At 65.2% G+C, this 54727-nt stretch carries 47 protein-coding genes (1 of these 47 running past the window's edge); 22 read left to right on the top strand and 25 right to left on the bottom strand.

The features are described 5' to 3' along the window. On the top strand, window positions 1-1229 hold a 1229-nt coding region (locus BBA01S_RS31365; protein ID WP_027819899.1), incomplete at its 5' end, for a glycogen debranching protein. A gap of 15 nt (window positions 1230-1244) precedes the next feature. On the opposite strand, the gene BBA01S_RS31360 is transcribed toward BBA01S_RS31365, so the two are convergent. After that, a complete protein-coding gene (locus BBA01S_RS31360) occupies window positions 1245-1994 on the bottom strand; it encodes a glycosyltransferase family A protein (protein ID WP_042298209.1) in 750 nt (249 codons plus the stop codon). A gap of 194 nt (window positions 1995-2188) precedes the next feature. Here BBA01S_RS31360 and BBA01S_RS31355 point away from each other — a divergent pair, with 194 nt between their 5' ends. Next, a complete protein-coding gene (locus BBA01S_RS31355; protein ID WP_027819897.1) occupies window positions 2189-4648 on the top strand; it encodes an ATP-binding protein in 2460 nt (819 codons plus the stop codon). Between the two features lie 74 nt (window positions 4649-4722). Next, entirely contained in the window at window positions 4723-5160 is a 438-nt protein-coding gene (locus tag BBA01S_RS31350) for a response regulator (RefSeq protein WP_027819896.1), read from the top strand. Window positions 5161-5221: 61 nt separating this feature from the next. Here BBA01S_RS31350 and BBA01S_RS43600 read toward each other — a convergent pair whose 3' ends face one another. From BBA01S_RS43600 to BBA01S_RS43580, 5 genes are all read right to left on the bottom strand, one after another. Next, window positions 5222-5932 (bottom strand): hypothetical protein, encoded by a 711-nt coding sequence (locus BBA01S_RS43600; protein WP_052391978.1) that lies wholly within the window; start codon window positions 5930-5932, stop codon window positions 5222-5224. Beyond that, entirely contained in the window at window positions 5932-6303 is a 372-nt protein-coding gene (locus BBA01S_RS31340) for a nucleotide pyrophosphohydrolase (protein WP_042298207.1), read from the bottom strand. Before BBA01S_RS31340 ends, BBA01S_RS43600 begins: the two co-directional genes overlap by 1 nt. 73 nt (window positions 6304-6376) lie before the next feature. Beyond that, entirely contained in the window at window positions 6377-8053 is a 1677-nt protein-coding gene (locus tag BBA01S_RS31335) for a sensor histidine kinase (protein WP_027819893.1), read from the bottom strand. A gap of 52 nt (window positions 8054-8105) precedes the next feature. Beyond that, the gene (locus tag BBA01S_RS43590) at window positions 8106-8768 is read right to left on the bottom strand and encodes a biliverdin-producing heme oxygenase (RefSeq protein WP_042298206.1); all 663 of its coding nucleotides are present in this window, start codon (window positions 8766-8768) and stop codon (window positions 8106-8108) included. Window positions 8769-9172: 404 nt separating this feature from the next. Then, window positions 9173-11035: a sensor domain-containing diguanylate cyclase gene (locus BBA01S_RS43580; RefSeq protein WP_042298204.1), complete on the bottom strand. Its 1863-nt coding sequence runs from the start codon at window positions 11033-11035 to the stop codon at window positions 9173-9175. 446 nt (window positions 11036-11481) lie between these two features. On the opposite strand from BBA01S_RS43580, the gene BBA01S_RS43575 reads away from it, so the two are divergent. The 6 genes from BBA01S_RS43575 to BBA01S_RS43565 all read left to right on the top strand — a co-directional run bounded on the left by BBA01S_RS43575 (window position 11482) and on the right by BBA01S_RS43565 (window position 16182). Then, window positions 11482-11685 (top strand): hypothetical protein, encoded by a 204-nt coding sequence (locus BBA01S_RS43575; RefSeq protein ID WP_042298203.1) that lies wholly within the window; start codon window positions 11482-11484, stop codon window positions 11683-11685. A gap of 44 nt (window positions 11686-11729) precedes the next feature. Beyond that, window positions 11730-12599: a flagellar motor stator protein MotA gene (gene motA, locus BBA01S_RS31315; protein ID WP_027819891.1), complete on the top strand. Its 870-nt coding sequence runs from the start codon at window positions 11730-11732 to the stop codon at window positions 12597-12599. Window positions 12600-12650: 51 nt separating this feature from the next. Then, window positions 12651-13712 (top strand): flagellar motor protein MotB, encoded by a 1062-nt coding sequence (gene motB, locus BBA01S_RS31310; RefSeq protein WP_027819890.1) that lies wholly within the window; start codon window positions 12651-12653, stop codon window positions 13710-13712. A gap of 73 nt (window positions 13713-13785) precedes the next feature. Next, the gene (locus BBA01S_RS43570; protein WP_042298202.1) at window positions 13786-14022 is read left to right on the top strand and encodes a hypothetical protein; all 237 of its coding nucleotides are present in this window, start codon (window positions 13786-13788) and stop codon (window positions 14020-14022) included. 153 nt (window positions 14023-14175) lie between these two features. Further along, complete coding sequence (locus BBA01S_RS31300; protein WP_245641639.1) at window positions 14176-14652, top strand: PRC-barrel domain-containing protein; 477 nt, start codon at window positions 14176-14178, stop codon at window positions 14650-14652. 276 nt (window positions 14653-14928) lie between these two features. Next, on the top strand, window positions 14929-16182 hold the full coding sequence (locus tag BBA01S_RS43565) for a hybrid sensor histidine kinase/response regulator (protein WP_042298201.1): 1254 nt from the start codon (window positions 14929-14931) through the stop codon (window positions 16180-16182). On the opposite strand, the gene BBA01S_RS31285 is transcribed toward BBA01S_RS43565, so the two are convergent. The 6 genes from BBA01S_RS31285 to BBA01S_RS31255 all read right to left on the bottom strand — a co-directional run bounded on the left by BBA01S_RS31285 (window position 16125) and on the right by BBA01S_RS31255 (window position 25802). Further along, on the bottom strand, window positions 16125-18755 hold the full coding sequence (locus BBA01S_RS31285; RefSeq protein WP_042298200.1) for a response regulator: 2631 nt from the start codon (window positions 18753-18755) through the stop codon (window positions 16125-16127). The genes BBA01S_RS43565 and BBA01S_RS31285 overlap by 58 nt on opposite strands. Window positions 18756-18813: 58 nt before the next feature. Next, complete coding sequence (locus BBA01S_RS31280; protein ID WP_245641638.1) at window positions 18814-19785, bottom strand: 3-oxoacyl-[acyl-carrier-protein] synthase III C-terminal domain-containing protein; 972 nt, start codon at window positions 19783-19785, stop codon at window positions 18814-18816. Between the two features lie 238 nt (window positions 19786-20023). Further along, window positions 20024-21106: an aromatic ring-hydroxylating dioxygenase subunit alpha gene (locus BBA01S_RS31275; RefSeq protein WP_027819886.1), complete on the bottom strand. Its 1083-nt coding sequence runs from the start codon at window positions 21104-21106 to the stop codon at window positions 20024-20026. 1155 nt (window positions 21107-22261) lie between these two features. Then, a complete protein-coding gene (locus BBA01S_RS43560) occupies window positions 22262-23575 on the bottom strand; it encodes a dicarboxylate/amino acid:cation symporter (protein ID WP_042298199.1) in 1314 nt (437 codons plus the stop codon). Window positions 23576-23925: 350 nt separating this feature from the next. After that, the gene (locus BBA01S_RS43555; protein WP_084162671.1) at window positions 23926-24954 is read right to left on the bottom strand and encodes an AraC family transcriptional regulator; all 1029 of its coding nucleotides are present in this window, start codon (window positions 24952-24954) and stop codon (window positions 23926-23928) included. A gap of 62 nt (window positions 24955-25016) precedes the next feature. Beyond that, window positions 25017-25802 (bottom strand): AraC family transcriptional regulator, encoded by a 786-nt coding sequence (locus tag BBA01S_RS31255; protein ID WP_027819885.1) that lies wholly within the window; start codon window positions 25800-25802, stop codon window positions 25017-25019. Window positions 25803-26064: 262 nt separating this feature from the next. Here BBA01S_RS31255 and BBA01S_RS31250 point away from each other — a divergent pair, with 262 nt between their 5' ends. From BBA01S_RS31250 to BBA01S_RS31220, 7 genes are all read left to right on the top strand, one after another. Then, window positions 26065-28260, top strand: a complete 2196-nt coding sequence (locus BBA01S_RS31250; RefSeq protein WP_027819884.1) for a TonB-dependent siderophore receptor — start codon at window positions 26065-26067, stop codon at window positions 28258-28260. A 51-nt stretch (window positions 28261-28311) separates the two neighbouring features. Beyond that, window positions 28312-29142 carry an ABC transporter ATP-binding protein gene (locus BBA01S_RS31245; RefSeq protein ID WP_052391979.1) on the top strand — a complete coding sequence of 277 codons (831 nt, stop codon included), beginning with the start codon at window positions 28312-28314 and terminating at the stop codon, window positions 29140-29142. Next, entirely contained in the window at window positions 29142-30059 is a 918-nt protein-coding gene (locus tag BBA01S_RS43550) for an ABC transporter substrate-binding protein (protein ID WP_052391975.1), read from the top strand. The genes BBA01S_RS31245 and BBA01S_RS43550 overlap by 1 nt, the downstream gene beginning before the upstream one ends. Further along, complete coding sequence (gene fhuB, locus BBA01S_RS31235) at window positions 30056-32101, top strand: Fe(3+)-hydroxamate ABC transporter permease FhuB (protein WP_042298198.1); 2046 nt, start codon at window positions 30056-30058, stop codon at window positions 32099-32101. Before BBA01S_RS43550 ends, fhuB begins: the two co-directional genes overlap by 4 nt. A 45-nt stretch (window positions 32102-32146) precedes the next feature. Continuing rightward, on the top strand, window positions 32147-33823 hold the full coding sequence (locus tag BBA01S_RS31230) for a cyclic peptide export ABC transporter (RefSeq protein WP_027819881.1): 1677 nt from the start codon (window positions 32147-32149) through the stop codon (window positions 33821-33823). A 170-nt stretch (window positions 33824-33993) separates the two neighbouring features. Then, window positions 33994-34497, top strand: a complete 504-nt coding sequence (locus BBA01S_RS31225) for a hypothetical protein (RefSeq protein WP_027819880.1) — start codon at window positions 33994-33996, stop codon at window positions 34495-34497. Between the two features lie 214 nt (window positions 34498-34711). Next, a complete protein-coding gene (locus BBA01S_RS31220; RefSeq protein WP_027819879.1) occupies window positions 34712-35179 on the top strand; it encodes a hypothetical protein in 468 nt (155 codons plus the stop codon). Between the two features lie 168 nt (window positions 35180-35347). Here the strand turns inward: BBA01S_RS31220 and BBA01S_RS31215 are convergent, their stop codons facing one another. The 6 genes from BBA01S_RS31215 to BBA01S_RS31190 all read right to left on the bottom strand — a co-directional run bounded on the left by BBA01S_RS31215 (window position 35348) and on the right by BBA01S_RS31190 (window position 41023). Next, window positions 35348-35554, bottom strand: coding sequence for a DUF1059 domain-containing protein (locus BBA01S_RS31215; RefSeq protein WP_027819878.1), 207 nt, complete (start codon window positions 35552-35554; stop codon window positions 35348-35350). Window positions 35555-35947: 393 nt separating this feature from the next. Further along, window positions 35948-37009, bottom strand: a complete 1062-nt coding sequence (locus BBA01S_RS31210; RefSeq protein ID WP_027819877.1) for an alpha/beta hydrolase family protein — start codon at window positions 37007-37009, stop codon at window positions 35948-35950. After that, a complete protein-coding gene (gene mhpA / locus BBA01S_RS43545; protein WP_218004268.1) occupies window positions 37006-38688 on the bottom strand; it encodes a bifunctional 3-(3-hydroxy-phenyl)propionate/3-hydroxycinnamic acid hydroxylase MhpA in 1683 nt (560 codons plus the stop codon). The genes BBA01S_RS31210 and mhpA overlap by 4 nt, the downstream gene beginning before the upstream one ends. Before the next feature lie 66 nt (window positions 38689-38754). Beyond that, window positions 38755-39819, bottom strand: coding sequence for a maleylacetate reductase (locus BBA01S_RS31200; protein WP_027819876.1), 1065 nt, complete (start codon window positions 39817-39819; stop codon window positions 38755-38757). A gap of 14 nt (window positions 39820-39833) precedes the next feature. Continuing rightward, window positions 39834-40136, bottom strand: a complete 303-nt coding sequence (locus BBA01S_RS31195; RefSeq protein ID WP_027819875.1) for a Dabb family protein — start codon at window positions 40134-40136, stop codon at window positions 39834-39836. Then, window positions 40133-41023, bottom strand: coding sequence for an intradiol ring-cleavage dioxygenase (locus tag BBA01S_RS31190; protein WP_027819874.1), 891 nt, complete (start codon window positions 41021-41023; stop codon window positions 40133-40135). The genes BBA01S_RS31195 and BBA01S_RS31190 overlap by 4 nt, the downstream gene beginning before the upstream one ends. 118 nt (window positions 41024-41141) lie before the next feature. Here BBA01S_RS31190 and BBA01S_RS31185 point away from each other — a divergent pair, with 118 nt between their 5' ends. Further along, window positions 41142-42065, top strand: a complete 924-nt coding sequence (locus tag BBA01S_RS31185; RefSeq protein ID WP_027819873.1) for a LysR family transcriptional regulator — start codon at window positions 41142-41144, stop codon at window positions 42063-42065. 264 nt (window positions 42066-42329) lie between these two features. After that, window positions 42330-43238: a SphA family protein gene (locus tag BBA01S_RS31180; RefSeq protein ID WP_027819872.1), complete on the top strand. Its 909-nt coding sequence runs from the start codon at window positions 42330-42332 to the stop codon at window positions 43236-43238. 47 nt (window positions 43239-43285) lie between these two features. Here BBA01S_RS31180 and BBA01S_RS31175 read toward each other — a convergent pair whose 3' ends face one another. Beyond that, window positions 43286-44041: a DeoR/GlpR family DNA-binding transcription regulator gene (locus BBA01S_RS31175; RefSeq protein WP_027819871.1), complete on the bottom strand. Its 756-nt coding sequence runs from the start codon at window positions 44039-44041 to the stop codon at window positions 43286-43288. Window positions 44042-44148: 107 nt separating this feature from the next. Here BBA01S_RS31175 and BBA01S_RS31170 point away from each other — a divergent pair, with 107 nt between their 5' ends. The 3 genes from BBA01S_RS31170 (at window position 44149) to BBA01S_RS31160 (ending at window position 47053) form a co-directional block, all read left to right on the top strand. Further along, entirely contained in the window at window positions 44149-44769 is a 621-nt protein-coding gene (locus tag BBA01S_RS31170) for an NUDIX domain-containing protein (RefSeq protein WP_027819870.1), read from the top strand. A gap of 9 nt (window positions 44770-44778) precedes the next feature. Then, window positions 44779-45075 carry a YciI family protein gene (locus BBA01S_RS31165; protein ID WP_027819869.1) on the top strand — a complete coding sequence of 99 codons (297 nt, stop codon included), beginning with the start codon at window positions 44779-44781 and terminating at the stop codon, window positions 45073-45075. Between the two features lie 220 nt (window positions 45076-45295). After that, window positions 45296-47053, top strand: a complete 1758-nt coding sequence (locus tag BBA01S_RS31160; protein WP_027819868.1) for a putative bifunctional diguanylate cyclase/phosphodiesterase — start codon at window positions 45296-45298, stop codon at window positions 47051-47053. Between the two features lie 13 nt (window positions 47054-47066). On the opposite strand, the gene BBA01S_RS31155 is transcribed toward BBA01S_RS31160, so the two are convergent. The 6 genes from BBA01S_RS31155 to BBA01S_RS31125 all read right to left on the bottom strand — a co-directional run bounded on the left by BBA01S_RS31155 (window position 47067) and on the right by BBA01S_RS31125 (window position 54404). Then, on the bottom strand, window positions 47067-47798 hold the full coding sequence (locus BBA01S_RS31155) for a hypothetical protein (protein WP_156966142.1): 732 nt from the start codon (window positions 47796-47798) through the stop codon (window positions 47067-47069). 51 nt (window positions 47799-47849) lie between these two features. Continuing rightward, window positions 47850-49034 carry a glutathionylspermidine synthase family protein gene (locus BBA01S_RS31145; RefSeq protein WP_027819866.1) on the bottom strand — a complete coding sequence of 395 codons (1185 nt, stop codon included), beginning with the start codon at window positions 49032-49034 and terminating at the stop codon, window positions 47850-47852. A gap of 18 nt (window positions 49035-49052) precedes the next feature. Further along, the gene (locus BBA01S_RS43540) at window positions 49053-50471 is read right to left on the bottom strand and encodes a saccharopine dehydrogenase NADP-binding domain-containing protein (protein ID WP_042298196.1); all 1419 of its coding nucleotides are present in this window, start codon (window positions 50469-50471) and stop codon (window positions 49053-49055) included. 211 nt (window positions 50472-50682) lie between these two features. Next, window positions 50683-51471, bottom strand: coding sequence for an FRG domain-containing protein (locus BBA01S_RS31135; RefSeq protein ID WP_027819865.1), 789 nt, complete (start codon window positions 51469-51471; stop codon window positions 50683-50685). A 133-nt stretch (window positions 51472-51604) separates the two neighbouring features. Continuing rightward, the gene (locus tag BBA01S_RS43535; protein WP_042298195.1) at window positions 51605-52915 is read right to left on the bottom strand and encodes an MFS transporter; all 1311 of its coding nucleotides are present in this window, start codon (window positions 52913-52915) and stop codon (window positions 51605-51607) included. A 34-nt stretch (window positions 52916-52949) separates the two neighbouring features. Then, a complete protein-coding gene (locus BBA01S_RS31125; protein WP_084162670.1) occupies window positions 52950-54404 on the bottom strand; it encodes a M20 family metallopeptidase in 1455 nt (484 codons plus the stop codon). Window positions 54405-54543: 139 nt separating this feature from the next. Here BBA01S_RS31125 and BBA01S_RS31120 point away from each other — a divergent pair, with 139 nt between their 5' ends. Continuing rightward, window positions 54544-54727: the start of a LysR family transcriptional regulator gene (locus tag BBA01S_RS31120; RefSeq protein ID WP_027819863.1), read on the top strand. Its footprint extends 743 nt past the window's final position; only the first 184 of its 927 coding nucleotides appear in the window; its start codon is at window positions 54544-54546; its stop codon lies beyond the right edge, outside the window.

Below are 54727 nucleotides of genomic sequence, written 5' to 3'. Positions count from 1 at the left end.
CCGGCAACACGCTCAATCTCTCGCATCCGCGCGTGCTGCAAATGGTGACGGACAGCCTGCGTTACTGGGTGCTGGAAATGGGCGTCGACGGTTTCCGCTTTGATCTCGCGACGATCCTCGGGCGCGAGCCCTATGGCTTCGACGAAGGCGGCGGCTTTCTCGACAGTTGCCGCCAGGATCCGATTCTCGCGAGCGTCAAGCTGATCGCGGAGCCCTGGGACTGCGGCCCCGGCGGCTACCAGGTGGGCGGCTTCCCGCCGGGCTGGGCCGAATGGAACGACCGCTTTCGCGACACCGTGCGCGGCTGGTGGAAGGGCGACGAAGGCAAGGCCGCCGACCTCGCCACGCGGCTGGCCGCGTCCGGCGACCAGTTCAACCGGCGCGGCCGCCGCCCGTGGTCGAGCGTGAACTTCGTCACCGCGCACGACGGCTTCACGTTGCAGGATCTGGTCTCGTACAACGAGCGCCACAACGAAGCCAACGGCGAGGAAAACCGCGACGGCCACTCGGACAATCTCTCGTGGAACTGCGGCGTCGAGGGGCCGACCGACGACGCCGATATTCGCGCCCTGCGCGAGCGCCAGAAACGCAACTTCCTCGCCACGCTGCTGCTCGCGCAAGGCACGCCGATGCTGCTCGCGGGCGACGAGTTCGGGCGCACGCAGCGCGGCAACAACAATGCATATTGCCAGGACAACGAGATCAGTTGGGTCGACTGGAACGGCATCGACGAAGACGGACATGCGCTCGCCGATTTCGTGCGCAAGCTCACGACGCTGCGCCATGCGCTGCCGGTGCTGCGGCGCAATCGCTTTCTCACCGGCGAGCACAACGCGACGCTCGATGTCACCGACGTCGAATGGCTCTCGCCCGCAGGCGTGCCGCTCACAGGCGAGCAATGGGGCGATGCGCAGATGCGATGCTTCGGTATGCTGATCGATGGCCGGTCGCAGACCAGCGGGATCATGCGCCTCGCCTCGGACGCCACCATGCTGATCGTGCTCAACGCGTATCACGACATGGTGGAATTCACGCTGCCCTCGGTGCCGGGCAACGATCAATGGAGCTGCCTGATCGACACCAACATGCCGGTGCGCGACGAACTACCGGACTTCGAAGCGGGCGAGATCTACCAGGTCACGGGACGTTCGCTGCTGCTGTTCGCGCTGCACGCGCGCGGCGCGACGCAGCGCGTCTTCCAGCGGCTGGAGGAAGATCTCACCGGTTGAGCTGGCGTAGCGGGATCACTCCGCCGCCCACGGCAAGATCCCTGTTCCATATTGGGCACGCATGTGCGCGTTGCCTTCGACGACAAACGACTCGTCCTGGGTGGAATGCTCGTTGCCGCCCAGCCGGTAATGCACGGTATAGCGGCCCGTTCCCTTGAACACGTCCATGCCGTAGGCCTGCACGAGCCGCAGCAGAAAGCGGCGGTCGCCGCCCCAGCCCCAAAGCCAGAGGTGTGAGGTCTTCAGGAGAAAGTCCGTGCGGAAGAAGTAGCAGCTCGTGTCGATCAGGCAGCCGCTCACGCCATCGCGCGGGCCGATGCTTTCGCACTCGTCGCGACAGACGAAGCTGCCGTCCTTGCGATGGATCGTGCGCAGCGCATACACCCATTGCAGCGAACCGGCGGAGCGCGATTCGATGGCCGCCAGGCACGTCGCGACGTGATCGGCGCGCAGCCAGTTGTCCTGGTCGAGCATCATCGCGTAGTCGTTGTTGACGAGGTAGCCCGCCGCGCACATCACGCGCGCGCCGAACCAGTGCTGTTTCTGCGATTCGGGAATGCGTGCCGTGCGATTCGCGCCGGTGTTGAACGGCAGCACCAGCGTGTGGATGCGCTCATCGGCGGGCAACGCGAGCGGCCGCGCGAACCCAGGGCCGTCGAAGATCACGAGCACGTCGGTGGGCACGCTCTGGTCGAGCACCGACCGCACAGCCTGTTCGAGTTCGGGCGCGCCGGTGGTGGGGATGACGACGATGGCGGGATTCATTTGCATAAGCCTTGGCGTGCATGACATAGTCGAGGCCGCCATGTTGGCAATCCGCCGCCCGGCACGGAACGAGAAAATTCCGAAAGCGCGGCACGCGCCTTGCTACAACTGTTCAGAATCTGCGCGCGGCCACGCTGCGCGCCCACGCCAGCATTGCGGAACGCGCTTGACCCGCGTCCCTCCACGGAGCCTTCATGACCCATCCGGCGCCTCCTGGCGCGCACGCCGCACCGGCCGACTGCGCCAGCGAGCCGATCCACGTGCCCGGCAGCATCCAGCCGCACGGGTATCTGTTTAGCCTCGACGACGCTGGCCGCATCGTGCAACTGAGCACAAATGCGGCTGAACTCGTGACTGCGTCCGCCGGCGTGAGCGCGAGCGCGCAGGCGCTGCTCGGCGAACCGTTTGCGCGCATCGTCGGCGAGCACGCCTCGCAGGCGACGCTTGCCGCGCTCGCGGAGCCGGGTTCGGATGGCACGCCGCGCCTCGTCGGCACGATCGCCGATCCGCGCGATATGCGCGCTACACGCGAGACACGCGATATGCGCGTTTCCGGCACCGATGCGTCGACCGGCGCTGCCGCCCACCCGCCGCTGGCCATCGTCGTGCATCGCTACGACGGCATCGCCATCGTCGAGCTCGAACCGGCGCTTGGCACCGCCGATGTGTTCTCGTCGCTCTATCCGCTCGTGCGCACCTTCTTGCGCGGCCTGCAGCAGAGCGCGGGCGTCGACGATCTCGCGCGCCTCGCCGCCAGCGAGGTCAAGCGCATTACCGGCTTTGGCCGCACGCTCGTCTACAGCTTCGACGACGAAGGCAACGGCCACGTCATCGCCCAGGCGCTCGATCCGGGTTACGCGTCGTATCTCGACCAGCACTTCCCCGCAGCGGACATCCCTGCCCAGGCGCGCGCGCTCTATGTGCACAACCGTATCCGCCTGATCGCCGACGCCGATTACGCAAGCGTGCCGCTCGTGCCGCCGCTGCACCCGGCCACGGGCCGCGCGACCGATCTCACATGGGCGTCGCTGCGCAGCGTCTCGCCGGTGCACGTGCAGTACATGAAGAACATGGGCACCGGCTCGTCGATGTCCATGTCGATCGTGGTGCGCGGGCAGCTCTGGGGCCTCATTTCGTGCCATCACGAAAGCGCCCGCGTGCCCGCCTTCGAAGTGCGCGCGGCCTGCGAACACATCGCGCAGATGCTCTCGTTGCAGATCGAGGCATGCGAAGACCGCACGCAGGCCGAATACCGGCTGGAGCTGCGCCGCCGTCTGTCGCGCCTGCTCGCGGCCATGGCCAACAGCGAGCACTTCGTGAGCGCGCTGTGCGCCGAGCCGCACGACCTGCTTGGACTCGCCAACGCGGCGGGCGCGGCCATCGTGTTCGACGGACGCATCGTCACCGTCGGCACGACGCCCGACACCGCGCAGATCGAGCAGATCCTCAGCTGGCTCGACGGCCAGAGCGGCGAGATCACCGCCGTCGACCAGTTCGCGCAGGCCGCGGGCGTGCCGTTCCATCACGACGCCGCCGGCATGCTCGCCGTGTCGATTTCGCGGCTCTTTCGCAATTACGTGATCTGGTTCCGCCCGGAGGTCGTGCGCGCGCTCAAGTGGGCCGGCAACCCGCGCGAGAAACTGGCGAGCCAGGCCAGCGCGCTGTCGCCGCGCGCGAGCTTCGACGTCTGGACGGAGGTGGTGCGCGAGCGCTCGCTGCCCTGGCACGCCGCCGAGCAGGAAATCGCGCTGGAATTTCGCGCCGCGCTGCTCGACATCGTCTTGCGCCGCGCCGAAGAACTCGCCCAGCTCGCGCTCGAACTGGGCCGCGCGAACGAGGAGCTCGAAGGCTTCTCGTACACGGTCTCGCACGACCTGCGTGCGCCGCTGCGCCATATCGCCGGTTTCGCCGATCTGCTCGCGCGCAACGAAAGCGACAATCTCTCGACGCGCGGGCAGCATTTTGTCGAGCGCATCGCGGACTCGGCGCGCTTCGGCGGCAAGCTCGTCGACGACCTGCTCGCGTTCTCGCAGATGGGCCGCGCCGCGCTTCACAAGCAGCGCGTGGACATGAACCGGCTGGTGGGCGAACTCGTCGCCGACCAGCAGCGCGATCATCCGCAGCGCGCGATCGAATGGCGTGTCGCTCCGCTGCACGCGCTCACCGTGGATCCGGTGCTCATGCACGTGGTGCTGCGCAACCTGATCGACAACGCCGTCAAGTTCACGCGCAACCATGCGAGCGCCGATGACCCTGCGATAATCGAAATCGGCTGCCACGCGGGCGAAAGCGATACGCCGCTCGCCGATCACGACATCGTGTTCGTACGCGACAACGGCGTGGGCTTCGACGCGCGCTATGTCGGCAAGCTGTTTGGCGTGTTCCAGCGGCTGCATCGCTTCGAGGATTTCGAAGGCACGGGCATCGGGCTGGCCAGCGTCAAGCGCATCGTCGAGCGACACGGCGGCCAGGCCTGGGCCGACGGCAAGCTCGATGTGGGCACAACGGTCTCGTTCGCGATTCCGCGCACCGCCGCTGCGCCGCCCGCGCAGAACGGCGCGCTCGATGGCGAATCCGCGGCGGCGGCAGTGGCGCGGCTTGCGTCGGTGTCGCCGGACACGCAGCCGTTCAGGAATGTGCGCAAGCCCGAATGAATTGAAAAGCGAAGTTGAAAACGCAGTTGTTCAAGTTTTTGCGCGCCTATGCGCGGTAGAGGAAGGAAAGCGTCGTGTTAAGACCCATCCTGCTGGTGGAAGACAATCCCAACGATATCGAGCTGACGTTGATCGCGCTCGAAAAGGCCCGGCTCGCGAATCCGGTGGTGGCGCTGCGTGACGGTGCGGAAGCGCTCGACTATCTGCGCCGCGAAGGCCAGTGGGCCGATCGCGCCGACGAAAACCCCGCGGTGATCCTGCTCGACAAGAAGCTGCCCAAGCTCGACGGCCATGAGGTGCTCAAGGTCGTGCGCGAAGACGCGCGGCTGCGGCGCGTACCCGTCGTCATGCTCACCTCGTCGCGCGAAGAGAAAGACCTGCTGCGCAGCTACGATCTGGGCGTGAACGCCTACGTCGTGAAGCCCGTCGAGTTCGACGACTTCATGGACGCCATCAACGATCTGGGCGTGTTCTGGGCCGTGCTCAATGAGCCGCCGCCCTATAGTCGATAAATGCAGTCGATAAATGCAGCCACTAAGTGCAGGCGCTAAATACAGCCGATAAACCGGCGTATCACCTCACCAGATGCAGACCCGTGGCGTCGACGCGCACGTTCGATCCGACGTGCGGTCGCGCAAGCAGCGCTTCCAGCACGCTGCGATCGGGCCCGGTGGTCGTGAAGGATTCGCCCGGCGCGAATTCGAAACGCCATAGCACCGGGCCGCGCCCTTGCGCATCGACGGTAATGCGCGTGAGCGTATCGAGCGCATATGCGTGCTCACGCCAGTCGAACACCCCGCGCGTATAAAGCGCGTCCTGCGTGACGATCTCGTAGCGGCGCAGGAACGGCGCACAGATCACGCAGAACACCGCCGTCACGATCAGCCCTTGCCGCACGGTGCGCCACACGATCTCGCGCGGCGTACGCACGGGTTTTCTGCGTTTGCGCGCGTGCGCCTTGCGCCAGTCGTCGATTGCGTTCGAGCCCACCACCGCGCAGCCCAGCGCCCAGAACAGGATGAAAAAGCCGAGCGGCGCGTCGATAAACGGCACCGACAAGGCCCCCTGCCAAGTACGCGGAAAGTCCATCAGCGTGGCGTTCGCGATGGTGTCGAGACTGCGATACGAGCCGCGCGCATGCGCAATGAACAGCCACGCGCCAAGACGTTGCAGCGCGATCAAAAGCGGCCAGCAAAGCAGCGAGGCAGCGAGCCACGCAAGCGCCACACCGGCCGCCAGCGCGATGCCGCACAGCCAGCGGCCTAACCCCGACAAAACCCGCATCAAAGCTCGCTATGTTTCTTCGCGTTGCCGCGCGCCTTGTCGGCCGGATAGCGCGTTTCGTTCACGCGCACCTTGTCGGCGGCGGCCTGCACCAGGTCGAAACCGGCTGTGTGCGCCACCAGCAGCAGATAAATGAAGACATCGGCGCATTCCTGCTTGAGGTGCGCGAGTCCCTGCGGATCGGCGAGCATCGCGGCGATCTGCGCATCGTCCTTCCACTGGATCGTTTCGAGCAGCTCGCCTGCCTCGATGCTGGTCGAGACGATCAGGTTACGCAGCGTGTGGAACTGCTGCCAGTCGCGCGCTTCGCGAAACGCGAGCACCTGCTGCATGAGCGCGTCGAGCGGCGTGGTGGGCGAGGAATCGGTCATGGCAGCCTGGGGTGAGCGTAAAGCGCGGATTTTACCGCCCGCACCGCCCGGTTGAGCGCGTGGGCGGCACGCACTAGCGATAACGCGGCAAGCTCACGCGGAAAGTCGCGCCCTGGCCCTCGCCCGCGCTTTCGGCCCAGATCGCGCCGCCGTGCAGGCGCACGATGCTGCGCGCGAGCCACAAACCCAGGCCCAGGCCTGACGCGCGGCCACTGCCGCCCGCCTGGTAGAAGCGCTCGAAGATGCGCTCCAGCACATCGGGCGCGATGCCGCGTCCCGAGTCGCGCACGCTCAATTGCGCCGTGCCCGCCGCCGCCGCATCGACGCTCACGCTCACGACGATCTCGCCTGACTCGCTGAACTTGAGCGCATTGGTCATCAGGTTCCAGATCACCTGGCGCAAGCGCTTTTCGTCGGCCATGACGATGCACGATTCGAGTTTGTCGGCCACGAGGCGCACGCCCTTTTCCTCGATGCGAATACGCATGTCCTCGGCGATATTGCCTGCCAGCGCGCCCAGGTCGACCGGCGCAAGCTCGATGGAAAGCTTGCCGGTCGCAATCGCGCCGCTGTCGAGCAGGTCGTCGACCATCAATGCAAGCTGGCGCGCGTTGCGCTCGATCACCGTGCCCGCGCGCGCCATGTGCGCGAGGTCGCCGGAGCGCTGCAGCAGCGTCGCCCACGATTGAATCGCGCCCAGCGGCGAGCGCAGTTCGTGACTCACGGCAGCGACGAAGTGATCCATCGCGCGCGTGGCTTCTTCGCTGCGCTCGCGCGCGGCGCGCTCGGTCACCGCCGCCGCCTGGTGCTCCAGCTCGGATTCCTTGCGCATCGAGATATCGAGCGCGAGGCCGATGACCGACGCCGTCGCGCCGCCTGCTTCCGCAGCTTGCGCGTCGCTGCCGCGCGGACGCGCCGCGCGCAGCAGCACCCAGTGCCGCTCGCGATTGGGCCACGTCACGCGAAAGTCCACTTCGACCGGCGCATCGGCGAAACGCGCGGCGTCGAAGGCGTAACGCACGCGCTCGCGATACTCCACGTCGATCAGTTCGCCGAACAGACGCGATTCCGTGATGGTCGCGGCAGCGGGCAGGCCCAGCAGCATCTTGAACTGGTCGTTGCAGGTGAACACGCCGGTCTGCGTCTGCAACTCCCACGCGCCGACGCTCGCGAACGCCAGCGCATGCTGCAACTGCTCCTGTTGCAGGCGCAACTGTTCGTTGGCCTCTTCCATCAGCACCTGGCGCAGCCGCGCCTGCGAGCGCAGCTTGGCGCGCTCGCGCTGCTCGCGCGCCTCGTCCTCCATGCGCTCGCTGATGTCGTGCACGCACAGGCCGAACAGACGCTCGCCGCGCGCGGTGGCCATCAGCGTCACGCGCACCTGCCAGTAGCGCGGCACGCGCGGGCCGGCGTCGTCACCGGCGAGGTCGTAGCGGATCGGCGGGCCCAGGCGGCTCTCGCCGGGCACGCCGTCGCCGAGCATCGCGTCGAGCCACCGACGCCGCGCCTCGCGCTGCGCCGCCGAACCCGCCTGGTTGATCTCGTAGACCGAGCGCCCGATCACCGCTGCGCGCTCGCTCGACACCAGCGCGAGATAGGCACGATTGGCGGCGACGACCTGCATGCTGGCGTCGAGCACGAGCCAGGCGTCGGGCAGCGCTTCGAAGATGTCGCCGACGTCCGCGCCGGGCGCGGGAACGTCTGAAGCAGCCGCTCCGGAAGCCGGTAGGTCAGGCAAAGGCTCGTACATGATGTCGCGTGACGTTGCGTGATTCGCTGGACGTTGCTCGCGCGGCGAGCGCTCAGGCGGTCACCGCGCGCGACGCGGCGGGCGCGGCAGCGGGCGCAACGTCGGGCAACAGCGCGATCAGCCGGTCGAACGCGGCGCGCGCGCCCGCGCAGGCAAGATCGACGTCGCGCGGCGTATGCACGGCGCGGCGCATGGCGGCGACGAAGGCGTGCCAGCGCGGGCCGGGTGCGTTGCCGTCGCCGCTCAGGTAATCGAGGGGATGGGGCGCGAAGGTGCCGGCATAACGACGCAGCAGCACCGCGCCACCCAGTTGCGAGCCTTCGATGACATAGCAGGCGCCCCAGCGCCACGCCGCGCCCGCTTCCAGGGCAGCAAGCGGCTGGGAGGCCGCGACGGGCGGTGTACGCCCTGGGCTACCTTTCGCGCCCTGCAACGCCGGATGCGCGAGGTCGCGCTCGATCAGTGCGAGACGCGCCAGCGGCGGCAGCAAGGCGGGATCTTGCGGGCCATCGTCGAAGCGCTGCAACCAGGCATCGAGCGGGGCAAGCCAGGCGTGCAACACCTGCAAATGCTGCTGGTAATTGGCCAGTGTGGGCGCGGCGACGGCGAGCGGCATGGCGCGCTCGGCGCTTTCGTGGCGAGACGCGGTAGCCAGGCGCAAAGCGCCAAGGACGTCGACGAACGAGGATTCGGCTGCGGATCGAAGTGCGGTCACGGGTCAAGTCCGGGTGGGCAAACGTGCAAACGTACGTGCGTGAAAACGGGGCCGCGGGCGCGCGAATGGATCAACGAGGTTTCATCGAGGCTTCATCGCACGCAACGCGTTTTCTGGTTCCGGTAGTCGTCGATGCGAGCGGCGGCGAACCGAAGCACACGGCGGGCGCGTGCCCTTTCGCGATTGCGCTCGCGGAATCAGGGCATTATCGCGTCACAGTCGGATTTGCGCACGGCGGTGCGCGAAATCCGCACCGGCGTCCAGGGTAAAGCTGCCGCAAAGCCGCTACCAGACCATTGCGGCGCTCAGCAGCAGTTTCCGTTCCCGAGCCTTGCGTCCGGAACTGGCGCGCAGCGTGCCCTTATTTCGTGTGGCTATTGCACGGGGCTGCCCACTTCACGGCCCTATTGCGCAACCAGCGTCGAGCGCGCCGCCTGTCGCGCCAGGCGCCACGTATTGCGGCCCGCCCGCTTGGCTTCGTACATCGCCGCATCGGCAAGACACAGCGCCTCGTCGGGGCCCACGCCGCTTTCGTTCGCGCCGTGCAGCGCCACGCCCACGCTCGCGCTGCATTCGATCACCTCGCCGCCCGCCACCAGCGGCCCCGCCAGCGCCTCGCAGAGCGCCCGGGCAATGCGCTCCGCGCTCGCCGCCTCGGTCACGCCGCGACTCATCACCACGAACTCGTCGCCGCCTGGACGGCTCACGAAATCGCCCGCCCGCACCGTCGACGTGAGGCGGTTCGCGACCTCGCGCAGCAGCGCGTCGCCGGTATCGTGGCCGTAGCGGTCGTTGATGCCCTTGAATCCGTCGAGGTCGATAAAACAGAGCGCGAACGGACTCGCCTGCGCGAGCGTCGCGCCCAGTTCCTCGTCTAGCGCGCGCCGGTTCGCCAGCCCCGTGAGCGGGTCGATCAGCGCGTTCTCGCGCAGTTCGCGTTCGGTGCGGCGCTGCTCGGTGACGTCGTGCGACACGACGTAAAAGCCCGTCACCTTGCCTTCGCGTTCGGCGGGAATGTAGGTGGTGCACCAGATGCGCTCTTCGTCCAGCCGGTAGCGCACTTCGTTGCAGGTCACGCGCTCGCCCGCCAGCGCGCGCGTGAAGAACGGCTGCAACTGCTCGAACAGTTCCGGGCGCAGCGTCTCGCGGATGCTCAAGCCGCGCATCGCCGCCGATGGCCGCGCCAGCACGCGCTTGAAGGTCTCGTTGTTGAACTGGTAGCGCAGGTCGCGATCCACGGCGGCGATCAGCACGGGCAGATTGTCCGTAATGGTCTGGAGCGCGTCGCGGCTGCGCCGCAGCTCGGCCGTGCGCTCGCGCACGCGCTCCTCCAGCTCCACGTGATAGTTGCGCAGCGCCTCTTCGCTTTTCTTGCGGCTGTCGATGTCCTGCACGGCGGCGATGAAATGCAGCGGCACGCCCGCGGCGTCGCGCAGCAGCGTCACCGCCAGGTTCACCCAGATCGCCGTGCCGTCGGGGCGCATATAGCGCTTTTCGGTCGTGCAGGTGGACTGCTTGCCGGCCACCAGCTCCGCCGCCAGCGCGAAGTCGGAGGCCAGGTCGTCCGGGTGCGTGACTTCGGCGAAGGTCAGCTTGCGCAGCGTCGCTTCGTCGTAGCCGGTGATTTCGGTGAAGGTCGGATTGACCTCCAGAAAGTGCCCGTCGAGCGCGACCAGCGCATTGCCGATCGGCGTCTCCTTGAAGACGGTCGTGAAGCGCGCCTCGCTGATCGCCAGCGAGCGGCGGTCGCGCTCGTGCGCCGTGCGCGAGCGGATCAACTGGCCGCGCACTTCGAGTTCGCGCTCGATCAGTTGCGCGTAGTCGGCCAGCGCCTGAGCATCGTCCGCTTCGAAGCTGCGCGGCTGCGTATCGATCAGGCACAGCGTGCCGATCACCTGGCCGTCCGCGAGGCGCAGCGGCGAGCCCGCGTAAAAGCGGATATACGGCGCGCCCAGCACCAGCGGGTTGTCGAGAAAGCGCTCGTCGTCGAAGGTGTCCTCCACCACGAGCATGCGTTTGCTGAGCACCGCGTGCGCGCAGAACGACATGCTGCGCGGCGTCTCGCAGGCGGCGAGCCCGTGATGCGACTTGAACCACTGGCGGTCTTCGTCGACCAGCGACACCAGCGCGATCGGCACGGCGAAGGCCCGTGCGGCCAGCCGCGCGACGCGGTCGAACGCTTCTTCCGGCTCGGAATCGAGAATGTCCAGACGTTTGAGCGCGCGCAGGCGCAAGTCCTCGTCGAGCGGAAGCGGTGCTGTAATCATTCGGTGGGTCCTGGCCCTGGAATCGGCGCGATTGGCGTTATCGGCACAATCGGCGCGCGGTGGTTCATCGACAGGCGCGGTGCGTCGGGCTGCGCGCCCCGCTCCTCTCGCCTGGCTCCTGTTAACGGCAGAAATCCGGCAATTTTGACCCCAGGCATCTCACCTGGATGAAAACCCTCAATACGCTCGCAAACGTTTAATTAGTAGCACGATCGTGCGTTTGATGGCCACGTCGCGCGCATCCGCCTGCCCATGACGTTCATGCCCTCAGCCTTGATGGCAGGGTCTTGCGCAGTGGCGGCACATCGTCCAATTAGTTTGGATACCGAATCGATACGTAAAAACTTCCTGTTCGCACCCTGCAAAAAAAACCTTCAAATGCCTTAAGCAATATGACGCGCCGCCGTAAAGCAGGGCACGGTTCCTTAGCGCAACGCACCAGCATCATGAAATCACCCGAACAGTCAGTAAAAATTACGCTACGCCATCCTTTTGCGAGCGCCGCGCGTTTCGCTGGCAGCAAGCCGCGCGCCGCCAGCGCGGCGCCGCGAGCCCGCCGCGCTGGCACGCTGTGCGCGCGCCATGCGGGCGCGGCCACCAATTTCGCGACGCGCCGCCTGCTGGCGCGCCATCGCACGCGGCGCGCCTGATTCGCGACGCATCGGTTTGATTCACGGGAAAAGAAGGAAACATCATGTTCGTCGCAATCGGCTGGATCGTGGTCCTCGGATCGGTGATCGGGAGTTTCGTGGGCGTGGGCGGCCATTTGCCCGCGCTCGTGCAACCCTTCGAACTGCTATGCATTTTTGGCGCGGCGCTCGGTGCGTTCGTCGTGAGCAATCCGCGCTCGACGCTCGGCAAGACGCTCAAGGCGCTGCCCACCTGCTTCAAGGGCGGCGGCTACACCAAGGCGCAGTATCTCGAACTCATCGCACTGCTCTATGAGCTGCTCCAGAAGGCGCGCAAGGAAGGCATGATGGCGCTCGAAGCAGATATCGAAGAACCGGAAAGCAGCCCGCTGTTCCAGAAGTACGAGCGCGTGCTGGCCGACCATCATCTGCTCGACTTTATCGTCGACTACCTGCGCATGATGTCGAGCGGCAACGTCAATCCCATCGAGATGCAGGATCTCATGGACGAGGAACTGGAGACGCACCACTCCGAAGTCTCCGTCGCGCCCAACGCGATCCAGAAAATGGCCGACGGCCTGCCCGCCTTCGGCATCGTGGCCGCCGTGATGGGCGTCGTGCACACGATGGGCTCGGTCGGCCAGCCGCCCGCCGTGCTCGGCGAGATGATCGCCGGCGCGCTGGTGGGCACCTTCCTCGGCATCCTGCTGGCCTATGGTTTTGTCGGCCCGATCGCCGACCTGCTCAACGCCAAGGGCCGCGCCGCCTCCAAGCCGTTCCAGTGCGTCAAGGCCGTGCTGCTCGCGTCGCTGGCCGGTTATGCGCCGCCGGTCGCCGTCGAATTCGGCCGCAAGGTGCTGTTCACGGCAGATCGCCCGAGCTTCAAGGAGCTCGACGAAACGGTGCGCGCGACCAAGACCCCGAAGGCCGCTTAAGGCTGCGTTTCAAGGCCTCATCAGGAAGATCAGGAAGTTCAGGAGAACGACATGGCAGAGCGACCGCGCGGCGCGCAGGACAGCCAGAGCAGCAAGCCCCCGGTCATCGTGCGCCGCGTGAAGAAGGGGGGCCATGAGGGCCATCACGGCGGCGCATGGAAGATCGCCTATGCCGATTTCGTGACGGCGATGATGGCGTTCTTCCTGCTCATGTGGCTGCTGGGATCGACCTCGCAATATGACCGCGACGGCATCGAGAAGTACTTCAACACGCCGCTGTCGAGCATGCTGGGCGGCAAGCCCAATTCGGCGAATCCGAGCCCGAGCATCATCAACGGCGGCGGCCACGACCTGGCGAACAAGCTGCCTGCCGTGGGCGGCGCGAATGCGCAGCCGGCCGCCACGCGCGCCGTGTCGCTCGCGTCCGGCGAAACCGCTGACCAGACGCGCCTCGCGCAACTGAAGGCGCGGCTGTCCGCACTGATCGAGCAAAAGCCCGCGCTGAGCGCGTTCAAGGATCAGATCCGCGTGACCATCACGGACGAAGGCCTGCGCATCGAGGTCGTCGACTCGCTCAAGCGGCCGATGTTCGCGACCGGCAGCGCGAAGCTGGAGGACTACGCTTACGCGATCCTGGTCGAGATCGGCAGCGCGCTGAACGACGTGGACAGCGGCGTGTCGATTGCGGGACATACGGATTCGGTGCCGTATTCGGGCGGCCTTGCGGGCTACTCGAACTGGGAACTGTCGAGCGAGCGCGCCAACGCGGCGCGCCGCGCGCTGGTCGCGGGCCACCTGCGCGAAGACCGGCTGCTGCAGGTGCGCGGCCTCGCCGATGTGCTGCCGCTCGACAAGGGCGAAGCCGATAGCGCGCTGAACCGGCGCATCAGCATCCTCGTGATGAACAAGGCCGCCGAGCGTGCGTTCTTCCAGAATGCCGGGCATCTCACTGCGGGTACTCAAACGAATGGGGCTCCGAATCCGGCTCAAAATGCGGCGCCCGCTCCGGCCCCGCACATCGTCCCCGCCGCTGCGGCAAGCGTCGCCCCGAAGACCGGCATCACCGTCGGCACGACCACGACGCCCAGCGTGAAGACCCGCGCGTCGTCCTGATCCGGGCGCAGTCCTTGCGGAGCGTCATGGCATCGACCGGGTCTTTCCGGTGGACTTCAGAGGGAGCAATGCCATGAACGCGAACGCCCAGCAGGACAAGCCGGAAAACGCGCAGGAACCGGCCCAGGACGACCACGAAAAAAGCGCTGAAATGCAGGCGCACGAAGAAGCGCTGCGCCATCCCCAACCCGCGCAACACAACGACGACGCGCGCAGCAAGATGCCCGAACGTCACGACGAAGGACGCAAGCAGTCGCCCGCCAACCGTCCCGGCAAGCAGTCCGGCGAAGGCGAGACGCCGGTCGGCTGATCCGCGGTTTCCAGGTCTCGTTTCCAGGTCTCGTTTCCAGGTCTCGCGCAGACCGCCGCCTCGCGGCACGCACATTGCGCTAGAGAAGGCACGGCGGTCGGGCCATTTCGGCCCGGCCGAACCCAACGAAGTGCCTCAAGCAAGGAGACGGACATGCCCACCTTTACTCCCAATCCCATGCCCACCGGCGGCGGCGCACGCATTGTCGGCAAGGGCGCAGCCACGGCGGCCGGCCCCGGCCCCGATGTCATGGCCGCCAGCACGCTCGACAGCGACAAGATCCTTAGTTCGGACGGCGAAGAAGTCGGCAAGGTCAAGGACATCATGCTCGACGTGCAAGGCGGACGCATCGCCTATGTGGTGATGTCGAGCGGCGGTTTTCTCGGCATCGGCGACAAGCTGCTGGCAATTCCCTGGAACGCGCTGACGCTCGACACGAGCCGCAAGTGCTTCCTGCTCAACGTATCGGCGGAACGCGTGCGCAGCGCGCCAGGATTCGACAAGGATCAATGGCCGTCGATGGCCGACGCCAAGTGGGGCAGCACGGTTCACGCGTACTACGGCAGCGAGCCGTACTGGGAAGGCGTCGAGCCCATCGTGCCGCCGCGCGACGACCTGGGCCACCACTAGGCGGGCTCGCCCGAGATTCGACGTAACCCGCCGCCATGCCGCTCGAAACAGGGCGGCATGGCGTTCGCGCACCGTGCGGCAAACGTGCTTTGACGTTGGCCAGGCTATCATTCCTGTGATTATCTGGCCTGCCCGCACTTCCGATTCGCCACGCATAAATACTTTCGCGACCGCCCGCTCAGGCGTTTCGCGAATCAATCGAATCGAAGCGAATCGAAATGAATTGAACCGGCGCGGCCAGCCGCCACTGACTCACGTTCATCGACCGGGATCACGATGACCCAGCCTTCCGCTGCGCCGCTTTCCATTCTTTTCGTCGACGACGACGAACTGTCGCGTGTCCATTTCGAACGGGCGATCGATGGCGCGTGGCCCCTGCATCTCGCGCGCAGCGCCGACGAAGCCATGGCGATACTCGCGCGCCATCACGCTGAAATCGCCGTGCTGGTCAGCGACTTTCGCATGCCCACCGACGACGGCGCGAGCCTGCTCGGCGAGGCCGCAAAGCGCTATCCGCACATCGTCGGCATTCTTGTCACCGCCTATGCAGACAAGGACATGCTGCTGCAGACCGTGAACTCGGGCAATGTGTTCCGCGTGCTGGAGAAGCCGCTGCGCGTGAGCGCGATCCGCGGCGTCGTGCGCGAAGCGCTGTCGCGCCATGGCGAGCGCGAGGCGCATCAGCAGCGCCTGCTCGCAATGAACGAAACGCTGGCGTTTCTCGCTCACGAACTGAACACGCCGCTTGCCACCATTGCACTGTCTGCCGGCAACGTGCAGAACAACGTCGCCGACCTGGGCGCGCCGTCAGGGCCGGCCGGCACACAGTCCGGAACGCAGGCAGCGCTGCAGGCCGAGACCCAGGCCAATATCGCGCAGGCCGCCACGCTGATGCTGAATAACGCCCAGTACTGCATGTCGCTGATTTCGTCGTTCTGGGACACGCTCAACCGGAGTTCGAGCACCGCGTCGCTCGCGCCGGAAGCCGGGCGCGACGCCACCGCCACCAGGCTCGTCGAGGCACTGCTCGACAGCTGGCCGTTTTCGGCCTCGCAACGCGACTGGATCAGCGTTGACCTGAAGTCGGACTTCGTCGTGCACTCCATGCCCAATTGCGTGGTGCTGGTGCTGTCGTCGCTGCTGGCCAACGCGCTGCGTGCGCTGGCCAGGACCGCCGAACCCGCGCTGCGCATCGAGATCGTCGGCGGAGCGGCGCCGCAGATTCGCGTGCACGACAACGGCACGGGCATTCCCCCCGAGGTGCAGGCGCGCCTGCTGCGCGACCCGGTCACCACCCATGCGCAGGACGGCGGGCACGGCATGGGGATGATTTTCTGCAACCGCGTCATGCGCTCGTTGCGCGGCAGCCTGAAGATCGATTCGACGTGGGGCGAAGGCACCACGGTGACCATGTGTTTCGGCGATACGCCCGCAGCCGTGGCGGCGGACGACGCTGCCCTGACCGAGCCGCGTCAGTCGTCCGCGAATGTGCGGCGCGAGTCGCCGAATCCCGTCACCACCACGAAGTAACTTTGCAGCGCGTCCGCCGAGCGCGTGCCCAGCGCGGATAGCGCGTCGAGCCAGCCTGCCTCGCTGGGCAGGCTGCCGTCCTGCATCTCCGGATAGAGCCGCCGCGCGTAGGCATGCAGCGCCTTCGCGCCGATATTGCCGCTCACGCCCAGCAGGATATGCATCGCATGATGCAGCGCCCGGCCGTCCTGCGCGCGGGCGTGCGTGGCGATTTCGGCGAGCAGTGCGCGGATCTGCGCGATGCCCTTCAGGAAGCTCGGGTCGAGCAAGCCCAGCGAAGCGAGTTCATCGAGCTGCATCGCGTCGAGCAGATCTTCGTCGGCGACCTGAGCGGCTTCGGCGCTGGCCGCAGGCGGGACTTGCGGCGCAGGCGGTGCCTTCCGCGTGCCTGACACGATCGACACAACCGGCGCCTTTGGCGCATCCACGGCCTTCGCCGCCCCTGGCGCGGGCGTTGGCTTCGGCGCATGGCCGTTCGCGCGCCCGTTGGCGCCGCGCGTGTGCGCGAACTGCCGCGACAGGCTGGCATAAAGCGCCCCCACCCGCACCGGCTTGACCATCACTTCGTTCATGCCCGCCGCCATGCAGGCGCGCAACGCATCGACATCGGACTGCCCCGTCAGCGCCACGATGGGCAGCTTCGCGTGCGGGCCCTCCATCGCGCGAATCTGCCGCGCCGTTTCCAGGCCGCCCATGCCTGGCATGTTCAGGTCGATCACGACCGCATCCACCCTTCTGCCGTTCTTCAGCAGGTCGAGCACCTGCTGGCCATGCTCGGCTTCGAGCACTTCCGCACCGCAGCGCTCCAGATAGCTCTTGGCGATCAGGCGGCTGTAGGTGTCGTCGTCGGCGAGCACGATCAGGCGTCCCGCGAAACCATCAAAGCGCGCGCGCCGGCTGTTGCGCGCCCCGCTTTCCATGATCGCCTGCAGCGACGTGAGGAATTCGATGGCGCTGCTCGACTTGCCGATCATGTCGTCCATGCCCGCGTTGCGCGCCAGCATGGCGGCCACGCCCGGCGGCTCGACCGACCAGGCGACGATGGGCACGTTCGCGTTGGTCTCGTGACCGCCCGAACGGATCGCCTCGGTGGCCGTGTAACCGTCGATGCCCGGCATGTTGATGTCCATCAGCACGAGGTCGATGGTCGGGCCTTCCTGCAGCATGGCGATCGCAGCCTCGCCGCTTTCGGCTTCGCTCACGAGCGCGTGCACGCCCGTGAAAGCGAGCGCGGCGCGCGAACGCTGGCTCTCGTCGTCATCGACGATCAAGACGCGCTTGCCCGCAAAGAACTCGGCCGCGCGCGCGAGCACCTGCTGGCGCTGGTCTGCGATCCGGCTTTCGGCGACTGGCGGAAACGTCAGCGTGAACTGCGTGAATTTATCGACTTCCGATTCGCAGGTGATGGTGCCGCCAAACGAGCGCATCGCGCGCTGGCAGTAGGCCAGGCCCAGCCCCGTGCCCGCCGCGTTGCCGTGGGTGCGAAACGGCGCGAACAGGTGCGTCATGGTCTGCGGCGCGATGCCCGGCCCGGTGTCGTGCACGGTCACGACATGGAGGTCGACGGTAATCGTCAGCTTCGCCTGTGCTCGCGTGCCCATGTGATGCAGCGCGTTGCGAATCAGATTGAACAGCGTGAACAGATAAACCGTTTCGTCGACGCCAAAAATAAAATCTTCGATCACGACCAGCGCCACGCGGCCGCGCTCTTTCGCATCGTTGAAGCCGTATTCGTCGAGCGCCTTGCGGGTGGTCGCGGCGGCGCTCAGGTAGCTGACCTGGTTGGTGCGCAGCGGCTTGGCGCTGACCTCGTCGAGCGTCATGGCGATAATGCGCAGCCCGCGATCGATCGCGATCTGGCCATGGGTCAGGTGTTGCGAGAGCGACGCCATCGCGCCGGAGGTCTGCGCCGGCGCCTCCATGCCGGCGAGCCCGTCGTCGATGCGGTCGAGCACGTAGCGCAGCTGGCTCAGCGGGTTACGCATCTCGTGCGCGATCGTGCCCGCGAGCGCGCGCAGCGCCTCGCTTTTTGCCTGGGCCGTAATGCCCTTCATGTTGCTGTGGCTGAACGTGACGCCCGCGCAAATGCCGAAAGCGAACACCGGCAGATAGACAAACAGCAGCAGGTGCGAGTCGACCTGCAATGCGGCAGGATCGACGAATGCAATAGAAACGATGGCCAGTCCAATCCCGATGGCCAGATTGACCGTCAAGGCGATATACGACGGGAATATCGCAATGAGGAAAAAAACCATGCCCAGTTCGGCCATCGACCAGAGCATCGAGTAATGGCCGGCCAGCAGGTAATACGTGAAAAAGAACGGCAGCGTGTACACCACCGTTCCGAAGTAATACCACGGCAGGAAGCGCTTGATGGAAGCGGGCCAGAAACGCCTCAGCAGCAACAGCAGGCACGCAAACGAGCCGATAAAGCGCAGCAAGGCGCTCTCGTTCGGCTGCGGATCGATATACGTCCACCAGACCCAGTAAAGCGGATGGCCGAACGTCCCGATCACCCCGACGGCAAGCACGCTGTAGTCCGAGACGTGGTAAGCGTCGCGGATCCGCTGCATCACTAATCGGGCGCCCCCTGCTATGGCTTTCATCTCAGTCTCTTGTTGTATTGCTGCCTCAGAACCGGAAGCTGCTCACGTTGAACGACATGCCGGCGCTGCCGACCCAGCACGCGGCCCGGTCGCCGCGCTTGAGCCTGCCGCTGTCTTTCGCCATTGCCAGCGCGGCGGGAATCGACGCGGATACAAGATTACCGGTCTCCGGATAGATGTGGAACATCTTGTCCTCGATCCCCGCTTTCACGCCGTAACCATGCCATGCGGCCTTCGATGACGCGTGCGTGAAAACTACGTCGATTTCCGATTTCGGCACCTTGAGCTTGCCGAATACTTCCGTGATTTCATCCGAGTTCTTGTGCAGCTCGTGGCCATACGATGTAAAGCGCATATCGCCGTTTCGGCCGACCCGTTCGGTCGGGTGGCAATAGCCCTCGTAGCCGTGAATGGGGATCGTGCAAAAGTCGGCTGCGGCGGGCTTGCCGCGAAATACGAACTCGAAATTATCGGGCTGTGTCGGCACCACCAGCGTGGCGGTGGCCGCTTCGCCGATCGTGAATGATGGTAGCGTGTATTCGATCTGCGCGTGATTCTTCAAGGCGAAATTCGCCGGATAGAGCGGGCCGCCCGCGAGCATGTTGAATTCGGCGTTCACGATCAGCGCGTTGCGGTACTGACCGGACTTGAACAGGCTGTCGACCAGCGACATCGCGCGCGTCCAGCTCATGCACGCATCAACGACGTCGAAACATTCGGCGTTCACGAAGCCCAGCGCGCTCGCCATCATGTGGCTGTTGCCCGGTTCGAGAAAGCCGCGCCCGATGCCGACGAAAATAAACAACTCGATATGTTCGGGGCGCAGATAGCTTTCCGAAAGCGCCTTGCGCGTCGCCATGGCCACGTGGTCGATCGGCGATTCGTGGCTTTCGCACCAGCGGCGGGTCACCAGGCCGCTGCGGTCCAGCAGGGTTTTTATGGTCCGCAGGCTGCGATCGATCTCGCCGTCGAATCCCACCGAGTGCGAGCGGATCATTTCAATGACCTCTTCGTTCGTAACGACTTTCGAAGGCAGACTGACGGCTATGTTCTTGATAAGCATGTATATCCCGTGAAAAGCGTGATGGATGAGTAACGTTGCGTGCGCGTTCTACCTTGCATGCGATGCATGCCTTGAATGCCGCCATCGCAGCCAGGTAAAAAAGCGCCCCCACCGTGTATCACGATTTCCTTTTCGTTCGCCCAGGTAAAACTTTCCATGGCGAAGCAAACGGTCAACAAGCCTCCAGCGCCCATGTGCTCACTTCGCGGCGCGCCGGGCAGGCGATCACCTTCACCTCGCGGCGCGCGTCGTCCTGCGCCGCTTCGTTCACCAGCCAGCCGCGCTGTTCCAGCGCCCGCACGCGCTGCCGGAACGCAATCTGCAACGCGTCCGACTTCACCGACACTTCGCTCTGCCAGCCCTCGGGCACGCACGCCGGTCTGATGCGTTCGAGCACCGCGTGATCCTCGGCGAAAATGCGCAGATTGCGCTGCCGGAAACGCCCGTCCCAGATCCCCTGCTTCAGGAACGTGCGGCCCATCATCCAGTACGTGCGCGTGTGCAGCGCATCCACCGGCACATGCGCCGACGCAATGAAAATCCGCCAACCGTTGCCGAGCGTGAGTTCGAGCGTCGCGCACGGCCCGCTCAGGTGAAAACCCGTCTGCGTGATGACGTCCACGTGCTCGCCCGTGGGCTTGCGGCGCAGCAGGCCCTTGCGCACCGGGCGGCGCATCACGAGTTGCGCATGCGCGCCCCAGTCGCTCGCCCCGCCGACTTCGACGCTGTCGATTTCCGGGCGATCGGGCGCGCCGAATGAACTGCCATGCACGAACGGCGCATGGGCGAAGTCCAGGCCGTTTTCGACGATGCGCTCCCAGTTGGCGCGCCAGTCGAACGTGCCGTGGATCACGCGCACGCTGGGATCGTCGGCCCAGTCGAGCGCGGGTAACGGCGGGCGTTCGGCCTGCGGCAGGTCGCCGAGGAACGCCCAGACCCAGCCGTGCCGCTCGATCACGGGATAGCCGTCCACGCGCGCTTTGGCGGGCACGCGCGCGTCCGGCTGCGCGGGAATGTGCGTGCATACGCCGTCGCCGCCATAGCGCCAGCCGTGATACGGGCACTGGACTTCGCCGTTGACGCGCCGGCCCGCGCTCAGCGACGCGCCGCGGTGCACGCAGATATCGGACAGCACGCGCGCCGCGCCCGTCGCGTCGCGATACGCGACGAAGCGATGGCCGAGCACCGTGACAGGCAAAAGCGCGTCGCGCAGATCGGCCGAAGCGGCCACGACGTACCAGAGATTCTTGAGCATGAACTGTGTGCGGCGATGCGCGTGAAAAGCGTAGAACGATGGCGCGAGCGGGACGTTGCAGTGCGCTTGCGGTACTGCCCCACTAGCTCGTCGCGCCAGTCTAATACGCGCGCTTGCCGCACGACATGTTCGCGCGCACGGCACAAAGTCCGCCAGCGCCGCGCACCAGAAAAAAACCTGCCGTCCCTCGCGGACACGGCAGGTGAAGAGCGAGACGGCGGGGGAGGCCATCTCGGGACCGCACGCGAGCGCGCGGGCGATGCGCGCATCGGCTGAATACGGAATAAACGGTGCAGACGCTGCGTTTGCCAGTAAGGAAACGCAAGAAAAAAGTGGGCTGGGAAGGTGACGTGAGGCGTCATATGAAGCGTCACATGACACGCCACAACATCGCGTCGATTGCAGGAGCGGGCGATGCGACAGAGCAAGCATAGCGGCTCGTTTTGCCTGCGCGGCGCCCCTGGCCGAAAACGCGGCGATCTTGACGGATAAGGGCACGATGACCCGCATTTTTATGGTGCAGGTTTCGCGCTTAACCGCCATATCGGCGAAACACCGGCAGCCAGATCGGCAGCTAAAGCGGCTACGCATCGGGTGCGCGCACAACGAAAAAGCCGGCATTTTTGCAGCGCAACGTCCGCAAGCGCACGGAGTGGTCGTGCGAGTAGATCGATGATTGGCGAAGCGTCCGGGAAACGCCCGAAGATCGCCGATATCCGCCACGCAATCAAAGGGGCGGAACAGCCGGAGAATCCGGCACGGCAGGAGCAGGCACCGGAGTTGCGGTGCAGCACGGTAAGAACTTCACCGAGGCGTCGGGGCTTCGGTACGAATGCCTGAATTGAGCGGTCAAAACGCGCTTGCTCGAGGATTCGCCTCGCATGACGCGGCCCTAGACTGGCTCTGCATTCAAACCAACGATGGGGAAGGCAATGCGCGTAACGAACTGGATCCTGGTGCTCGAATGTGCCTACATGGAATTTTCGAGCTGGCGCGGCAAGAACGTGTACCGGCGTACCGTGGCGTACGACCGCGTCGTGTGGTGTTGAGCCTGGCCTGATCGCAGCCTGACACGCTGCGTGCGTGATCGACGGTCAAGGCCGGCCTGCGCGAGCAAGCCTTGACCTCTTGCCTTCTTCGGCTTTCGCCCGCTTTTCAAGCCAGTGCGCCCTCTGCACGGGCTTCGCCGCCCGCCTGTTCGCGTTCACTCACGAGCGCCTCGTATTCTTCGTCGCTCATTACCGCGCCCAGCTGCCCTTCCCACTTCGTCACCACCGCTGCGGCCACGCTGTTGCCAAGCACGTTGGTCGCCGTGCGGCCCATGTCCAGGAACGTGTCCACGCCCATGATCAGCAGCAGGCCCGCTTCGGGAATGTTGAACTGGCCGAGCGTCGCCGCGATCACCACGAGCGAAGCTTTGGGCACCGCCGCCATGCCCTTGCTCGTGAGCATCAGGATCGCCAGCATCGTGGCCTGCTGCATGAACGACAGATGAATGCCGTAGGCCTGCGCGATGAACAGCGTCGCAAAGGTGCAATAAATCATCGATCCGTCGAGGTTGAACGAATAGCCCAGCGGCAGCACGAAGCTCGAAATACGGCGCGGCACGCCGCTGCGTTCGAGCTGCTCCAGCAGCTTCGGATACGCCGATTCGCTGCTTGCCGTGCTGAACGCCAGCAGCATCGGCAAACGCACGGCCTGCACGAGGCCGAACACGCGGCCACCGAGCACCAGAGCGCCCGCGCCCACAATCGCGCACCACAACAACACCAGCGCGCCGATAAACACGCCCATGAACGTGCCATAGCTGAGCAGCACGCCCAGGCCCTGCACGGCGACCACGTGCGCCAGCGCCGCGAACACGGCCACCGGCGCGAACGCCATCACGTAGCCGGTGACCTTGAACATCACCGCTGAAATCTGTTCGAGTAACGAAACAATGCCCTTCGCAGGCTCGCCGATCGCGATGATGCCGAGGCTGAAGAACGCTGCGAACACAACGATCTGCAGGATCTCGTTTTCGGCCATCGCCTGCACGATGCTCTTGGGCACGAGGTGCGTGAGGAATTCCTTGAGCGAGATCGAACCGGCCTGGATGCCGGTGGCTGCGTGCGCGTCGGGCAGCGGCAGATGCAGGCCCGCGCCCGGCTGGAGCCAGTTCGCCACCAGCGCGCCCAGCAGCAGCGAAACGAACGTCGCGCCCAGGAACCACGCGATCGTGCGCACGCCGATGCGCCCCACCGCCTTTGCGTCGCCCATCTTGCCCACGCCCACCACGAGTGTCGTGAACACGAGCGGCGCGACGATCATCTTGATGAGCCGCAGGAACAGGTCGGTGACGAGGCCGAAGGCATCGGCGACGGACTTGAGCGTCTGCACGTCGCCAATCGCGCGATGACAGGCGTAGCCCGTGGCAATCCCGAGCACCATCCCAATGACGATCCAGGTCGTCAGCTTCAAGCGTTTCATTGCGTCTTTTCTCCTCGGCCGGATCACGTAGCCCGACACCCATGCGGCCCTACATTTCGACAGTAAACCAATTGTTGCGACACTCTACTTCTTCGCATCAAGTGTTGCAATCCTGCCAAAAACCCTGGTTGGGTGGGAGCGGGCGTGGTGAGACGCAAATGAATTCTGGTTTGGTGCAAGCCGATTTGATTTGGGAACAGAAAAAAGGACGTTTGCTTCGCGGAAATTAGCGATGAATGCCGGGAACCCGGCTATCTCAGGGGGACGTCTGCGGGCGCAGACAATACATCGAAATAGAATAGAAAAGTGCCACGCGAGTCGATAGCTCGCGCGCGATCGTATTGCGCTGGCTAAGCTTCGAAAGCGGCGCCGTGCATCATCGACTGGTATTTCAGCGGCGTCATCTGCAGTACGCGCTTGAACATGGCGGAGAAAGAATTGGCGTCGGCGTAACCGAGATAGCGGGCAACTTCGTCGATCGGCGTGTTGGTCGACAACAGGCACATCGCTTCGGATACGCGCATCTGCTCGCGCCACCTTGCAAACGGCATGCCGGTTTCGCGCTGGAAATGCCGCGCGAGCGTGCGTGAACTCGCGCCGAAACGGTCGCCCCAATCATCCAGTGAATCGTTGTTGTCCGGTTGCGCCATCAACGCCTGGCAGATGCGCAGCAGCCGCGGATGCTGCGGCAGCGGTAAGCGGCCCAGGCGCTCGTCACCCGGCGCGGCCGTGCTGAGCAGGGTGACGATCAACTGCGTGAGTGTATCGGCGAGACTGCCAGGTGGACGCGGATGCAATGGTTCGCCGACCATCGCGAGGATCGCCTCGCGCAACAGGGCGCTGACGGGCAGCAGGCGGCCCTCGTTAGTCCCGCACATCGGGCACGGCTCGACATAAAGCGTGCGGAATCCGACCTTGCCGACCATCTCCAGTGCGTGTTCGATGCGCGGCGGAACGAGCATCGCGCAATTGGGTGTCACCACCCAGCTCGCGGCGGGCGTACGCACGCGAATCAGGCCGCTGGTGGCGTAGAGCAACTGCGCGCGCGGATGTGTGTGCGTGCTTTCACGCGCGCCCGATTCGTACTCGATCGCCTCGCCAAAGACAGCGGGCAACGGGCGCTTTGGCGAACCGGCGCTGGCAAGTGCTGGCTCGCCCGGCCCGGTCTGCCCAGTCTGTTCGGTGTCCACAACGTCCGCGCTGTCCACTCTGCTCGAAAATCCCTTCATAACACTCGATCCGGACAAAATTGTCTGGTTTGGCCCACCGTTTGCCCGCGACGTTTTCGTCGTGGGAATTATAACCCCACCAAGTGAATAAGAAGCATTATCATTAACGTACAGCTTGCGGATCGTCGACGAAAGTCCAGCCGCGAGCATCGCGGGCGGCCTCTATCCGATGGGGTCTTTGGCCCGTTGAGGATGACGGGCCATCCAGCCAGTCATGGCGCGCGCTCCAGAAATTGCTGTGGCGTCACGCCGCTCGCACGCCGGAACATCACCGCAAAGGTGCGCGCGTCGGCATAACCCAGTTCGCGGGCGATATCGGCGGGCGCGTGTCCGACCGCAAGCCACGACTTCGCCTGTGCCATGCGCAACTGCTCGCGCCACTCGCCGAAACTCAGGCCGGTCTCACTGCGAAAATGCCGCGCGATCGTGCGGGCGCTGGCGCCCACGTTCTCTGCCCATTGATCCAGCGTCTCGTTGTTCGCCGCCTGCGCGATCAGGCTTGAGCAGATGTGGCGCAGCCGCTCTTCAGTCGGCAGAGGCAGGCGCGTGACTTCGTCCGCACGCGCGGCGGTGTCGAGCAGATCGAGAAGAAGCGGTTCGAGCAGGGCGGCACGCCGACTACCCGCCGCGTCCGCACTGGCGGCGCACAGCCCAAGCAGCGCCGCCCGCAACAACTCGCCCGCAACGATCGGGCGGCAGTGCGGCTCCGGCACCGCCAGCGCGGCCGGATCGATATAGAGCGTGCGCAACGACACGTCGCCGAGCATGGAAAGTTCGTGCTCGACCTGCGAGCCAATCAGCAGCGCATGGGCCGGCGTGACGATCCAGAGGCTGTCCGGCGTCATGATCCGGACAACCCCGCTGGTGGTGTAGATCAGTTGCGCGCGATGATGAATATGGGCAATTTCACGCGCGCCATCCGCGTAATCCAGCGACTGCGGAATCACCTTGCGGGCCGCCATGCCAGCGCCGAAGGTCTGTAATTTTGCTGAGGACATGTCTTGTCTGGTTCACTTTTTCTATTTTGTGAATCAATCAGGACATATTTGACCAAATCAGCGGAAAAATTGTCCTGACTAGAGACAGCGTATCAGATTAAAGTCACGGCTTGCCGCACATCCGGTCAATCCGCAGCCGTTCCCCACCGGTCTGAACGCGTTTAGCCGCCGCCAAGAGTGTCCCCGCGCAGTGCCGCATCAGTTTCACAATTTGTAAAACGAATCATTCGCATTATCATTCATCAAAGAAAGGGAACGACTTATGAAAACCGGGGTTCGCGTATCGACCGCGTTCAGCAACACGCTGTTGTTCTGCCTCTTGAGCGGCGCACTGGGCGCGCATGCGCAAACTGCCACGACAGATAGCAGCGCGGCGGGATCGTCGACTGCTCTGCCAACGGTCAAGATCAGCGGCAAACGCGAATCCTCGGCGACCGGCACGGCCGACGGTTATGTGCCAGTCAGCGCCGTGACCGCCACAAAAACGGACACACCGCTGATCGAGACGCCCCAGTCGGTTTCCGTGGTGACGCGCGACCAGATGACCGATCAAGGCGCACAGACCGTCGCCGAAGCCCTGCGCTACACCGCTAGCGTGTTGCCGGAACTGCGCGGCGCGTCTTCCGCAAGCGCGCCCTATCTGCTCAGCCGCGGCTTCACGCTCGAACAGTTTCTGGACGGCGCGCGCCTGCCGAGCGATTCGAGCTACGGCTACGCGCTCCCGAACTTCGACACGTACGGACTGGAGCGCATCGACGTTTTGCACGGCCCGGCTTCCGTGCTGTACGGCCAGGCCAATCCCGGCGGCGTAGCCAATCTGGTCAGCAAGCAGCCCACCACCGAGCCGATCCACGAAGTGTTCCTCACGACCGGCAGCCACGACCGCATGCAGGCCGGCGTCGATCTGGGCGGCGCAATCACGTCCGACGGCAAGCTCGCCTACCGATTCACGGCCACGGGTCTGGACAGCGCCACGCAGGTCGAGGGCACGCGCCAGAAGCACATCTATGTCGCGCCCGCCGTCACGTGGAAGCCTGACGAAAACACCACGCTCACCGTGATGGCCAAATACCAGCGCGATCCGGACGTGGGCTACTACAACTTCGTGCCCGCCGTCGGCACCGTGCTGGGCAATCCGGCGGGGCAGATTTCGTCGCATACGAACATGGGCGACCCGGAATTCGATAGCCACTCGCGCACCCAGTTCAGCGTGGGCTACCAGTTCGAGCATCGCTTCGACTCGACGTGGACGGTGCGCCAGAACACGCGCTACACCTACGTGAAGGACGATCTCACCAACGTCTTCCCCTACGCCTACGCATCGGGTTCCAACACCACACTCAACCGCTATACGTTCTTCAATCGCGAAAGCGCGAAGTTCTTCACGATCGACAATCAGGCGCAGGCGAAGGTCAACACCGGGCCCATCGCGCACACGATCCTGTTCGGCTTCGACTTCCAGCGCGTGATCTACGGCGAAGACGTGGGCTCGGGTTTCGACGCGCCGTCGCTGGATGTGTTCGCGCCGGTCTACGGCAACAACACGATGCCGTCGGAGACGTCTTACGATCACATCCGCCAGAAGCAGCTTGGCGTCTATGCGCAAGACCAGATGGCGTGGGGAAAGTGGCGCTTCCTGATTGGCGCGCGCGAGGACTGGGCCGACGGCGACGACAACAATCCCGTCACGGCCAGCTATGAATCGCAGTCGGCGCGCGCGTTCACATGGCGCACCGGCCTCGTCTATCTGTTCGACAACGGTTTCGCGCCCTACGCCAGCTTCTCGAAGTCGTTCAATCCGGTGGTCGGCACGCTTTACGGCGGCGGCATGGCGAAGCCCACCACGGCGCAGCAATACGAAGTCGGCGTGAAGTATCAGCCGCCGGGCTATAACAGCTTCATTACGGCGTCGCTGTTCAACCTCACCGAGCACAACGTGCTGACCTCGGATCTTGAGCATAGCGGCTACTCGACCCAGGCCGGCGAAGTGCGCGCACGCGGCCTCGAACTCGAAGGTCACGCGAGCCTCACGAACAATCTGAATCTGGCTGTTTCGTACACCTATCTGAATGACGTCACCACCGAATCGAACGACACGGCGACGACGATTACCGGACAGACCACCTCGCTGCAGGGCAAGACCGTCTGGGGGATTCCGCGCAATGTCGCGTCGGCGTGGCTCGATTACACGCTGCATGGCGGGCCGTTGCGCGGCCTGGGCTTCGGTGGCGGCGTGCGCTATATCGGCGCGAGCTATGACGAGTCGAATTCGATTCGCGTGCCGTCGGTGACGCTCGTCGATGCCGCCGTGCATTACGACACCGGCCTGCACTGGCTGTTCTCGCTGAACGCGAAGAACCTGTTCAACCGCACCTATATTGCTTCGTGCTTCAGCGCCGTGACCTGCACGTACGCCGACGGCGCCGAAGTGCTCGCGACCGCGCGCTACCGCTGGTGAGCGTTGCGCTAAAGATCGCCCTACGCGAAGGAGTCCATCGCCTTGAATGACCTGCATGTCCTGTCCGATCCGCAGCGCGACGGCCTCGCCGCCGCGCCCCGGAGTCCTGAGGCCCTCTACACGCTCGAAGGCGCCGCCTTCGACGCCGCGGACGGCCGCGCGCTGCTTGCGCCGCTCACGCTCACGCTCGAAGCCGGGCGCATGAGCGCGCTGATCGGCCATAACGGCTCGGGCAAGAGCACGCTCGTCAAACTGCTGGCTCGCCAGCAGGCGCCATCGCGCGGGCGTGTGCAACTGCTCGGCCGCGATCTTGCGGCGTGGCCCGCGCGCGAGTTCGCGCGCCGTATCGCGTACTTGCCGCAGCATCCGCCCGCCGCCGCGGACATGACAGTGCGCGAGCTGGTGGCGCTCGGCCGCTATCCGTGGCATGGCGCGCTCGGGCGGCTAAGCGCAACGGATCGCGAGAAGATCGACGAAGCGCTCGAACTCACCGATACCGCGCGCTTCGCCTCGCAACTCGCCGACCGCCTCTCGGGCGGCGAGCGTCAACGGGTCTGGCTCGCGATGCTGGTCGCACAGGGCGCCGATTGCCTGCTGCTCGACGAGCCGACATCCGCGCTCGACATCGCGCATCAGATCGACGTGCTGCGCCTGTTGCGCACGCTCGCCGACACGCGCGGATTGACGGTGGTGATCGTGCTGCACGACATCAACCTGGCCGCGCGTTTCAGCGACGAACTGATCGCCCTGCACAGCGGCCGCCTGCTCGCGCGCGGCACGCCGCAAGCGCTCATGCAGGCCGATACGCTCGAATCGATCTACGGTATTCCGATGGACGTCGTCGCGCATCCGCGCGGCGGCTGGCTGGGCGTGGCGCATTGATGCGGCGCCGGGACTTTCTGCGCGGCGCCGCGAGCGCGCCACTGGCGCTGACCTGGGCCGCCATGCCGGTGCGCTCGCTTGCGCGGGCCGCCGCGCCCCGCATCGTGGTGCTCGACTGGGGCCTGGCCGAAACGCTGCTCGCGCTGGGCGTAACGCCGGTAGGCGCGGCAGAGGTCGCCGATTACAACGCGAGCGTCGTGCACCCGCTCGCGCCTGCTTCGGTCGCCGATGTGGGCCTGCGTCTCGCGCCGAGCCTGGAACTCATCCAGGCGCTCGCGCCCGATCTCATCCTCGTCAATTCGAGCCAGGAGTCGCAGCGCGACATGCTCGAACGCATCGCGCCCGTGCATGCCTTCGCGGTCTATACGGATGCCGGCGCGCCCTACCGGCATTCGGTAGACGTGACGCGCGCGGTGGCGCGGCTGTGTGCATGCGTGCAAGCCGGCGAGGCGCTGATCGCCACGGTGGCGCAATCGCTCGCGCGCAACCGCGAGCGGCTGGCGGCGCATCGGGCCGCGCACGCATGGCCGCTCTATGTGATGCGATTCTTCGATACCCGCCACGTTGGCGTGTATGGCGCGCGCAGTCTGTTCCAGGACGTGATGGATGCGCTCGACGTGCGCAATGCGTGGCGCGGCAATACCGATTACTGGGGCATCGCCGTCGCGGGCCTGGAAGCGCTCGCCGCACCCGATGCCCAGCTGCTTTACTTCGATCCGCTGCCGCCGGGCGTTGCACGCACCCTCGCCGGCAACCGGCTCTGGCAGGCGCTGCCGGCCGTCGCGGCAGGACGCGTCGCGCCATTGCCGCCGTTTTGGGGCTTCGGCATGTTGCCATCGGCCGCACGTTTTGCCGATGTGCTGACTTCGACTCTCATCGCCGGTTCGGCGTCTGCCGTCGCACCCGCTCGTTCATGAATTTCACCCGTTCCTTGCGCCAATTGACGCCGTCGCCGCTACGCACACTACGTACCACTCCCTCGTGGCAAACCGCGCTTGTCGCCCTCGCGCTTGCCGCGATGGTGCTCGCCGCGCTCGCGCTCAGCGCCGCCAATGCGCAAGCCATTCTCCCGGCTGCGCAGTGGCGTGGCGCTCACGATCTGCAGGCCATCATCCTGCGCGACAGCTGGCTGCCGCGCCTGGTTGTCAGTCTGCTGAGCGGCGCGCTGCTGGGACTCGCGGGCGCGATCTTCCAGCAAGTGCTGCGCAACCCGCTCGCCGAACCGATGACGCTCGGCGTTTCCGCGGGCGCGCAGCTTGCCCTGACGATCGCAACGCTCGTCGCGCCTGCCCTGCTCGGGGCCAGCGCCGCCGCGCCGCAATGGCTTGCGCTGGGTGGCGCCACGCTGGCCGCCGCGGTGGTCTTCGGGCTCGCGTGGCGCAGCGCGCTCGCGCCCGCGACGGTCGCGGTCGCCGGGCTGGTCGTGACGCTTTATTGCGGCTCGATCGGCGTGGCCTTGCAGTTGTTCTATGCGCCCTATCTGCGTGCGCTCTTTATCTGGGGCGGCGGCTCGCTGGTGCAACAGGACTGGAGCAATGTCACGATGCTCGCGCCGCGACTGGTCATCGGCGGCGCGCTCGCCTGGCTTCTGCTGCGCCCGATGACGCTTTTTGGCCTCGACGATGAGAATGCGCGCAGCCTCGGCATGTCGCTGCGCGCCGTGCGGCTCGCGGCGCTCGCGCTAGCCGTCGTGTTGAGCGCAGCGGTCGCGGGAGCCGTCGGCGTGATCGGCTTCGTGGGCCTTGCGGCGCCCGCGCTCGCGCGGCTGGCAGGCGCGCGGCGGCTTGCCCAGCGGCTGGTGGCCGCACCGCTGTGCGGGGCGCTGCTGCTCTGGCTCACCGATCAGACCGTGCAGCGCTTTTCCGGCCTCATGGGCGACCTGCTCCCGACCGGTGCGGCCACCGCGCTGTTCGGTGCGCCGCTCATGCTCATACTCCTCGCACGCCTGCACCGCAACACGCACCTGCCCGCGCCCGTCGACACCGGCACACCATTGCGTGCGGCGTCGGCCCGAGCGTTGCGGTGGCGCGGCGCGCTGCTGGCCGTGCTAACGATCGCGGCACTGGCCTTGGCGCTCGACTTCGGGCGCGGGCCGCACGGCTGGTATTTCGCGACCTGGACGCAGTTTTCGCACGTGGCGGTCTGGCGCGCGCCGCGCACGTTCGCCGCGCTCGCTGCGGGCGCATTGCTCGCGCCCGCTGGCGTGCTCATGCAGCGACTCACCGGCAACCCGCTCGCCAGCCCCGAAGTACTGGGCGTGAGCGGCGGTGCGGCGCTGGGCCTGATCGCGCTAGTGGTGCTGCACGGAGACGCCGGCCACGGCGCACGCTTTGCCGCAAGTAGCGCAGGTGCGCTCGTCGCGCTCGTCGCCATCCTGGGCTTCGCGCGCCGCTCGCGCTTTGCGCCCGACCGCGTGCTGCTCGCGGGCATTGCGATCGGCGCGCTGTTCCAGTCGGTGCTGGCCGTCGCAATCGCTGGCGGCAACGAACGCGCGGCATCTCTGCTGCAATGGCTCGCCGGCTCGACCTACAGCGTGACGCCCGCCGATGCGATGCTCGCGCTCGCGGCCTGCCTGCTGCTGGGCGCCCTCACGCCGCTGTGCACACGCTGGCTGCGCATTCTGCCGCTCGGCGATGCGCCGGCGCGCGCACTCGGCGTGAATACGGCGCGCGCCCGCGCCGCCTTGCTCATGCTGATTGCCGCGCTTACCAGCGCGGCGACGCTGCTGATCGGCCCGTTGAGCTTCGTGGGCCTGACCGCGCCTCATTTTGCGCGGCTGCTCGGCGCGCGCACGCCCACGCAGCAACTGGCAATCGCCACGCCGCTGGGCGCGCTCACGATGATCGCCGCCGACTGGCTGGGCCGCGCCGCGCTGATGCCGCGAGAACTGCCTGCGGGACTGGTCGCCACATTGATTGCCGCGCCGTATCTCATGTGGCTGCTCGCGCGCCGCCGCTAGCCCTTTCGTCTTCCCCACAAAACATTCGAACTCCCAGGAAATTCCATGCTCGCGGAACTCTTCCGACTGCTCAGGCGTCTTTGGCCCCTCACCGCGCTGGCGACCACGCTTGGCGCGGCGAGCGGCGTCGCCACCGCCGCCCTGCTCGCCCTGACCAATCGCGCCCTGCGCGATGGCGCCGATGCGTTCCCCGCGCTCATCCTCGCGTTTGCCGCACTGTGCGCGCTCGCGCTGGCTGGCGAGGTGATCTCGGATATCGGCAACAACGTGGTGGGCCAGCGCGTGATCGCCACGCTGCGGCGCGAACTGAGCGCGAAGATTATTGCTGCGCCCATCAGCCAGATCGAACAGTTCCGCTCGCACCGGCTCATCACGACGCTCAATCAGGACATCGATACGCTAAGCGCCTTTTCGTTCCTGTTTTCCAGCCTTGCGATTGCCTGCGCGACGATTGTCGGCCTGCTGGGCTATCTGTTCGTTCTTTCGCCGACGCTGCTCCTGCTCGCGCTCGTCGCGATTGCGCTGGGCACGGCAGTGCAGACGCTCGCGCGACGCGTGGGGATTCGCCGCTTCGGCGCCGCGCGCGAAGCCGAAGACCGCCTGCAAAAGCATTACCGCGCGATCACTGAAGGCGCGCGGGAATTGCGCCTTAACGCCGCGCGCCGCGACCATGTGTTCCGGCACGAACTGGGCGACACCATCGATACGATCACGCGCTTGCGCGTGCGCGCCGCCAATGTCTTTGTCAGCGCAAATGCGTTTGGCTCGCTGCTGTATTTCCTCGTCATCGGCGCGATACTCGCCGTCCAGACGCACGCGACGTCGGCAGAACGGCCCGTCGTCACCGGCTTCGTGCTGGCCTTGCTCTACATGAAAGGCCCGATTCAGGAACTGGTCAATGCGCTGCCGTCGATCGGGCGCGCGCAGGTGGCGTTGCAGCGCATCGCGGCGCTGTCGGCGCGCTTTTCGACGCCGGAACCTTCACTCGTCGCCGCGGCGCGCAACCTGCAAGGCGGATCGCCTTTCGAGGAGTTCAGCAGCATCGGACTCGACAACGTGCGTTATCGATTCGATGCGCCGCTCGACGAGCACGATGCGAGCAGCGGCGCACAGGGCCGCGTTCAGCGCGGCTTCGAACTCGGCCCGCTCAGCCTGACGATCCGGCGTGGCGAAACGGTCTTTATCGTCGGCGAGAACGGCAGCGGCAAAACCACGCTCATCAAGCTGCTGCTAGGTTTGTATCGTCCCGATGAAGGCTTTTTGAAGGTGGACGGCGCGCCCGTCAGCGACGCACGGCTCGATGACTATCGACAGCTGTTTTCCGCAGTGTTCTCCGACTATCACCTGTTCGATACGTTGATTCCAGGCGCGGCAGTGCCGGGCGACCAGGCGCGCAAGTATCTGGAGCGCCTGCAGATCGCGCATAAGGTATCGGTACGCGAAGGCGCATTTACGACCACCGATCTATCGACGGGACAACGCAAGCGGCTCGCTCTCGTGCACGCGTGGCTGGAGGCGCGGCCGGTCATCGTCCTCGACGAATGGGCCGCGGATCAGGATCCGACTTTCCGGCGGATTTTCTATCGGGAAATGCTCCCGGATCTCAAGCGCCAGGGCAAGACGCTGATCGTGATTTCGCACGACGACCGCTATTTCGACGTGGCTGATCGCATCGTCAGTATCGAGGAAGGCCGTATCGCCACGCCATGTTCGACTTGCTGAACCGGCCATTCGCCAGACGGTGGCTGTGGATGGCGATGCGCCACACGCGGGTTTGACCGCATTGTCAGGCTCATTCAGTCAAGCCTTACAATTCGCATTCATGAATGGCTTTCCGAATCTGGCGAAGCCGGACGTCAAGCGCCCCGTTGCAGTCCTAAGGAGCCACATCAATGAAGCTCATTTTGCGCTTCTTTACGATTGTCCACGGGCTGATGGCTGTCCTCTTTACCTGCGCGGCGCTGATGCTGATTGCGATCGCGGCCCGGATCGGATCGAGTACTTTTGCGAGTCAATGGGACCAGGCCAGCGCGCAATCCATCATTGAAGCCTTGGGGCTGCTTGCTGGCGCCGTCGTCGCGATGCAGATTGCCGAAACCATCGTCGAGGAAGAAGTGATTCGCGAGGCCGACGTGAGCGCGCCAACGCGAGTACGACGTTTCGTGTCGCGCTTCCTGGTCGTGGTGGTAGTCGCGCTTGCCATCGAAGGGTTGGTTGCCACGTTCAAGGCGCTGCATCAGGATCCGTCGCAGCTTCGGTATGCCGCCTGGCTGATTGCTTCTACCGCCGTGCTTCTTGCCGCGTGGGGCGTGTTCATTTATCTGAACCGGTCTGCAGAAGAACTGGAGCCGGAAGCCATGGCCGACGCGAAGCGCGAGGACACAAAACTGCATTAGTCCCGTTTTGCTGACTGCCCGCGGCCGAAGCGGAACCTTGCTGGCCACATGGAATAGACCTCGCTCCCAGTCCGTTTACCCGTTGAGCCTGTTGTGCCATGCCGCGGACAATCCCGTCGTTCACTCGCACAGGGCGATTCCGGCTGGCGACACCCGGTGTTACCAGCGGCGACAGGCCGGCGTCGTGGCGCCGGACTTTTATCGGCAACGGATCATGAGCAAGGTTCTTCGTGCGACGCCACTGTTCATCACCGCCGGGCTCGCTTTATCAGTTCCGGCGTACGCCTATGACGAGGGGGCATCGCAGGACAGTGGCACCTGCCGCGCCGTCATCGAGAGCGCGGAGATCGACGGCGCGATGCAGGAAATCGCGGGCCGGGCGTGCCTGCAAAGTGACGGGACGTGGCAGATCGTTCGGGATACTGACGGAACGACACTTTGGTATCCCGTCGCAAGCTACCCGTACACATACGTCGACCCATGGTGGTGGGATCCACCGATTTTCCTGGGCGTGGGAATTAACTTTGTCTTCGTGGATCGCCTTCATCACTTCCACCACTTCGATCATTTCGCGCACTTTTCGCCTATCGGGAACGAGCGGATCGGAGGACGGATGCCCTCTCGCGGCTTTCATCACAGCGCGTTTGAACATGGGGGAATGGGTGAGGGACGACGGCGCTGAAGACCGTCACGCGAATACGCCTGGCATCGAACCGGGACGGCAAGCGGGAGTAACGATTGCCGCCCGTGTTCGCATTCACTGTCAGGCCGCCCTGCGTGCCGATCAGCGAACGATCGCCGTGAATCGGCAAGATTCGAAATCAGCAAATCGCAGACCGGGCCTCACACGTTACTTGATGTGCTCGGCTGGTGGCGAACCTTCGCGAAAGAGGCTACTGAGCTGCGTACGCAACTCGGGAGAATCCGTGTGATGATGCACGCTCACCGCGTGCTGCACTGCGGCTTCCATGAGTTCCTTCTCTGTATCTGCCGAGATAGCGACCGAGCAGTTCATTTCGCTCGGAAACTCCCTGCAATCAATGTACTTTCGCGTCATGACGATACTCCTCGACGGCTCTACCGAATGTGTCCGCAGTGATCAGCAATCTGCGTAAAAAGTATAGGATCCGTGCGTACTGATTGCTCAAGTTCCCAATGCATCGTCTGCACAAGCATAGTTAAATGCTTCGTCATAGACAGCGATTTATCAGACTTATTAAATCAGGTTTTCTAACTTTTTAAATAGAATCCGACTTCCCTCTTAACGTTGCACCCCTGGCAACCGGGAGCCCGTCTCCCATCCGCCAGGAAATCGAAGAACAGCCCTGTCGCTGGATGTTCTAACAACAAGCGGGCGAGTTAGCTCGAAAGCCCATCGCCGGTCGCGATGACCTCAACTCGCTGGTTGAGTCATCAGTCACCGCGCCGGCAAGCAGATCAGCGACGCAGGCTAAATAGACCGGGCAAACCAGTCCGCCACGAAAGCGGTGCGCTCCGCAGAGTGGTTATAGATCGTGTGCTCGCCGTCCTCCCACACCTTCAAGCTGGCGTCTGCGCTTTGCGCTGCGTCGAGGAAGGGCTGCTGATCTTCCAGTTTCACGAGCGGATCGGCTCCGCCATGCAGAACCAGCAGCGGACATGCAATACGGTCGCGCCCGGGCCGGAAACTCATACGCTCGAAATTGCTGCGGATCGCGTCCTCGTCATCGGTGCCGAGCATGGCGGCGGCCTGCTCGGCGAAGGTGCGAAACGGCAGCAGCGTCGGCGCCGCCAGACCTCCGTTGACACAGCAGGCACGGATGCGGGAATCGGCCGCGGCGGTGCGGGCCGCCCAAAGGCCGCCCACGCTGTTGCCCCAGATCCCCGGCTGCCCCAGCGTGGCGTCGTTCAGGATGAAGCTGATGAACTGGCTGTACGCGGCTTCCACGTTCACGTCGACATGAATACCCTGACGCATGCGCGTCTCGCCCTGCCCCGGCCCTTCGGCCAGCAGCGTGGCGAGGCCTCGCTTCGCCAGCGCGCGGGCAATGGGCAGGTAGGCCACGCCCCAGCCGCTCTGGCCACCAAACACCAGCACCGTGCCAAGCGCCTGGCGCGCGCGCGGCCGCACCAGCCAACCGACCAGATGGCTTTGCTCGAACGGCACTTCCACGCGCGTCATGCGGCCTTCTGACCATTCGCATAGCTGCTGCGTTGCGCCAACGAGTCGATCGTAAAGCGCGCGTTTGCGCGCGTTGTCGTGGTTGAACGCCATCTGCGCGAAGAGCAAATCCGCAATCGCAGCCGCCTGCGCCTCGCGTGCCGTCACATGACAGCCCGCACCCGCAGCGTGGGCCGCACGATCGAGCTGGGCCTGCGCCAGCGACTCGGCGACCGCGTCCCATTCCTCGCCGGCGCTGGTGCGCTGGAACAGCGCCTGCGCATCGGCGAATTCCATGCCGCAGTCAAGCAGCCGCGTCATCGACATCGCGCGCTGGTGAGCCAGCGTCGCGGAAGATGGGGTGACGGTCATGCTGCGCGCTCCTGCAATGAAAGTTGGGGACGCCCGTTACGGTGGTCGCCGTCGACCCACTGCAATTTCAGGCGCAGGTCATCGACCAGCGCGGGCAACTCGCCCACGTTAGCCACCGAGCCGAAGATGATGAAATCCGGGCGGCCGATGTACGCGCCGATACCATGCTGCGCCATGAATCCGGACATCTCGCTATCGAGTTCGCTCACCGCGCCCGGCACGCTCGCGTCATCGGACAGCACCACGATGCGGCAGCCAAGCTGGGCCAGGAAATCGCGCTGGCCAGGGTTCAGGAACGGCAGCGGGTCGTCGTGCGCGACCAGCAGGAAGCCATGGCCCACCACTTCGTCGAGCCGGCCTTCGCGATCCCCACGCCGAACGCGTGACTGCGGCCCCGGCACGCCGGTGGAGGCGAGCAGGCTGCCATTGGCCTCGCGGTGCACCACGCCGCTTTCGATCCTCGGGAAAGCCGGCATCGGCGGCATGGAGCGGGTGCGGAAAGCCTCATCGCGCGCGGCGGCTTTCTGCAGGTCGTCCTCGTTCGTCACCTGGCCGAGAAACAGCGACATCTCCATGATCTTCTGCGCATGCGGGCGTCGCTCCGCTTCATAGCTGTCGAGCAGCGCCGCCGATGCGCGGCCGCTGAGCACCAGATCCAGCTTCCAGGCCAGGTTGATGCCGTCGCGCATGCCGGAGCAGGCGCCCTGGCCCATGTACGGCATCATCGCGTGAGCGGCGTCTCCGCCCAGCAGCACATGGCCTTCGCGCCAGCGTTCCGCCATGCGGGTCTGGAACGTGTAGACCACGTTGCGCAGGAACTTGAAGTCCTGCGGGCCGACGCCGTACTTCTCCTGCAGCCAGCGCCAGCCCGTGGCCGGGTCTTCCCACTCCTCAATGCTTTCGCCGTCCAGCAGGCGCACTTCGAAGCGCGTGCGGTTGTCGCCGATGGGCATGTACATATGTCCGCGGGCCGGGTCGCAAAAAATAGTCAGGAGTTTGAATCGTTCGGCGGCTTCGGAGAGGTTTTCCGAGTCGAGATTGAGCCAGCGGTGCTTGTGGCCGAAGTCGTTGCGCTCGATGCCCAGGCTGCGGCGCACGAAGCTGTTGGCGCCGTCTGCGCCGATAACGTAGCGGGCGCGGAAGGACTTCGCGGGCTCAGCCCATTGTCCGTCCTTGCCTGCCTGGGAGCCGTCCTTCGCGGTGTTGGTGCGCTGGATCGCCACCGTGGCCCCTTCGTCGTCCTGCTTGAGGAACACGGCTTCCCAGCCGCGCAGCAACTCGACATTGGGCAGCGTGGCGACGCGGTCGTGAATGGCGTCCTCGATGTCGGGCTGATAGATGGAGTTGTGCGCGATGTAGCCGCATTGCTTGCCCTTCCACTCTAGTTCCAGCAGCAACTCGCCATCGGCGTTGACGTAGTGATAGGTGTGCAGCGGGAGCGAATCGCGCATGGCCTGGTCGATGTCGCCGCAAGCCTGGACGATGCGGGCGGTCTCGCCATCGATATGCGTCAGGCGCGGCAGGCCGTACATGGTCGGCCAGCGTTCGACCACCACCACGCGGTAACCGGCCTGCCCCAGTTGCGAGGCAGCGACGAGGCCAGTGGGGCCGTAGCCGATGATGGCCACGTCATAGAAGTCCTGCATGTGGTCTGCAGGGTTGTCGTGATGATTCGACATGATCTTGTCTCCTTAAGCTATTTTTTGAAAGGCGCAATGGCGTGTCCCGTGAACGGGCGGCCAGACTCAGGCTGGCCTGGCACCGTCGAAAGCGGCCTGCAACACGGCGCGCACGGCCGCCCGGTCAAGCGGGCGCGGATTCCAGTACGGCCGCTCCGTCGCGATATCGGCTGCGCGGTCAAGGTCGGATTCCGACATGCCCAGTGCCCGCAGCGAGGTAGGCGCACCGTTGCGATGGGCCAGCTCCCACACGCCCGCAGCGGCGCTGTATTGCGTTCCCAGTGCCTGCGCCATGCGGCGCATGGCGTCTTCGGCAAAGGGGGCGTTGAAGGCCAGCACGTACGGCAGCACGACGGTATGCGTCGGCGCATGGGGCAGGTTGAAGCTGCCGCCCAGCGTGTGACACAGCTTGTGATGCAGCGCCATGCCGCCGTGGGCCAGCACCGTACCGCACAGCCATGCGCCATACAGAGCCGAGCCGCGTGCTTCGATATCGCGCGGATTCTCGTGGATGCCCGGCAGCCCGATGGCCAGCGCACGGATGCCTTCCAGCGCCATCATGCTCGTGATCGGGTTGCCGCTGGCCGCGTAGAGCCCCTCGGCCGCGTGCGCAATGGCGTTGATGCCGCTGGTCACGGAGATGTCGACCGGCAGCGTGAGCGTGAGCTCCGGGTCGTAGATCACGGTTCGGGGCAGTACGCGCGCATCGGCGCCGGTGCGTTTCTCGCCGTTCTGCGTGATGCCGTAGATCGGCGTCATTTCGCTGCCGGAGTATGTAGTCGGCACGGCCAGGATCGGCAGGCCGCTGTCCAGCGCGATGGCCTTGCCCAGTCCGATCGTGGATCCGCCGCCAAGGGCAATGGCGCAGTCGGCGCCGCGCTCGCGCGCCACTTCGCGGGCCTCGCGGGCGGTCTCGATGGGCACGTGCATGACCGCACGGTCGAATACGCCAGCCGAGCGCTCACCCAAGCGCTGGGCGATTGCTTCAGCGCCCGGGCGCTGCTCCGGCGTGGAGAGCACGATGGCGCGCCGGGCGCCCAGTGCGTCCAGTTCGGCTTCGAGTTGTTGCAGGGCGCCAGCGCCGAACACGACTCGGCCTGGCTGGGCTTGATAGACAAATGGGTTCGGCATGAAATGCTCCGGACTCAGTGACGCAGGTAATCGACCTGGTGGCGCGCGATGCGCAGCGCCGCCAGTTCCTCGCGCACGCGCAGGTGTTCAGGATGCGTCGCGTAGCTATCGAGGGCGTGCTGCGACTCGAAATCGGCGACCAGCACGACATCGCAGGCATAGTCCGCCGCGCTCAGGTCGCAACCGATTTCAATCTCCTGCAAACCGGGGATCCGACCGCGCAGCGACTCGAACGCCGCTTTGACGCGCTCGCGTGCGTGGCGCTGTTCGTCCGCCGATTCACCCGCGAGACGCCACATGACGATATGCCGGATCACGCCTGCACCTCGCCCACGGCGGCCGGGTTCAGCACGAAGTCGTAATCGAGCGTGTAGAACGGCACTTCGGAGTGCGTACCGTCCGGCGCGGCACCCGCTTCGTGGCGCACCCAGTCGGCAACCAGCGTCGATCGCACGCCGAACACCGCGTCCGAGTCGAGATAGGGGCCGCCATCGCGAAAGACATGCGTGATCAGACGCTCGTAGCCGGGCGCCACGATCATGAAATGCAGGTGCGCGGGCCGCCAGGGATGCCGCCCCAGCGCTTCGAGCATGCGCCCCACCGGCCCATCGTGCGGGATCGGATACGGCACGGCCACAATGGAGCGGAAGTGGACGCGCCCTTGCGCATCCGTATGAAAACGCGCTCGCGCACGATGCGTGTGTTCACCGGAAGCACAGGGAATCTGCACGTCGTAGTGACCCTCGTCGTCCGATTGCCAGACGTCCATGCAAGCACCGGCCACGGGTTGTCCGTCGAGTCCGCGCACCCGGGCGCTGACGAAACAGGGCTCGCCGCACGCGCCATTGGCAATGTCGGATCCGAGCGGCAATTCGGGTGCGCCTTCGACAAAGAAAGGGCCGAATACCGTCGATTCGGTGCATGCCGCCGGCTTGGCGTTGTTCTGCGCGGTCACGAGGGTCGACAGGCCCAGCGTGTCGGACAAAAGGATGAATTCCTGCCGCTTGTCGTCGGTGATGTGGCCCGTCTCGGTCAGGAAGCGGATCGCCGTTTCCCATTCCGCCTCGGTCAGGTTGACCTCGCGGGCGAAGGAGTGCAGGTGCTGCACGAGGCTGGTCATGACGGTCAGCAGCCGCGGGTTCCTGCAGTCCATCATCGCGGCGATCACGGCCTGGGTGATGGTGTCTTCGTTAATGTTGCGCACGTCGGTTGTCTCCGGATGCCATTTAATGGATCGTAGGAGTAAGATTAATTACTTCCTGAGAAGGAAAAAATAGGGTTTCGCGGAGTTTTGTTTTCCGCTGGATGGAGAAATCGAATAGATGGACAAGTGGGCGCAGATCGAATTTTTTGTGCAGGTAGCCGAGTTGGGCAGTCTTTCGAAGGCCGCCGAGCGGCTCGGGATGTCGAGCGCCGCGGCCAGCCGCTGCCTGAATGCGCTTGAGGAGCGCCTGTCCGCGCGCTTGATTGAACGCACCACGCGCCGCTTGTGGCTGACCGACGCCGGGCACGAATATCACCGGCGGTGCACTGCCATCATGGCCGAGCTGACCGAAGCCGACGCGGCAGTCAGCGAGGCAACCGTGAATCCGACCGGCACACTGCGCGTAACCGCTTCGGTTTCGTTCGCGTCGATTTACATCGCGCCCGCGCTGCGCGAATTCCATCAGCGCTATCCCAACGTGAACGTGCAGATCATCGCGGCCAATCGCTATCCCGACTTCATCGAAGCGGGCATCGACGTGGCGATCCGCACGCGCGAGCACGAGGCCGACTCCGGCATCACTGTTCGCAAGCTCGCCGAGACGCGGCGCGTGCTGGCCGCCACGCCCGCCTATCTGGCCAGGCGCGGAACGCCCACGACGCCGGACGCGCTGGCCGGGCACGACATGCTGGTGTACAACCTCGCCAACGATCCGTACGTGCTGCATTTCCAGCGCGGCGCGAAATGCCAGTCGGTCTCCATCAAGAGCGTGCTCGACGCAAACGAGGGACAAGTGATCCGCGCGGCGGCGCTTGCCGATCTCGGCATCCTGATCCAGCCGCTGTACATCATTCACGGCGACATCGTCGCCGGCAAGCTGGTGCCCGTGCTCACCGACTGGAAGCTGCCGGCGCTCACCATCAATATCGCGTATCAAAGCCGCCGCCATCAGCCGGCGAAGATTCGCGTCTTCACGGAATTCCTGATCGAGCGCTTCGAACGGCTCGGCCTTGCGCGCCGGTGGAACGAAATCGCGCCTTGAACGTGGTGCGTTGAACGCCTCCACGGCTTCCGCTCTCCTGTCCGTCACACGCTGGCCGCCTCCCGCGAGGCGCCCCGGCATATTTCTCCGCCTCGCGTAGAACTGTTCTCCCCAGGGACGCCTTTTTCTCCAGGCGCGCTCGTTCTACATTGCGTCTGCCTCGAACGCATAGGGCAGCAGCTTCGCTGCAATCAACACCACCGCACGGCAATGTGCGGCGAGAGACACAAAGTACAACGAACTATTACGAGGCTTGGAGACGGCATGAAGTCCATCTATTTGCGCCTGCTTGGCGCAGGCATGATCGCGTCCGCGATTTCATTTCCCGTTCATGCGACCGAGAACGGGCAGGTCAGTTATCCATTTGGCGTCAATACGGTTTTAAACGGCATGTTGCCGCCACCGGGAAGCACGCAGTATTTCAACTATTCGCTTTACTATTCATCCAGCAAGTTCGCGGGATCCAACGGCTCCAGCGCCGTTCCGGGCTTCCACCTGACTGTGGTAGCAGAAACGCCGCGGGTCGTGCATACATGGGGCGAGACGCTGGGGCCGTTCACGCTTTCGAGCAGCGCGATCGTGCCGCTTTTGTACACGCATCTTTCGACACCGGGCGGGACTGGCAACCGGGCATCGCCCGGCGACGTGATTCTCGAACCCCTGATGCTGGGTTACGCCAATCCGTCTAAAACGCTGTTTGCGTTTTTCTCGCCTTCATTCGCGGTACCGACCGGCTCTTATTCGGTCAACCGCATTGCGAATACGGGGCTCAACACGTATGCCTTTTTGCCCTACGCGAGCGTGACGTGGTTTCCGCGTCCCGACCTGGAAATATCGACGACGACCCTGCTGGAAATGAACTCGCCGAACCACGCAACTCATTACCACTCGGGTACGGTTGCCATGCTCGATTACCTGATTGGCTATTCGGTCAACAATCGCCTGCAGCTTGGCTTGCAAGGCACGCTTCTCAAGCAGTTCACCGACGACACGCAGAACGGCGTCGAGGTGGGCACCGACGGATTCCGCGCCCAGACCGTCGCACTCGGGCCGCAACTGCGCTACATGTGGGGGCCTGCGTCGGGCGTCGTCGTGAAGTACCAGCATGAATTCGCGGTGCGCAATCGGCCGCAGGGCGACAAACTCTGGGTTCAGTTCAGCTTCCCGATATAGGCGGACAAGAAGGCGGCCCACGGTGCTTGCCTTCTCGTCGCCCGCCATCAGGCCTTAACCACCGTCAACCCGGCCTCTTCGAGCGGGCGCGTGAGTTTCGCGGACGCACTCGCCTCGACCACGAGCGTTTGCGCAAGCTCCAGCCCGCCGATGCGAAATGGCGACGCCGCGTTGAGCTTCGACGCGCACGCGAGCACCACCGTCTCCGCCGCACGCGCCGCCAGCGCGCGCTTTACATAGGCTTCCTCATAATCGCCGGTGCTCAGGCCCGCTGTCGCGTGCACGCCGGTGACGCCCATGAAATAGAGGTCGGCGTGAATGTGGGACATGGCCTCGACGGCGGCCGCGCCCACGCTCACCACCGAATGCTTGTAAAGCCGCCCGCCGATCAGCACGACTTCGACGTGAGGGTGCGAGGCGAGCGCCACGGCGATGCTCGGGCTGTGCGTAACGATGGTCGCGACCAGGTCAGGCGCGAGACACTGCGCCAGCAACGCGCTGGTCGTCCCGCCATCGACGATCACCACCTGTCCCGGCTCGATCATGGACGCCGCCTTGCGCGCGACGCGCTGTTTCGCGGCCACGTCCATGTCCTCGCGCGCAGCGAGCGGCGCGACGGCGGGCGATGCGGGCAACGCGCCGCCATGCACGCGTTGCAGACGCCCTTCGGCCGCCAGTTCGCGCAGGTCGCGCCGCACCGTGTCCTCCGATACGCCGAACGCCGCGCTCAGGTCGTTGGCCAGCACCTGGCCGTCGCGCTCCAGGGCATCGAGAATCGCTTTCTTTCTTTGGCTTGTGAGCATGGCTTGAACGGTTTGCACGAATTTTCTTGAAACTGCACGAGTTTGCACGTTACCATCTGCCGGTCGGAATGTCGATCACCGCCATTCCCCTTCTTCTGGAGACGCCCGTGATCACCACCCAGGAACGCGTTCGCATCGTCGATACCACCGTCCTTTCAGACAACTGGTACGTGCTACGCAAGGTCACCTTCGACTACCTGCGCCGCGACGGCAGCTGGCAGCGGCAAAGCCGCGAAACCTACGATCGCGGCAACGGCGCGACGATCCTGCTGCACAATCCCGCCACCGGCAACGTCGTGCTCACGCGCCAGTTCCGCATGCCCGCCTTCGTCAACGGCCACGACGGCATGCTGATCGAGGCCGCCGCCGGCCTGCTCGACCAGGCTTCGCCCGAAGCGCGCATCCGCGCCGAAGTCGAGGAGGAAACCGGCTACCGCGTGCGCAACCTGCGCAAGGTGTTCGAGGCGTTCATGAGCCCGGGTTCGGTGACGGAGAAGCTCTACTTCTATCTGGGCGAATACGACGCCTCCACGCGCATCGGCAAGGGCGGCGGCATCGCGGAGGAAGGCGAAGACCTCGAAGTGATCGAGATGCCCTTGCGCGACGCGCTGGCGGCCATCGAGCGCGGCGAGATCGTCGATGGCAAGACCATCATGTTGCTGCAGTACGCGGCGTTGCAGTCGCTGGCCGCAGGTGCGCCGCTACAATCGTCGCCAGCTTCTGCTTAGGGATTTCACATGTACATCGTTTCGCTGACCTATACCGCATCGCTCGAACGTATCGACGACGCCCTGCCCGCGCATCGCGCGTTTCTCGACGCGCAGTTCGCCGCCGGGCTGTTCATCGCGGCAGGGCCGACCGTACCGCGCGATGGCGGCGTGATCGTCGCGTCGAACATGGAACGCACGCGCCTCGATGCGATCCTCGCGAGCGACCCGTTCGCGCAGCAGGGACTCGCCGCCTACACCGTCACGGAATTCAAGGCCACGCGCCTCGCGCCAGGCCTCAACCTGCCGCGGCCCGAGGCCCAGTGAGCACGCCGGAACAGGCCGCGCGGCGCGTAACGTAACGCCCACACTGCACGCCTGACGCGCGTTACGTTACGCGCGTTCTCTTACGCAGTCTTTCAAGTCCGTTGCGCGCGCATCGGATATGGCATGGCTCCTGCTTCGTCGCTGGCTATAACGACAAGGCGTCACGCGCCGCTACGCCCGGCGGCGCGCGGCTTCGCCATGCCTCGCGCACAGGACTTCGATGAGCACGCCCAGCGTCTATGAATCGGCCTTTCTCGCCGCGCCGTTTGGCGCCTTCCTGTGCCGTCCCGACGGCGTTTTCGCGCGCGTCAACGCGGCCTATGAGCAACTGACGGGCTACCGCGAGCAGGACTTGATCGGCCAGCGCAAGTTTCTCGCGCTGCACGATCCCGCGGAAGTCGTGCGGCGCGTCGGGCCGTTGCCCGCCACCAGCGCGGGCGCGCTTGCGCAGTTTCGCGGCGAGTGGGCCTATGTGCGGCGCAACGGCACGCGCGTGCCGGTTTCGCTCGCGATGGCGCCGCTCACGGGCGCGCTGGAGGAACACTACGCGGGCCACTACATCGGCATCGCCGTGGACACCACGCGGCACGCGCACGCCGAAGCGCGGCTCTGGTACGTCTCCAATCACGACAGCGCGACGCGCCTGCCCAATCGCGAGCTGTTCCTCGAACGGCTCGATCTTTCGCTGGCGCGCAGCCGCCGCAGCGGCGAGCCGCTCACGGTGCTGGTCATCGAAATCGACGACCTGCAGAAGACGCGCGAGGCGCTCGGCCCAGAAGGCGCCGATCTCGCGCTCGAATATGCGGGCGCGCGGCTACGCCGCCTCGCCCACGCGCAATGCGGCGACGTGCCGATGGGCTTCATTGGCGGCGACCAGTTCGCGCTGGCGCTGCCGGGACGCGGCGACGATGCCTCGCAGGCCGCGCAAGACCTCGTCGAAGCGTTCGCGCAAGGCGACGACCCCGCACCTGGCCCAATGCAGACGCCGCACGAAGCGCGCGCGCAAGGCAGGCGCAACGCGCGGGTGAACCTGAACGTCGGCACCGCGCGCCATCCCGCCGATGGCGACGACGCCGCCACGCTCGTGCGCCGCGCGGGCGTGGCCGTCTCCGAAGCGCGCCGCGCAGGACGCGGCCAGGTGTGCCGCTTCGTGCGCGCGCAGGAGCAGCGCGCCACGCGCCAGCTGGAGCTGGAAAATGCGTTGCGCCACGCCATCGACGGACGCGAACTATTTCTGCTCTATCAACCGCGCGTATCGCTGCAAACCGGCGCGATCGTGCAGTCCGAAGCGCTGCTGCGCTGGCGCCATCCCGTGCATGGACTCGTGAGCCCCGGCGAATTCATCCCGATCGCGGAGGAAGCCGCGCTGATCGACGCCATCGGCGCATGGGTCATGGAGACGGCCTGCCGCGAAACCGGCCAGTTACAGCGCCTCGCGCGCACGCTGCCGAAGGTGGCCGTGAACGTTTCGCCGCAACAGTTCACCAATCCACAGTTCGCCGCGCAGGTCGAGGCCGCCCTGGAGCGCGCCGCACTCGCGCCCGAACAGCTCGAAATCGAAATTACCGAAAGCATGCTGTTCGCCGATGCGGGACGCACCGTGCGCACGCTGCACGCCCTACGCGCGCTGGGCATCGAGGTGGCGGTGGACGACTTCGGCACGGGCTATTCGAATCTCGCGTGGCTCGCTAGCCTGCCGCTCAATCGCCTCAAGATCGACCGCTCGTTCGTCGCGAAGATGGCGAGCGACCCGCGCAGCGAGGCGCTGGTGGGCGCGATCATTTCGATGGCGCACGCGCTGGAGATGAAGGTGACGGCTGAAGGCATCGAGACCGCTGCGCAAGCCGAGCGTCTGCGCGAGCTGGGTTGCGACGAGGCGCAAGGGTTCTGGTTTTCGCGGCCCATTACGCTGCAGGCCTTGCGCACGCTGCTTGCGCCGGTGCCGTTCCTGCTGGCGGGCGGGACTTGCGAGGCTTGAATACGCGGCAGGCCTAGCCGCCGCGCGAGCCGCCGCCGCTGTGGCTCGACGTGAAGCCGCCGCGTGAAATCGCGCGACCTTCGCTTATCGACACCGATGACGGCGAGCGCCGGAATACCGAGCTGCCCGAACCGAGCGAACTGGATCGCATCGTCAGTGAGGATATCGAACCATGCAACGGGCCGCGCGGTGCGTCCTCGGTTTGCGTGCCGTTGGCGTGATAGACGGTGCCGCCGCGCGTGTAATACGGCCCATACCAGTGGCCCGTGTACGCAAAAAAGGAGGGATGGCCGCCGCTTGATCCTGTGCTGCTCGCGTTGTCTACCGTCGAAGCCGTAGTCGTGCATTCGTGCAATTGAGGCAGCGCCGTGCCGCTGTCGATGGTCGCCGAAGCGGCGACGCCTGTCACCGCCCCAGTATCGGAAGGATCTTTTGCGCCGGGCGCATCGCACACGTAGCCGCAATCCGAAGGCTGATTCCAGTCTGCGAGACACGCGGCCAGCGAATCGTATTTCACGCGTTCGACATCCACGGCGTTGTCGTCGTCGGAATCCGAGCAGCTATGAATCATGACGCCCAGCGCAATCGCGCTGCCCACGCCAATCAGCATGAGTTTGGGTGCGCGCGGTTTCCTGGCCGACGCGGCGACGCGTGCGCTGCTGACACGTTGCGGCGCACCCGACTGGCGTGACGCGCTATTCGCCCCCTTCGCGGCACTCGATTTTTTCTGCCCCACCTTGCTCATCGTTCGTTCCAGTTTCTGATGTTTCTTGTTCGGCTTCTTTAATCGGCTTCTTCATTCGGCCGTGAAGTAATGCGGCACGAACCACGAGGTATTCGACGCGATCAGCGCCGATTGCTCTCGCACGCACATCCCCGCCGGCGCATCGTCGACGATCCAGGCGCCCAGCGTCACGAAGCGCTCGCCTTCGGCCGTCCAGAAGCGCGGGCACGGCATATACGCCTGGTAGACAAAACCTTCCTCGCCATATTGGCCGCCGCGTTCGATCACGCCGTCTGGCGTCGTGAGCGTGACGTTGGCGCCTTCGCGCGACAGCAGCGGCTTTTTTGCATGCGGAACACCAGCGAAACGCGCCGGATCGAAGGTCGTTTCAAGCAGGTTCGGATGGCCCGGGAACAGTTCCCAAAGGATCGGCAAGATGCCCTTGTTCGACAGGATCATTTTCCAGGGCGGTTCGACCCACGCGCAGCGATCCTTGAGCAGCTCCGCGGCGTAATCGGAATTCGCCATCCACTCCCACGGATAGAGCTTGAACATCAGCTCGATCACGCGGCCTTCGAGGTCGATGAACTGCCCGCAGCCGTCGTTGCCGATATCGGGCATCGCCATCAGCTTCACAGACCAGCCCGCCTGCACCGCGGTATCCATCAGATATTCGACGTTGCACACATCTTCCTGGCTGTCGAACATGCAGGCGAAGTGCAGCAACTCCACATGCCGATAGTGCTCGCGCAACAGACGCCAGCGCTCGATCAGCGCTTCGTGCAGGCTATTGAACTGATCGGCTTCGGGGCGCACGTCCTCTTTCCAGAACCACTGCGCGAGACTTGCCTCGATGATCGAGGTGGGCGTGTCGGCGTTGTACTCGAACATCTTCGGCACGCCCAGCGCGTCGAACGTAAAGTCAAAGCGGCCGTAGAGCGTGGGATCGTCGCGCTCCCATGAGCGCGTGATCCACTCGCCCATGGGCGCGGAAATGCCCAGCCGCGCGAAGTCGCGCTTCGTGATGACATGTTCCACGGCGTCCAGGCAACGCTGGTTCAACTCCAGCGCCGCGGCGTAGACACGTTCGACTTCCTGCTCGCTGAAGCGATAAGCCACGTCCTCGCGCCAATAGACGAAGGTGTGGTCATCGACGGGTTGCGGGACATCATGCTCGTCGAGCGAATGGAAGTGAAAGCCAATGGATTCGAGCCGGGCCGGCCAGCCGCGTCGCGGGATTTGTCGGGTTCGTTGCATGAGGTGTGCGAAGAAGCGTCAGGCGGGTTGCGGGTCGCGCAGCGTGACGCCGGGCAGGAAGAATTGGTCGAAGGTCAACGCGCGTACGTCTGACGTTGGACGCCACCGCGTTCGCACGCATTGAATCGGCTCCCAATACGGGCGCGCGCATTGCCAGGTGTCTTCGTCGTCGATTGCATCGGATTCGACCACGCCTTCGTGGGGATGCGCTTCGATCCACCGCATCCCCGCGACGATGCTCGACACCACTTGCAGGCTCGTGGCGTTGTTGCAGGGCGCCAGCATGCGCGTGCGCCCGATCGATAGCGCCGATCCCATCCACACGGCCTCGCCGCGCCCGCTCATCACCAGCACGCCGAGTTCGTCCTCGCCCGCGACGAGTTCGTCCTTGAGGACGCGTTCGCGCCAGATTGAGGCTTGCTCGCCGCCATCCAGCAACGCAAGCGAGGCAATCGCGTCGTCGCATGGCCGGTACGCGTAGTAGACCGTGGGGCGCCAGTGCGTCTTGCCTGTCTTGCCTGTCGCGGCGCTTGCGGGAACCGTGAAGTAGTCCGCGATGGACAGCGATTCGTTGTGAGTGAGAATACAGCCGGTGACTGCGCCACGCAGCGGCGTCCATGTCTGCACAGCGACCTCGTGGCCGCGCTGGGCGAGTTGCACCGCTGCGTGTGCGCCGCCCAGCGTCGTGCCTGAAACACGCGCGCCTTGCGGCAAGCTGCATTCGTGCGAACCCCATCCCATTTCGACGGGCTGCAAACATTCGGTCACGAAACCTTCGACGGACCAGGTGTTGACGAACTCATCGTCGCTGCGCTGACCCGCCGCTCGCTGGGTATCGCATTCGGAAATCTGGATCACCCGCACATCGAGCTCGCACGCAAGCGCAGCCCATTGCTCCCGTGTGCGCGGCGCGTTCGGCTCGTCGTGTTCCAGCACCCTGGCCAGCTCAAGCAAAGCCTGCTTCACCAGCAGCGAAACGAAACCCGGGTTCGCACCATGTGCGACAAGCGCTGTCGGTTGGCCCGCACATTCACGCTGGAGAGCGAGCATCCTTTCGCGCAGCGCGTAGTTACTGGTCGCGTCCGGCGTGTCGCTTTCGAATCCGTATTCCCAGGGCTCGATGCCGGTGTCCAGGTAGAACGCGCCGCGCGACTGCGCAAGCTGAAGCAACGCCGCGCTGCTCACCGCAGGCGCAAGATTCAACAGAAACGCGCCCGTTTGCAGATACGGGGTGAGCACCGCCTCGTAATTGTCTGCATCGACACGGCATTGCAGGAGTTTCACGCCCATTTCGCGGGCACGCATGACGCGTGCAGCATCGGCATGCTGCTCGATCGCGACAATGTGACGATGCGGAAAATGCGTGCGCAATAGCGGCACCACGGCCTGCCCGATATTGCCGAAGCCGACCATGACGACTTGATCCGTGCCAGACATATTCTTGTTGAATTACGAGTTGGAACTTTCTTTTAAGGATTTTTATGCGATTCGGATTAATCCGGCTTATACGCCAAATAACCCCTTCGAATTGGCCGTCGATTGTAATGGCAATAACGAAATCCGCTCAATGGGCATGGCTTTCCCGATTGAGCGAAGATCGTGCTGGATCAAGATTCGGCGACGCGCTCGCCGATGATCCCCTGGCGCCTCACTGCGCCTGCATCATCCCCGACCAGACGATTTCCAGTTCCACGGCAATCGAGCGTGCAAGGCCGTCCAGCCCCGGAAACAGCGACGCATTGGTGATATTCATGCGATACAGCCATTTCATCGCGTCCATGCGGATACGCGCGGGCAGCACGATCTGGTGCAGGAGTTCCTCGTTCGTTTCGTAACCGTCAAGGATCGCCTGCAGGGGCTTGTCGATCACGCCTGGCACGACGAAGGTGCCCGATTGCGCCACCAGCCGGTCGTCCATTTCGGACGGCTCGCCCGACCAGAGAATTTCATTCGTATTGCAGAAGAAATAACGCTCGAAATGACCGGGCGCGCGCGGGTCGATCACGTCGCGCGTGAGCGCCGGATCGGTTTTTGGACGTGCGCGGTTGTTCCATAGCGCGGGCGTATTGAGCGCATAGACCGCTGCGTCGCCGGTCGCGCGTTCGAGCGCGAAAAACGCTGCCACAAAAGGGCTTTTGGTGAAATCGAGCAGACGCGTGGGCGCGCCGTGGTGCTGCATCAGCGCGAGGCAGCGCAAATCGTCGGCGAGGATGTCGGGGTGCGCGAGGAAGTTGTGCGCCTTGCGGCGAAACACGCGGATCGCGCGCTCCTCGCGCGCGCGCCACTGGCTGTGGTCGTCCACGTAATCGCGCATGTAACGCGACAGCGAGCTTTCCAGTCGCCATTGGGCATTCTGTTGCCCGCGAAACGCCCAGCCATCGAGCTGAGTCGTCAGCTCCATGAACTGGTTCCAGTCGGTGAGTTCGGTGGTCTGCATGCGTATGTCTCCGTGCCGCGGCGCGCGCTATTCAATCCCTCCCGCGCGCCGCCATTGCGTCAGACAAACTATCACACCGACCGTTACATCGTGAAGTCCGCGCCGTGTTCGCTTCAGGCGGATTCAGCCAGGTTCACGCGGCGGCGCGGCGCGCGTGCGCCTGCATCGGCACGCGACTCACCCATGCGAGCGCCGCCAGGCTGATCATCGCCGTCAGGATGAGGTAATAGCTCGGCGCGCTCTTGTCGCCGGTCGCGCCCAGCAGCCAGGTGACGATGGCGGGCGTGAAGCCGCCGAACACCGTCACGCCGACGTTGTAGCCAATCGCCATGCCGGTGGCACGCGTGGCGGCCGGGAAGATTTCGGCCATCAGCGCCGGCAGCGCGCCGAAGTAGATCGACTTGAGCAGCGCGAGCCACGCGATCAGCACGAACAGCGGCATCGCGCCCGCCTGCGAGGTCTGCGCGCTCACCCACGCAAAGCCCGGATACGCGGTCAGCGCGAACAGCAGCGCCACGCACGTCATCTGGCGGCGCCGTCCGATGCGATCGGACAGGTGGCCCGCGAACGGCGTCACCACGGTGAGGATCACGCCGCCCACCATCGTCGCCGCGAAGCCGGTGGCCGCGCCCAGTTGCAGGTCGCGGATGGCGAAAGTCGGCACATACTGCAGCAGATAGTTCACCGCCGTCGAAACCGTTAGCAATCCGATAGAAGTGAGCACGAGCTGCTTTTGCCGCGCGAACACTTCGCGCACGGGCGATTCGGTATGCGCGGCGCGCGTGAAATCTTCCGCGTCTTCAATGAAGCGGCGCAGATAGAGACCGACCGGCCCGATCAGCAAGCCGAAGAAGAACGGCAGGCGCCAGCCCCATGCGGCCAGGTCGGCGGCGGGCATCGCCTTGGCCAGGCCGTAGCCGAACGCGGCGGCCAGCAGCGTGGCCAGCCCCTGCGTCGCGAACTGCCAGCTCGCGATAAAGCCGCGCCGGTGCGGCGCGTGTTCGATCAGCATGGCCGTCGACGCGCCAAATTCGCCGCCCGCCGAGAAGCCCTGGATCAGTCGCGCCGCCAGCACCGCGAGCGGCGCGGCCATGCCGATGCTCGCGTAGTCGGGCGTCAGCGCGATGATCGCGGTGCCCAGCATCATCAGGCTCACGGAGAGCATCAGCGCGGCCTTGCGCCCACGCCGGTCGGCATACGCACCCAGCACCATGCCGCCTAGCGGGCGCACCAGATACGACGCGCCGAACGCGCCGAAGGTCAGCAGCAACGAGGCCGTCTCGCTTGCAGCCGGAAAGAAGTGCTTGCCGATAAACACCGCAAAAAAGCCGTAAATCGCGATGTCGAACCATTCAAGCGCATTGCCCGCCGAGGTGGCGACAACGATCTGCGTGAGGCTGGGCCGACGCTTCGGGTGCTGCGCGGTTGCGGGTGTCGGGGTCATGGTGATCTCCTCGTCAGCGTATCGGGCGGGCGGACTAACGTTGCTTGGCCAGGCGCACGGCGTCGGCGCCCAGGTCGTACCAGAGGCCCGCCATCACGGCGAGCGCCTCGCGCGCGACGCTGCCCAGCAGGTGCTCGTTGGGCGCGTGCTGAGCGCAGGCCGGATACGAATGCGGCACCCACAGCGTCGGCAGGCCGAGCGTTTCGGCGAATACGTCGTTGGGCACGGTGCCGCCCAGGTTCGGCAACAGCGCGGGCTTCTTGCCCGTGGTGTCGCGCAGCGAGGCGAGCGCCCAGCGCACCCAGGCGTCGTCGGGGTCGAGCCGCGTGGCGGCGGCGGTCTGCATGACGCGCACCTGCACTTCGCTAAAGCCGAGCCGCGCGAAATGCGCCTCCAGGTGCTCGCCGACACGTGCGTAATCGGTGCCCACGACGAAGCGCAACTGGCAGGTCGCGTGCGCGCGCGGCGGAATCGCGTTGACGGGTGCATCGGGATTGCCGGCCTTGAACGCCAGCACTTCGAGCGTGTTCCAGCCGATCACGCGCTCCGTGGGCGTGAGGCCCGGTTCGCCCCAATCGGCATCGATGGCGGGCGCGTTCTCGTCGCCGCCCAGTTCGATATCGGCGAGCGCGGCACGCACGCTGGCCGGAATCGGCGGCGGGCGCAGCCCCTCGACGGCGATGGCGCCGTGGCGGTCGACAAGACTGGCGATTGCGTGCGAGAGCACGATGGCCGGATTGCGCAGCGCGCCGCCCCAGTTGCCCGAGTGATGCGCGCCTTCGCGCAGGTCGACGCGCAATTCGAACGTCACGCCGCCGCGCGAACCGAGAAAGAGCGTCGGGCGTTCGGCGCTCACGCGCGGGCCGTCCGAGGCGATGAAGACATCGGCGGCCAGCGCCGCGCTTTCGGCCGCGCAGACTTCGTTCAGGCCCGGCGAGCCGATTTCCTCGCCGGTCTCGAAGATCACCTTCACGTTGTAGCCAAGCTTGCCGCCGCGCGCGGCCAGCACCGCCGCGAGCGCCGCGAAGTTCACCGAGTGCTGGCCCTTGTTGTCGGCGGTGCCGCGGCCGTACCAGCGGTCGCCTTCCACGCGCACTTCCCAGGGCTTGAGGCCGTCGCGCCATTGCTCGTCGTAGCCGCGCACCACGTCGCCGTGACCATAGGTCAGGACGGTCGGCAGCGCGGGATCTTCCATGCGTTCGGCGACCAGGAACGGCGCGCGCGCGTTGACCGGGTTCGCGGCCACGCGGCTCGTGAAGCCCAGCTTCGCGAGCGCGGGGGCGATTTCGTCGCTCAGATAGGCGGCGAGCGCGTCGGCCTGCGCCGGGTTCTGGCTCTCCGAGCGAAACGCCACGCGGCGTTCGAGGTCGCGCAGGAAGTCGCCGGAATCGAAGTGCGCCAGCGCGGCGGCGATGGCCTGCTCACGCGGCGCGACGTCGGTCTGAGGGGCGAGTCGCTCGCGGGATTCGGGGGTTTCGGGGGCGTTCATCGATGGCTCCATTCGTCTTGTGTCGTGCAGTTACCGCGGAATGAACCCAGTCTATGAACGCCAAAAATTCGCAACAATTTCAAATTTTGCGGATAGCATTGCCAAAACGGCAACGCACAACCCTGGAGGCGACCACACCATGCTGCACGGCATCGCCCTGCGCTACTTCGTCGAAGTCGCCCGTACCGGCTCGCTCGCGGCGGCTTCGCAGACGCTGCATGTGGCCGTTTCGGCCATCAGCCGCCAGATCGCCAGGCTTGAGGAGGACGTCGGCACGCCATTGTTCGAGCGCATGCCGCGCGGCATGGTGCTGACCGAATCGG

The organism is Paraburkholderia bannensis NBRC 103871 (genome assembly GCF_000685015.1).
Classification (GTDB): Bacteria; Pseudomonadota; Gammaproteobacteria; order Burkholderiales; family Burkholderiaceae; genus Paraburkholderia; species Paraburkholderia bannensis.
This window is presented reverse-complemented; position numbering and strand designations above follow the sequence as displayed.

Bases quoted from the DNA above. Each gene is read 5' to 3' on its own strand.
- BBA01S_RS43555 (WP_084162671.1), bottom strand. From the start codon at position 24,954: ATGCTCGCGGCTGGACTTTCGTCGACGATCCGCAAGCTGTACGTTAAT.
- BBA01S_RS43565 (WP_042298201.1), top strand. From the start codon at position 14,929: ATGACCCAGCCTTCCGCTGCGCCGCTTTCCATTCTTTTCGTCGACGAC.
- BBA01S_RS31300 (WP_245641639.1), top strand. From the start codon at position 14,176: ATGCCCACCTTTACTCCCAATCCCATGCCCACCGGCGGCGGCGCACGC.
- BBA01S_RS43550 (WP_052391975.1), top strand. From the start codon at position 29,142: ATGCGGCGCCGGGACTTTCTGCGCGGCGCCGCGAGCGCGCCACTGGCG.
- BBA01S_RS31175 (WP_027819871.1), bottom strand. From the start codon at position 44,041: ATGCTCACAAGCCAAAGAAAGAAAGCGATTCTCGATGCCCTGGAGCGC.
- BBA01S_RS31225 (WP_027819880.1), top strand. From the start codon at position 33,994: ATGAAGCTCATTTTGCGCTTCTTTACGATTGTCCACGGGCTGATGGCT.
- BBA01S_RS43575 (WP_042298203.1), top strand. From the start codon at position 11,482: ATGAAATCACCCGAACAGTCAGTAAAAATTACGCTACGCCATCCTTTT.
- BBA01S_RS31280 (WP_245641638.1), bottom strand. From the start codon at position 19,785: ATGATCCGCTCGCACTCGGTGGGATTCGACGGCGAGATCGATCGCAGC.
- BBA01S_RS31220 (WP_027819879.1), top strand. From the start codon at position 34,712: ATGAGCAAGGTTCTTCGTGCGACGCCACTGTTCATCACCGCCGGGCTC.
- BBA01S_RS31185 (WP_027819873.1), top strand. From the start codon at position 41,142: ATGGACAAGTGGGCGCAGATCGAATTTTTTGTGCAGGTAGCCGAGTTG.
- BBA01S_RS43535 (WP_042298195.1), bottom strand. From the start codon at position 52,915: ATGACCCCGACACCCGCAACCGCGCAGCACCCGAAGCGTCGGCCCAGC.
- fhuB (WP_042298198.1), top strand. From the start codon at position 30,056: ATGAATTTCACCCGTTCCTTGCGCCAATTGACGCCGTCGCCGCTACGC.
- BBA01S_RS31275 (WP_027819886.1), bottom strand. From the start codon at position 21,106: ATGCTCAAGAATCTCTGGTACGTCGTGGCCGCTTCGGCCGATCTGCGC.
- BBA01S_RS31155 (WP_156966142.1), bottom strand. From the start codon at position 47,798: ATGAGCAAGGTGGGGCAGAAAAAATCGAGTGCCGCGAAGGGGGCGAAT.
- BBA01S_RS31165 (WP_027819869.1), top strand. From the start codon at position 44,779: ATGTACATCGTTTCGCTGACCTATACCGCATCGCTCGAACGTATCGAC.
- BBA01S_RS43570 (WP_042298202.1), top strand. From the start codon at position 13,786: ATGAACGCGAACGCCCAGCAGGACAAGCCGGAAAACGCGCAGGAACCG.
- BBA01S_RS31210 (WP_027819877.1), bottom strand. From the start codon at position 37,009: ATGACCGTCACCCCATCTTCCGCGACGCTGGCTCACCAGCGCGCGATG.
- BBA01S_RS31340 (WP_042298207.1), bottom strand. From the start codon at position 6,303: ATGACCGATTCCTCGCCCACCACGCCGCTCGACGCGCTCATGCAGCAG.
- BBA01S_RS31250 (WP_027819884.1), top strand. From the start codon at position 26,065: ATGAAAACCGGGGTTCGCGTATCGACCGCGTTCAGCAACACGCTGTTG.
- BBA01S_RS43600 (WP_052391978.1), bottom strand. From the start codon at position 5,932: ATGCGGGTTTTGTCGGGGTTAGGCCGCTGGCTGTGCGGCATCGCGCTG.
- BBA01S_RS31180 (WP_027819872.1), top strand. From the start codon at position 42,330: ATGAAGTCCATCTATTTGCGCCTGCTTGGCGCAGGCATGATCGCGTCC.
- motB (WP_027819890.1), top strand. From the start codon at position 12,651: ATGGCAGAGCGACCGCGCGGCGCGCAGGACAGCCAGAGCAGCAAGCCC.
- BBA01S_RS31215 (WP_027819878.1), bottom strand. From the start codon at position 35,554: ATGACGCGAAAGTACATTGATTGCAGGGAGTTTCCGAGCGAAATGAAC.
- BBA01S_RS43580 (WP_042298204.1), bottom strand. From the start codon at position 11,035: ATGATTACAGCACCGCTTCCGCTCGACGAGGACTTGCGCCTGCGCGCG.
- BBA01S_RS31125 (WP_084162670.1), bottom strand. From the start codon at position 54,404: ATGAACGCCCCCGAAACCCCCGAATCCCGCGAGCGACTCGCCCCTCAG.
- BBA01S_RS31335 (WP_027819893.1), bottom strand. From the start codon at position 8,053: ATGTACGAGCCTTTGCCTGACCTACCGGCTTCCGGAGCGGCTGCTTCA.
- mhpA (WP_218004268.1), bottom strand. From the start codon at position 38,688: ATGTCGAATCATCACGACAACCCTGCAGACCACATGCAGGACTTCTAT.
- BBA01S_RS31200 (WP_027819876.1), bottom strand. From the start codon at position 39,819: ATGCCGAACCCATTTGTCTATCAAGCCCAGCCAGGCCGAGTCGTGTTC.
- BBA01S_RS31360 (WP_042298209.1), bottom strand. From the start codon at position 1,994: ATGAATCCCGCCATCGTCGTCATCCCCACCACCGGCGCGCCCGAACTC.
- BBA01S_RS31145 (WP_027819866.1), bottom strand. From the start codon at position 49,034: ATGCAACGAACCCGACAAATCCCGCGACGCGGCTGGCCGGCCCGGCTC.
- BBA01S_RS31135 (WP_027819865.1), bottom strand. From the start codon at position 51,471: ATGCAGACCACCGAACTCACCGACTGGAACCAGTTCATGGAGCTGACG.
- BBA01S_RS31230 (WP_027819881.1), top strand. From the start codon at position 32,147: ATGCTCGCGGAACTCTTCCGACTGCTCAGGCGTCTTTGGCCCCTCACC.
- BBA01S_RS31255 (WP_027819885.1), bottom strand. From the start codon at position 25,802: ATGTCCTCAGCAAAATTACAGACCTTCGGCGCTGGCATGGCGGCCCGC.
- BBA01S_RS31160 (WP_027819868.1), top strand. From the start codon at position 45,296: ATGAGCACGCCCAGCGTCTATGAATCGGCCTTTCTCGCCGCGCCGTTT.
- motA (WP_027819891.1), top strand. From the start codon at position 11,730: ATGTTCGTCGCAATCGGCTGGATCGTGGTCCTCGGATCGGTGATCGGG.
- BBA01S_RS31285 (WP_042298200.1), bottom strand. From the start codon at position 18,755: ATGCAGCGGATCCGCGACGCTTACCACGTCTCGGACTACAGCGTGCTT.
- BBA01S_RS31355 (WP_027819897.1), top strand. From the start codon at position 2,189: ATGACCCATCCGGCGCCTCCTGGCGCGCACGCCGCACCGGCCGACTGC.
- BBA01S_RS43540 (WP_042298196.1), bottom strand. From the start codon at position 50,471: ATGTCTGGCACGGATCAAGTCGTCATGGTCGGCTTCGGCAATATCGGG.
- BBA01S_RS43560 (WP_042298199.1), bottom strand. From the start codon at position 23,575: ATGAAACGCTTGAAGCTGACGACCTGGATCGTCATTGGGATGGTGCTC.